At 39.5% G+C, this 46054-nt stretch carries 47 protein-coding genes, 2 tRNA genes, 1 other RNA gene and 1 pseudogene; 28 read left to right on the top strand and 23 right to left on the bottom strand.

The annotated features are described in order from the left end of the window. Nucleotides 1-126 precede the first annotated feature (126 nt). Together Q0791_RS11725 and Q0791_RS11720 are read right to left on the bottom strand one after the other, a co-directional pair. Nucleotides 127-459: a hypothetical protein gene (locus Q0791_RS11725; RefSeq protein ID WP_299006359.1), complete on the bottom strand. Its 333-nt coding sequence runs from the start codon at nt 457-459 to the stop codon at nt 127-129. A 211-nt stretch (nt 460-670) separates the two neighbouring features. Beyond that, nucleotides 671-1360, bottom strand: coding sequence for a hypothetical protein (locus Q0791_RS11720; RefSeq protein WP_299006357.1), 690 nt, complete (start codon nt 1358-1360; stop codon nt 671-673). 576 nt (nt 1361-1936) lie between these two features. Between Q0791_RS11720 and Q0791_RS11715 the strand changes: the two genes are divergently transcribed. Both Q0791_RS11715 and Q0791_RS11710 read left to right on the top strand, forming a co-directional pair. Then, nucleotides 1937-2764, top strand: a complete 828-nt coding sequence (locus Q0791_RS11715) for a phytanoyl-CoA dioxygenase family protein (protein ID WP_299006355.1) — start codon at nt 1937-1939, stop codon at nt 2762-2764. Between the two features lie 13 nt (nt 2765-2777). Continuing rightward, complete coding sequence (locus Q0791_RS11710; RefSeq protein ID WP_299006352.1) at nt 2778-3656, top strand: EamA family transporter; 879 nt, start codon at nt 2778-2780, stop codon at nt 3654-3656. 405 nt (nt 3657-4061) lie between these two features. Here Q0791_RS11710 and Q0791_RS11705 read toward each other — a convergent pair whose 3' ends face one another. Together Q0791_RS11705 and Q0791_RS11700 are read right to left on the bottom strand one after the other, a co-directional pair. Then, on the bottom strand, nt 4062-4280 hold the full coding sequence (locus Q0791_RS11705; RefSeq protein ID WP_299006350.1) for a helix-turn-helix transcriptional regulator: 219 nt from the start codon (nt 4278-4280) through the stop codon (nt 4062-4064). Nucleotides 4281-4305: 25 nt separating this feature from the next. Then, on the bottom strand, nt 4306-4869 hold the full coding sequence (locus Q0791_RS11700) for a DUF2975 domain-containing protein (protein WP_299006349.1): 564 nt from the start codon (nt 4867-4869) through the stop codon (nt 4306-4308). Nucleotides 4870-5044: 175 nt separating this feature from the next. On the opposite strand from Q0791_RS11700, the gene Q0791_RS11695 reads away from it, so the two are divergent. Beyond that, on the top strand, nt 5045-7135 hold the full coding sequence (locus Q0791_RS11695; protein WP_299006347.1) for a S9 family peptidase: 2091 nt from the start codon (nt 5045-5047) through the stop codon (nt 7133-7135). Between the two features lie 91 nt (nt 7136-7226). On the opposite strand, the gene Q0791_RS11690 is transcribed toward Q0791_RS11695, so the two are convergent. Both Q0791_RS11690 and Q0791_RS11685 read right to left on the bottom strand, forming a co-directional pair. Next, a complete protein-coding gene (locus tag Q0791_RS11690) occupies nt 7227-8486 on the bottom strand; it encodes a hypothetical protein (protein WP_299006367.1) in 1260 nt (419 codons plus the stop codon). A gap of 719 nt (nt 8487-9205) precedes the next feature. After that, nucleotides 9206-11770: a penicillin-binding protein 1A gene (locus Q0791_RS11685; RefSeq protein ID WP_299006345.1), complete on the bottom strand. Its 2565-nt coding sequence runs from the start codon at nt 11768-11770 to the stop codon at nt 9206-9208. Nucleotides 11771-12333: 563 nt separating this feature from the next. Between Q0791_RS11685 and pilM the strand changes: the two genes are divergently transcribed. The 9 genes and pseudogenes from pilM to Q0791_RS11640 form a co-directional block, all read left to right on the top strand. Then, nucleotides 12334-13377 (top strand): type IV pilus assembly protein PilM, encoded by a 1044-nt coding sequence (gene pilM / locus Q0791_RS11680; RefSeq protein WP_299006365.1) that lies wholly within the window; start codon nt 12334-12336, stop codon nt 13375-13377. 1013 nt (nt 13378-14390) lie between these two features. Beyond that, complete coding sequence (locus tag Q0791_RS11675; protein WP_299006343.1) at nt 14391-14975, top strand: PilN domain-containing protein; 585 nt, start codon at nt 14391-14393, stop codon at nt 14973-14975. After that, nucleotides 14972-15586: a type 4a pilus biogenesis protein PilO gene (locus Q0791_RS11670; protein WP_299006340.1), complete on the top strand. Its 615-nt coding sequence runs from the start codon at nt 14972-14974 to the stop codon at nt 15584-15586. Before Q0791_RS11675 ends, Q0791_RS11670 begins: the two co-directional genes overlap by 4 nt. A gap of 20 nt (nt 15587-15606) precedes the next feature. Further along, complete coding sequence (locus tag Q0791_RS11665) at nt 15607-16134, top strand: pilus assembly protein PilP (protein WP_299006363.1); 528 nt, start codon at nt 15607-15609, stop codon at nt 16132-16134. 48 nt (nt 16135-16182) lie between these two features. After that, a complete protein-coding gene (locus Q0791_RS11660; RefSeq protein WP_299006339.1) occupies nt 16183-18186 on the top strand; it encodes a type IV pilus secretin PilQ in 2004 nt (667 codons plus the stop codon). Between the two features lie 390 nt (nt 18187-18576). Further along, nucleotides 18577-19092 carry a shikimate kinase AroK gene (aroK, locus tag Q0791_RS11655; protein WP_299006335.1) on the top strand — a complete coding sequence of 172 codons (516 nt, stop codon included), beginning with the start codon at nt 18577-18579 and terminating at the stop codon, nt 19090-19092. Between the two features lie 3 nt (nt 19093-19095). Next, the gene (aroB, locus tag Q0791_RS11650; RefSeq protein ID WP_299006332.1) at nt 19096-20175 is read left to right on the top strand and encodes a 3-dehydroquinate synthase; all 1080 of its coding nucleotides are present in this window, start codon (nt 19096-19098) and stop codon (nt 20173-20175) included. A gap of 18 nt (nt 20176-20193) precedes the next feature. Next, nucleotides 20194-21603 carry an ATP-binding protein gene (locus tag Q0791_RS11645; protein ID WP_299006328.1) on the top strand — a complete coding sequence of 470 codons (1410 nt, stop codon included), beginning with the start codon at nt 20194-20196 and terminating at the stop codon, nt 21601-21603. 52 nt (nt 21604-21655) lie between these two features. Next, nucleotides 21656-22477: pseudogene (locus Q0791_RS11640) on the top strand (Dam family site-specific DNA-(adenine-N6)-methyltransferase); the annotation flags it as partial. A 155-nt stretch (nt 22478-22632) separates the two neighbouring features. Here the strand turns inward: Q0791_RS11640 and Q0791_RS11635 are convergent. After that, the gene (locus Q0791_RS11635; RefSeq protein WP_299006326.1) at nt 22633-22818 is read right to left on the bottom strand and encodes a DUF2970 domain-containing protein; all 186 of its coding nucleotides are present in this window, start codon (nt 22816-22818) and stop codon (nt 22633-22635) included. Next, a complete protein-coding gene (locus Q0791_RS11630; protein ID WP_299006323.1) occupies nt 22812-23168 on the bottom strand; it encodes a hypothetical protein in 357 nt (118 codons plus the stop codon). The genes Q0791_RS11635 and Q0791_RS11630 overlap by 7 nt, the downstream gene beginning before the upstream one ends. A gap of 160 nt (nt 23169-23328) precedes the next feature. On the opposite strand from Q0791_RS11630, the gene rpe reads away from it, so the two are divergent. The 3 genes from rpe to trpS all read left to right on the top strand — a co-directional run bounded on the left by rpe (nt 23329) and on the right by trpS (nt 25767). After that, nucleotides 23329-24003 (top strand): ribulose-phosphate 3-epimerase, encoded by a 675-nt coding sequence (gene rpe, locus Q0791_RS11625; protein WP_299006321.1) that lies wholly within the window; start codon nt 23329-23331, stop codon nt 24001-24003. Nucleotides 24004-24009: 6 nt separating this feature from the next. Continuing rightward, nucleotides 24010-24684, top strand: a complete 675-nt coding sequence (locus tag Q0791_RS11620; RefSeq protein ID WP_299006319.1) for a phosphoglycolate phosphatase — start codon at nt 24010-24012, stop codon at nt 24682-24684. A 72-nt stretch (nt 24685-24756) separates the two neighbouring features. Then, a complete protein-coding gene (gene trpS / locus Q0791_RS11615) occupies nt 24757-25767 on the top strand; it encodes a tryptophan--tRNA ligase (RefSeq protein ID WP_299006317.1) in 1011 nt (336 codons plus the stop codon). Between the two features lie 53 nt (nt 25768-25820). Here the strand turns inward: trpS and dolP are convergent, their stop codons facing one another. From dolP to Q0791_RS11595, 4 genes are all read right to left on the bottom strand, one after another. Beyond that, a complete protein-coding gene (gene dolP, locus Q0791_RS11610) occupies nt 25821-26390 on the bottom strand; it encodes a division/outer membrane stress-associated lipid-binding lipoprotein (protein WP_299006315.1) in 570 nt (189 codons plus the stop codon). Next, the gene (locus Q0791_RS11605) at nt 26387-26980 is read right to left on the bottom strand and encodes a phosphoheptose isomerase (protein ID WP_298775560.1); all 594 of its coding nucleotides are present in this window, start codon (nt 26978-26980) and stop codon (nt 26387-26389) included. The genes dolP and Q0791_RS11605 overlap by 4 nt, the downstream gene beginning before the upstream one ends. A 95-nt stretch (nt 26981-27075) precedes the next feature. Continuing rightward, nucleotides 27076-27411, bottom strand: coding sequence for a YraN family protein (locus tag Q0791_RS11600; protein ID WP_299006313.1), 336 nt, complete (start codon nt 27409-27411; stop codon nt 27076-27078). A gap of 202 nt (nt 27412-27613) precedes the next feature. After that, nucleotides 27614-29455, bottom strand: a complete 1842-nt coding sequence (locus Q0791_RS11595) for a penicillin-binding protein activator (protein WP_299006311.1) — start codon at nt 29453-29455, stop codon at nt 27614-27616. A gap of 89 nt (nt 29456-29544) precedes the next feature. Between Q0791_RS11595 and rsmI the strand changes: the two genes are divergently transcribed. From rsmI to Q0791_RS11580, 3 genes are all read left to right on the top strand, one after another. After that, nucleotides 29545-30399, top strand: a complete 855-nt coding sequence (gene rsmI, locus Q0791_RS11590) for a 16S rRNA (cytidine(1402)-2'-O)-methyltransferase (RefSeq protein ID WP_299006308.1) — start codon at nt 29545-29547, stop codon at nt 30397-30399. 430 nt (nt 30400-30829) lie between these two features. After that, nucleotides 30830-31179: RNase P RNA component class A (gene rnpB / locus Q0791_RS11585), an RNA gene on the top strand. Nucleotides 31180-31352: 173 nt separating this feature from the next. Next, nucleotides 31353-31964: a hypothetical protein gene (locus tag Q0791_RS11580; protein ID WP_299006306.1), complete on the top strand. Its 612-nt coding sequence runs from the start codon at nt 31353-31355 to the stop codon at nt 31962-31964. A gap of 382 nt (nt 31965-32346) precedes the next feature. On the opposite strand, the gene Q0791_RS11575 is transcribed toward Q0791_RS11580, so the two are convergent. Then, nucleotides 32347-32422 (bottom strand) — tRNA-Lys (locus Q0791_RS11575). 146 nt (nt 32423-32568) lie between these two features. Here Q0791_RS11575 and Q0791_RS11570 point away from each other — a divergent pair. Continuing rightward, a complete protein-coding gene (locus Q0791_RS11570; protein ID WP_299006304.1) occupies nt 32569-32724 on the top strand; it encodes a hypothetical protein in 156 nt (51 codons plus the stop codon). Nucleotides 32725-32777: 53 nt separating this feature from the next. On the opposite strand, the gene Q0791_RS11565 is transcribed toward Q0791_RS11570, so the two are convergent. Next, a complete protein-coding gene (locus Q0791_RS11565; protein WP_299006303.1) occupies nt 32778-33332 on the bottom strand; it encodes a cytochrome b in 555 nt (184 codons plus the stop codon). Nucleotides 33333-33533: 201 nt separating this feature from the next. Here Q0791_RS11565 and Q0791_RS11560 point away from each other — a divergent pair, with 201 nt between their 5' ends. From Q0791_RS11560 to Q0791_RS11550, 3 genes are read left to right on the top strand one after another with little or no spacing between them, the layout of a single operon-like run. After that, nucleotides 33534-33818 (top strand): hypothetical protein, encoded by a 285-nt coding sequence (locus tag Q0791_RS11560; protein WP_299006302.1) that lies wholly within the window; start codon nt 33534-33536, stop codon nt 33816-33818. Nucleotides 33819-33850: 32 nt separating this feature from the next. Further along, nucleotides 33851-34267, top strand: coding sequence for a hypothetical protein (locus tag Q0791_RS11555; protein ID WP_299006301.1), 417 nt, complete (start codon nt 33851-33853; stop codon nt 34265-34267). A 14-nt stretch (nt 34268-34281) separates the two neighbouring features. After that, nucleotides 34282-34422, top strand: a complete 141-nt coding sequence (locus Q0791_RS11550) for a hypothetical protein (protein ID WP_299006300.1) — start codon at nt 34282-34284, stop codon at nt 34420-34422. Between the two features lie 141 nt (nt 34423-34563). Here the strand turns inward: Q0791_RS11550 and Q0791_RS11545 are convergent, their stop codons facing one another. Further along, on the bottom strand, nt 34564-34752 hold the full coding sequence (locus Q0791_RS11545) for a hypothetical protein (protein ID WP_299006299.1): 189 nt from the start codon (nt 34750-34752) through the stop codon (nt 34564-34566). A gap of 239 nt (nt 34753-34991) precedes the next feature. Between Q0791_RS11545 and Q0791_RS11540 the strand changes: the two genes are divergently transcribed. Beyond that, nucleotides 34992-35330: a hypothetical protein gene (locus tag Q0791_RS11540; RefSeq protein WP_299006297.1), complete on the top strand. Its 339-nt coding sequence runs from the start codon at nt 34992-34994 to the stop codon at nt 35328-35330. 83 nt (nt 35331-35413) lie between these two features. Here Q0791_RS11540 and fre read toward each other — a convergent pair whose 3' ends face one another. Together fre and ubiD are read right to left on the bottom strand one after the other, a co-directional pair. After that, nucleotides 35414-36124: an NAD(P)H-flavin reductase gene (gene fre / locus Q0791_RS11535; RefSeq protein WP_299006296.1), complete on the bottom strand. Its 711-nt coding sequence runs from the start codon at nt 36122-36124 to the stop codon at nt 35414-35416. Between the two features lie 60 nt (nt 36125-36184). Further along, on the bottom strand, nt 36185-37678 hold the full coding sequence (gene ubiD, locus Q0791_RS11530; RefSeq protein WP_299006294.1) for a 4-hydroxy-3-polyprenylbenzoate decarboxylase: 1494 nt from the start codon (nt 37676-37678) through the stop codon (nt 36185-36187). Nucleotides 37679-37906: 228 nt separating this feature from the next. On the opposite strand from ubiD, the gene Q0791_RS11525 reads away from it, so the two are divergent. From Q0791_RS11525 to Q0791_RS11510, 4 genes are all read left to right on the top strand, one after another. Then, nucleotides 37907-38500, top strand: a complete 594-nt coding sequence (locus Q0791_RS11525) for a hypothetical protein (protein WP_299006292.1) — start codon at nt 37907-37909, stop codon at nt 38498-38500. 243 nt (nt 38501-38743) lie between these two features. Continuing rightward, nucleotides 38744-39124, top strand: coding sequence for a hypothetical protein (locus Q0791_RS11520; protein ID WP_299006291.1), 381 nt, complete (start codon nt 38744-38746; stop codon nt 39122-39124). A 118-nt stretch (nt 39125-39242) separates the two neighbouring features. Beyond that, entirely contained in the window at nt 39243-39989 is a 747-nt protein-coding gene (gene yjjG / locus Q0791_RS11515) for a pyrimidine 5'-nucleotidase (protein WP_299006289.1), read from the top strand. A 170-nt stretch (nt 39990-40159) separates the two neighbouring features. After that, nucleotides 40160-40250: transfer RNA gene (locus Q0791_RS11510), tRNA-Ser, on the top strand. Between the two features lie 376 nt (nt 40251-40626). Here the strand turns inward: Q0791_RS11510 and Q0791_RS11505 are convergent. The 6 genes from Q0791_RS11505 to Q0791_RS11480 all read right to left on the bottom strand — a co-directional run bounded on the left by Q0791_RS11505 (nt 40627) and on the right by Q0791_RS11480 (nt 45637). Beyond that, nucleotides 40627-41025 carry a hypothetical protein gene (locus Q0791_RS11505; protein ID WP_366942489.1) on the bottom strand — a complete coding sequence of 133 codons (399 nt, stop codon included), beginning with the start codon at nt 41023-41025 and terminating at the stop codon, nt 40627-40629. Nucleotides 41026-41083: 58 nt separating this feature from the next. Continuing rightward, nucleotides 41084-41494, bottom strand: coding sequence for a hypothetical protein (locus tag Q0791_RS11500; protein ID WP_299006287.1), 411 nt, complete (start codon nt 41492-41494; stop codon nt 41084-41086). Nucleotides 41495-41767: 273 nt separating this feature from the next. Then, the gene (locus Q0791_RS11495; protein ID WP_299006285.1) at nt 41768-42619 is read right to left on the bottom strand and encodes an alpha/beta hydrolase; all 852 of its coding nucleotides are present in this window, start codon (nt 42617-42619) and stop codon (nt 41768-41770) included. Nucleotides 42620-42822: 203 nt separating this feature from the next. Next, a complete protein-coding gene (locus tag Q0791_RS11490) occupies nt 42823-43674 on the bottom strand; it encodes an alpha/beta hydrolase (RefSeq protein WP_299006284.1) in 852 nt (283 codons plus the stop codon). A gap of 139 nt (nt 43675-43813) precedes the next feature. Further along, complete coding sequence (locus Q0791_RS11485; RefSeq protein WP_299006282.1) at nt 43814-44683, bottom strand: alpha/beta hydrolase; 870 nt, start codon at nt 44681-44683, stop codon at nt 43814-43816. Nucleotides 44684-44806: 123 nt separating this feature from the next. Next, nucleotides 44807-45637: a CPBP family intramembrane glutamic endopeptidase gene (locus tag Q0791_RS11480; RefSeq protein WP_299006279.1), complete on the bottom strand. Its 831-nt coding sequence runs from the start codon at nt 45635-45637 to the stop codon at nt 44807-44809. 159 nt (nt 45638-45796) lie between these two features. Between Q0791_RS11480 and Q0791_RS11475 the strand changes: the two genes are divergently transcribed. After that, nucleotides 45797-45988 (top strand): hypothetical protein, encoded by a 192-nt coding sequence (locus Q0791_RS11475; protein ID WP_299006277.1) that lies wholly within the window; start codon nt 45797-45799, stop codon nt 45986-45988. Nucleotides 45989-46054: the final 66 nt, after the last annotated feature.

The raw sequence follows: 46054 nt of genomic DNA, 5'->3' as shown, positions 1-46054 counted from the left end.
GTTCGACAGGCAACGAAATAAAACTCGGAAAACCTTGCTATAGCTGTATCTCAAGCAGCTATTTGATCAACAAGGCTCATGTCCACCAAAACTGCCACTGAATCCGCTTAAAGCATTCAAATTTCCTTACCATGTACCAATAGAATAATTCATACCTCCGCCATAACCAGCATAACCAGCATAACCGCCAGCTGAAAGTGTATAGAAGACTCCAATTTCAAATGATGTTGACAATGCTAATGTTACCGCTGAAGATATTCCACCTCCAAGTGCACCACCGATTAATGCGGCATCAAATTTAACATTTGAGTTATTTATTAGTGATGAGGTAATTGAATTAATTTCAGTTGCTAATTTATCCAGAGCATAATTGTACAAATCTGATGATTTATTTTGAAGAAAAGATAGTGCACTTTTGCCTGCAGTTAGGATCCTGCTTTTTAAAGTTTGGTAATGCATCTGATCATTAAAGATCCTCGCAAAGGCCGCGCTCTTTTTACTAAGCGAATTCGTCCCAGTTGGCCTTCTTTGTTTATAAAGCGTTCCGCCACTGCTCTTTGTTATATAATAGGGGAAGCCGTACCGCCGAGCACGGCTGACGCGGCCGTGCGACCAAAATCAAAGCTAACACCTTGCTCACCCATGCCATCAAGAGTCTTCAGCTCGTTTATCAATCGTTGCATACTGATATAAAGGGTGGTGCAAAAGCTTGGCTCACACCTGCAGCGAGAAAGGCGCTGCCAAAATTACCGCCTCGAGCTGCTGCCATGACACCAGCTGCAAAGCCATGAGTGATGGTTTTTGCTGCTCGAGCTCCCACCGTAAGAATAGGCTTACCGTTTTCTAATACGTATTTTCCGCCCTCTCTTACATAGCAATTAGCGCAGTTTTGAATAGAAAAAGCTTCACCTATACCATAAAATACTGCCGACATCGCTCCTGTGATAGCACCTGATGTCAAGGCTGCTCGCATACTCCCAGTGCGATAGTAGGTTAAGTTGGCTGACGCTAATGCAGTAAACCCGATACTACAAGGGCCACAAAATGCTGTGGTGACAACACCAACGGCGGCAACAGTTATCGAGGTTAGCGTTTGGCTGTTGGCGATGAGTTCATGGGATTTATGAGAAAGATACGCGCCTTCAACACCTGCGAGCCCAAAGCCTGCGATTTTGGTTAACGCCTTAAAAAAGTACCCACTGGGATCCGTATACGTCAGCGGATTATTCAATACATACGAATAGCGATTGTAATTTTGCAGGTTCTTTGGGGCTTGACTCTGGTTTAACAAGAAGGGATAGGCTTGCAGGAAACGGCCCAAAGTTAGAATAAGGCTCGGATCGTAAATACGGCCGCCCATTGATTTAACCTCATTCATCCAACAAGAAGTGTGGAAAAACTATTATTAAGCCACATTAAGGCCTCTAATCAGTCCAAGCACCAAAGTGGTGCTTTTGACCAAGTATTAGCAGAGGCATTTCGACGGCTTTTCGATGAGAAAAGGTAATTTTTTGAAGCTTAGCAGGTAAATATCAACTGAGTGCTAAAGCCGCGTTTCACACTTTCCCTATTATGTAAAATAGACGGTTTTTTTGAGGAAAATTGTTTTTTTTCAATTGAAATAAACAATTCTTCCTCTTTATTACTCAATATAAATATATTTCTATGTTAACGATTACAACAAATGATTATTAAAGTATTTTACCTATAAAAAACAATTGAGGTTAAAAATGACTTTTTACAACACAAAAAAGATTTTTAAATAGTCAAATAGAATAAATAACGACCCAATTCAGTAATTACTAATAAATAATTTACTTATAAATCATATGAATATTAATTTCAAATAAAAATTCTATTATACCTATGTATAATATTAAATAATATATAGATTATTAAAATTCACGGCCTTAAAAATGGATAAATGGATTTTTAAATGGAAAAGTTATCAATATCATCAAACCTTAAAAATAAAGATCGTATTTTAAAATCAAAATGGGAGTTAGATATAAATAGTGAAAAATCATCTTTGAAGTCAAAGTGGGAACTTAATGACTATGAAGATGTGTTTATTTCAGGATCAGAGTGGAAACATTATTTAACTGAAGGTTATGTTGTTTTAAACAAAACAGTAGATGAAAAAACCATAAACGAAATAAACAATGAGCTCTATGAGATCATGATGTATGGTAAGAACTCAGAATCATTGATTATGCAACTTGATAGTAAAACTGGTAACTATAATGGAGCTGGTAAACAATCAATAGGTTGGAAGGGGCCAACTTTAGAATATAGAAAAATAGAAAATTTAGAAAACAATAATAAGTTTAAAAACTTCTTTAAATCACGTCTTTTTAATGAAGTTAGAACTAAAGCTGGTATTACTTCCCCTTTTGAAACTATGCGTTCAATGATGATGAACAAATCACCCCATGGTGGAACAGCTCTTCCTGCCCATCAAGATCGATGGAATGAACCTAACTATAAACCTACATTAAGTATTTATATAGCAATAGATCCCGCCCCTATTGATAGCGGCTGTATGGTAATGTACCCTAAATCTCATAATAATGGATTAATTAATAAAGAATGCCATAGAGGGATACTTAATGAAAAACAATTGAAATATATTAGAAGTGAATACTCTTCTAAATCAATCCCATTAAAAAAAGGAAATATAGTAATATTTAACAGCCTATGTGTCCATGAATCAAACTTAAATAATACTTCTAATTCTAGAAAATCAATAAGCTGTTTAATGTGAAACAATAACTAAAATGACAACAATAGACTATTTTATTTTAATTGCTTTTATTTCTGCACTTGGTAATGTTGTAAACTCATTACTAGTTGCAGGGGCAACAAAAAAAAACATATATAACTCACAAACATGTGTTGTGTATAGCATATTACCAATATTTATAATTTCTATATTTATTGTTTTAATTAACAGTATAAAAATAGAGATAAATGTATTTCTTTTGCTATGCGTTAAAAATGTTATATATGGTTTAGGTTTCTACCTTAGGTTTAAGGCTGTTGAAAAACTTGGTGCATTTAATGGCGCATTAATGGCTGCTTCACAACCAGTTATGATAAGTATATTTTCGTTAGTATTCTTATCAGAGTTATTAAATACTGTTCAATGGGTTGCTATTCTATCAGTATCAATTGCAATCTTAATTCCTGTTAGAAAGAACTCATACAGCATAAAAGATATAGCTTCATATGTCGCGCTTCCGACTTTACTGTTTTCATCTACAGTAATTTTTGATAGGTATTTATTGACTACTTATTTAAGCCCTACTGACTTTTTTGTATGGGATAAAATTTCGGTTTTCCCAGCAGTTTTAGTTTCTCTATTTATTGCGGGGAAATTAAAAAACATCAGCCTTAAACCAACAGGAAAAGTTTTTACTGTTAAAGTAATTTTACTAATGACCCTTTTAGGGTTGTCATGGGGTATTGCCTCTTATACTTATGCAATAGCTCTTGCTGGAGAAAAAGCCGCTATTGTTACAATGATAAGAAACTTAGCTTTCCCATTAACAGCTTTAGCAGGTGCATACATTTTTAAGGAAAAAATAGATAGAATACAATATATAAGTTTAACAATTATAGTTGTAGCTATTGTATGTGGAACTATATTTGGATAATCAATAAGATTAAAGCCTTATATTGTGATAGCGCCTTTATAGCTCACTAATAAAATATATTAATTGGCATTTCTAATCTAATTTTTCTTATGTTTCTCTACCAGTGATAAGGCTCCTTATCACTGGTAGAATACTCATTGCTTATCTGCATTCGCTTTATACCAACGCCGAAAATAGGCATTTATTTCTGAACGATGGATTTAGGCTAACAAGGGCTAATTGAAAGCTTAATGAATAATGAATTTGTGTTTGTTTAACACTCATTTTTTGAGGTTTGCATCGATAAGTCTCGAACGTGTCAACTTAACTATACCTCTTCAGACATCACAATTGACTGTGAATACCAAAAAGGACGCTTTGATGCGTCCTTTTTTGTTTGAGTTGAATGTGTGAGTGTCGTTTGGGCTATTTTTCTATGCCATTGCCTTTAAATTCGAGAATATCGCCGGGTTGGCAGTTTAAGTATTGGCAAATATTGGCTAAGGTTTCGAATCGTACCCCTTTGACTTTGCCGCGTTTGAGTAAAGACAAGTTGGCCTCGGTGATCCCAATGGCTTTGGCCAACTCTTTAGAGCTGACTTTTCTAATTGCCATCATGACGTCTAAATTAACAATGATTTCCATGGTGCGTGATAAACCTGATTGGTCGTTAAATAAATGTCTTGTTTTCGGCTTCGATGTCTTTGGCAGCTTTTAATAAATAAGCTATCACGAGTAAAAGCAAAAGCGTGGTGATGCTATCAAAGCTAATTTCTAATTGAAGAGGAAAGTGGCCTGTTAAGTGTAATGGGGTTTGTTGCTCAAGCACAGAATAATAATGGTGGATGATTAATGGTTGAATAAATTTATAGCCGAAACTCACTATTTTTATCCAAATTAACCACAAATAACAATTCATGGTTTGATTACTGAAGAAGTGTCCTTGTTGAAAATAGCCCAGTAATCTTTGCAGCCAGAATGCGCCTAATACCAGAGCCAAAAAGAGGGGCAATTGTATGGCAAATAATAGGCCACGATTGGCATTGTCATGGAACCAGAGCGCATGAAATAGCGGGCTACCGCCGAAGCGCAATGCATCACTGTCAATATAGCGATAGCCTAAAAAAACAACTACCCCCACTGCTGCCAATATGATTAAGACTCGAAATACTCCACTGATTTTCATCAGCTTTTTCATGTTTTTATTGTGTTTATGCACAGTATTGGTTTTCATATTTCAATATGCTCTTGTGATGGTTTAGTCAATATATCATGATTTCCATTACTGTAAAAATATAATTAATTATCGTTTTACAATAATTATTTTCTGTATTAGGATTTGCTGAGTGAATCTTGTTCAATGTGGTTGAGTCAAGTATCACAGGTATACAACAATAGGAGTGAATGTAATGCTAAGAATAAAAAAAGGGTGGTTAAGCTTATGGATGGGGCTCAGTTTGCTCAGTTTATGGCTGACGGGATGTGCACAAGATTATGCAAGAAATAGTGCAATGGATAAGGTGACTGTCGATAAGACAAGTGTGCAGCCAGAAGCGGCACTTATTCCCGTAGAGCATTTTTTTAATGAGCAAGCTGTGAGTGGGCTAAAAGGTTCAAAGAATGGAAAATGGTTGGCTTTTTTTAAAGAGTATCAGGGAAGCAGAAATATTTATTTAATGGCGGCGGGTGAGGGTCAGGAAACGGCTGTTCCAGTGACTCAATCAAACGATCCCATCAAGGCATTTTATTGGTCAACACAAGAAAATACGCTGTTTTTTGTCAAAGATACTGAGGGTAATGAGAATACTCAGCTGTATCAATTAACCTTTGATGAAGACAAGTCGCAACGACAAGCAAGCTTATCCAGCATTAGCATTAAGGCATTAACGGATAATGATCAAGTATCCTACGAGTATATCGGGCAAGTGAAAGATAAACCCGATACCTTAGTGGTGATGGCCAATCAGGATAATGCTGAGCGCTCTGATCTGTATCATTTGAATGTGAATACGACGAACATCAGTCCTGTTTTCATCAATAAGCATGGATTAATTGAGGTAAAAGTGAGCAGTCAGGGGTTACCTCTTGTGGGGGTGGGCAATAATCCAAATAATACGTCAACACTGTATATTCAATCAAAAAATGCTTGGAAGGCATTATTGACCACTCAATTTGGTGAGCAGCTTGAGTTATATGGCCTGGATGAAAAGCAAAGGCTGGCGTATATCGGTGCTAACATTGATGGTCGAGATAAGATGCAGCTTATTCGTGTTGCGCTTAAAACGGGTAAGTTGACCACACTACATCAAGATCCTTTAAATGGGTCGGATGTTTATGATGTGACATTTAATGAAAATGGCGTGCCTGTGGCTGTGTCTTATTATGGAGGGCGTTTGCGCACTTACCCATTAACTGAGCAATTTGCTCATCATTGGGCAAAAATTAATGGGCATTTTAAGGAAGATGTTGAAATAAGCATTCATTCTTTGGATGACACCACCGGCCTTTGGCAATTGAATGTGGGCAGTGATGTGGATATGGGCAGTGAATACCGCTATAACGCCAACACTGAAACTGTGAGTGTGTTATTAGCCACCAAGTCTGCCATCGCCCCGGAGCTGCTTTCTCATCGACAATCTATTACTTATCAAGCTCGTGATGGCGTGACTATTCAAGCTTATTTGACCTTACCCAAAGGGAAAACGCAGAACTTACCTACCATTGTTTTACCCCATGGTGGCCCTTGGGCACGGGATTACTGGCGCTTATCGTCAGGCTATTTTCACCCGGTTGCACAGCTGCTTGCTAATCGAGGCTATGCGGTGCTGCAACCTAACTTTCGTGCGTCCACAGGTTTTGGTAAGCATTTCTTAAATCTGGGCAATAAGAGTTGGGGCACGGGTGGAATGCAAAATGATCTGACCGACGGTGTACAATTTTTAATTGATGAAGGCATAGCGGATAAGCAACGTGTGGGCATTATGGGGGCGTCATATGGTGGTTATGCGGCGTTAGCGGGGATCACTTTTACGCCTGACGTGTATCGTGCGGCGGTGTCTTATGTGGGGCCGTCTAGTTTAATTACCTTACTTGAATCCTTTCCTGAGCGTTTTCGTCCTTATCTGGCTCGTTTTTATAATGCGGTAGGGGATCCACTGATCGCAGCGGATAGAAAAGATATGTTGGCTCGCTCTCCCATTGAGTTTGTGGATAAAATTAAAACGCCCTTATTGTTAGTACAAGGAGCAAACGATCCGCGAGTGACCCAGCAAGAGTCTGACAATATTGCTAAGGTGATGTTTAAGCAGTCATTGCCGGTGGAATATATTTTAGCGAAAGATGAAGGCCATGGTTTTTTAAAGCGCCAAAATAAACTGGCTTATGTGGTGGCCATGGAGCAATTTTTTGCAAAACATTTAGGTGGGCGATCCGATAGCAATGGACCTTCGGTTATCAGTGCGCATTTAGATACTCTGAAAGTGGATGTGAGTCGTTTGTAACTTGTTCTTATCCTGTATTGGTGAGCAAAAAGGACGCTAATATGCGTCCTTTTTGCTTGAATTATTCTTGTTGCTTACTGACAAACAGCGATTACAAAAAAGCTAACAAGGGGGAAATGCATAGGAGTATACCTATCATGATAATAAACCAAGTGGCGGGCCCCTTGTATTTTGCCAGCGCTGGCATTTTATAGACTAGATAGGCTGGAATGAGACAACCGACTAAGCCGAAAATGGGACTAGAAATGGATGTGAATGATAAAATTGGCGCATTGGTGCTGATCACCGCCCAAGCAAACAGAATAATAAATACGGTAATAGCGCGGTTGACTTTTTTCGTATTGATTTGCTCAGCTTGATAATGGCGAAGCAGTAAGTTCATAGCCAGTCCTCGGCAGGCTTCTTGAAAGGCGAGAAACACACCAAAAAATGAGGTGACAACGGCAAAAAGATTGATCACCACACCGGTTATGGTGGCCCAGCTGCCAGGATAGTAGTGAGCAATAATCGCTAAGGCGGAAATATTCTGGCTTTGGGCTTCTCGTGCCTGCTCAGGACTAATGGCTAAGGTAAAAGAGACGGCAAAGAAAAAGACACACACAAAAAGTATAGTAAAGGCAACTTTCATGGCACGAAAGGCTTTAAAGCGTGCCACTTCTATGGATTTTTCATGAGCTCGATAAGAGATCACCATGGGGCTTAATGATTGAATAAATAAGATAGAGGTTAAGGTAAAAGGTAGGGTGATAATGGCTTGTTTTGCCATTTCAGACCAAGTGCCCATTGCGGGAACATTGGCGAGATCCCAGCGTGATATTAATAAGAAGCCCATCACGGCCACTAAGGCCAGTACGGTCACTGCCATAAAGCCAGACAGTTTAAATAAAAACCGCTCTCCTATGGATCCAATAAAAGCTAAAGCGCAGATTAAGGCTAAACCATAAAAAACATTTTCATTAAGGTAGCCTTGAGTCACGCCAAAAGAGTGTAAATAGGAGGCGCTGTCGTTGGTGACTGTCAGGGAATAGACTAGCATCCAAATGACCAACATGATGAAGTAGAGTACGCCTAAAGCGACTCCCCAGTTTTTACCTAAATAGCCGCTGATAACCCCAGGGTAATCGGTACATTCTTTTGATTCTGCTAAGGTGTTAATGAATAACTTTTGAAATAAGTACATGCCTGGATAGCCAATAATGGCGGAGAATAAGAAAACCCATAAGCCAATGACGCCCACTTGCACGGGTAAAAACACAATACCTGCGCCAATTGCCATGCCGATACTCATGACAATCCAGCCAATATCGACACTGTCAAAACGAGTGGCTTGTTTCCATTGGCTTATGGTCATGTTGGCCACTTCATGGGGAGCAGATGCAATAGGCTGGCTATGACCTTCTAGTGTAAGATCTGTGGTATTCATTTTGATAAAATTCCATTTTTACTGTATGTATTGCCAATTTGGCAGTTAAAGCGAATATCACGCTGCATGCATGATAAGTAACGGCTGTTCATGTTGTGCTCATCAAATAGAGAAAGTGTCTGAATCCGTTATTATCTAGATTAAGAATGCATGGCAGTAATATTATTATTTTTTAACTAATATCAAATGGTTATTTACACATATTTTGTTTTTTACTTGTTGTTTATTTGTTTTTATTGTGTGAGTTATTACTCTTTATCGATTACATTCCATAGGGTGTTCCTGTCTTAGTGCTTTAATCAACAAGGCTTGAGGGGAAAATGAATTGACTGACTGATGTTATTGGCTAATTACTCATTATTTTTTAATGAATTATTGACTTTTTAAAGATGACTTTGCCTTTGGTGTGATTCTGTTTTGCCTGAGTATTTTATTCATATTTATGTTGGTATTTTGTTTAGTTAAAAGCTAAATGTGCGTTTTTGTATGCTCTATAGAGTGAGAGTTGACATGAATAAAAAATCATTTCAGGCCTTATTTATTTAACATAGACATTCGTCTAAATGAGTCAGTTTGTTCGATGATAAAGGGGAGATAGAAAAATGCCGCCTTAGGAATAGGCGGCATTTTAAATGATATTAGATTAGTTACTGAAAGAGATCATCGGTTGAATTATCGATAAAAATGCTGCCTTCATCATTGGATTGTGTGGCATATTCCGTGGGTTCAGTGCCCGCCACAAAATATTCAAACCGACTGGTATAATCCGTTTTATGACTTAGTTTTCCTGTGGCTAAATCAATGCGCACCGAAACAATCCCTGGCGGCGGTGATGAGGGAATTTCGGGGGTGCCAGCTAGGGCATCTTTCATAAATGCATTCCATGCAGGGCCTGCGGTTTTAGCGCCTGATTCGGCTTGGAATATTTGCGTTTTAGGGCCATTATTATTCCAACTGGTGCGGCCGAGCTCTTGGCTGTGATCATCAAATCCCACCCAAACCGTTGTCGCTAAATTGGGGTTAAAGCCACTGAACCAAGTATCACGGGATTCATTGGTTGTTCCTGTTTTACCAGAAATATCATGGCGTTTTACATCACGAGAAGCGCGCCAAGCAGTACCATTCCAGCCTGTGCCTTTGCTCCAATTTCCGCCGCCCCAAATAACACTTTTAAGCGCATCTGAAATTAAAAATGCGGTTTGATGAGAAATAATCTGTGGAGCAAAACGGGCATTGTAGTTGCCACATTGATCGATTGGCCCCGCCGTCTGCTTGACCGTATTGACCGTATTGACCGTATCAATGCTTAAGTTTGAATCCACTAGATCGCCAGTATTGCTTGAAGATGGTGCGTTTTGTGCATCATCGCTACTGGGTGTACAGGCAAGGGTAGGATTAGCTTGCTCTATAATATCACCTGTTGCTGTTTCTATTCGTTCTATATAATAAGGCGTGACTAAGTAGCCACCGTTAGCAAAGGCTGAAAAGGCGGTAACCACTTGCAATGGTGTTACTGATGCAGAGCCTAAGGCTAAAGATTCATTGTGAGGTAAGTCGGCAGGATCAAAACCGAACTTTGTTAACTCTTTTATAGCGGCATTGAGTCCGGTATAACGCATGGTTCGGACTGCCATCACGTTAATGGATTGAGCAAGCCCTAAGCGTAATCGCGTTGGACCGCCATAAACATCCGGTGAGTTTTTAGGACGCCATGCAATACCTTGGCGAATATCCGGTTGATTAATCGGAGCATTATTGATTAATGTGGCTAGAGTATATCCTTTTTCTAACGCGGCAGAGTAGATGAAAGGTTTGATATTGGAACCTAACTGGCGTTTGGCTTGGGTGGCGCGATTATACTGACTCATAAAGAAGCTAAAGCCACCCACTAAGGCCTTAATGGCGCCATCATGCGGGTCAATAGAGACAATAGCACTGGAGACTAGTGGCACCTGAGAGAGTTGCCAAATTTGGCCATTGTTTCGAATCCAAACTTGCTCGCCTATGGTTAATACATCGGTAGCTGTTTTGGGAGCAGGGCCTTGTTTCTTATTAGTGATGAAGCGCCTTGCCCACTTGATCCCGTCCCAAGGCAGTGTAATGCTTTCTCCCTTTGCTGTAAGAACAGTGGCGCTTTTATCATCGACAGCCATGACAGCTGCAGGTTGCAAACCTTGAAAAGCAGTGGTTTTTTTCAATTTTGCGGTGATTTCATCGATACTCGGTGGTGTATCAGTCCATAAAACTTTAGTGCGCCCTCGATACCCATGTCTTTCATCGTAAGCGTATACATTGTTTCTTAATGCTTGTTGTGCATCACGCTGTAACTTGGAGTCGACAGTGGTATAAATATCATAACCACCGGTATAAGCTTCTTCTTCTCCTAACTTAGCGACTAAATAATCCCTCGCCATTTCTGCGACATAAGGAGCATAAAAATCAATCTCAGCACCGTGATAACTGGCCGTTAATGGTTGCTTTATCGCGTTTGTATATTCTTGATCTGTGATGTAACCGACATCATGCATACGCATGAGTACGACGTTACGGCGACTCAGAGCACGGGTGCGAGAAGTGATGGGATTCATTGTTGAAGGTGCTTTGGGCAAACCTGCTATCATTGCCATTTCAGGTAAGGTTAAGTCAGCCACATCTTTACCGTAATAAACCTGAGCTGCCGCACCGACACCGTAAGCCCTTTGGCCCAGATAAATACGATTAACGTACAAGGCTAAAATTTCATCTTTAGTGAGCAGTTGTTCGATATGAATGGAGATAAAAATTTCTTTAATTTTTCGAATGATGGTTTTATCACGGGTTAAAAAGAAATTTCGCGCCACTTGCATTGTGATAGTACTGGCACCTTGTTTCTTTTTACCTGTGGTGATCATCACCAAAGCAGCTCTGAAAAGGCCAATAGGGTCAATGCCTTGGTGTTCGTAGAAACGACTGTCTTCAGTGGCGATAAAAGCTTGTAATAATGGTTTTGGAATATCTTTTAATTCCAGAGGAATACGTCTTTTCTCACCAAACTGAGAAATGAGTTTACCATCGCTGGTGTAAATTCTAAGAGGGGTTTGAAGCTTAACGGTTTTCAGTGTGTTGACATCAGGAAGATCCGGCAGCACATAATAATAGGCTGCGGTTATCGCTAAAATGCCCAATAGAGTTAAGCTAAAAAAAGCAATTGTAAGACGTTTAAACCACTTCACCAAATAATTCCACCAAGGATAAATAGGCCCAGTAGTATATACCTAAGGTAGTTGAAGATGCCAGTTTCGCCACAGTATAGGTTAAGCTGAGGTTAATCTATTTTCTAGAATAGCATTTTAAATAAATGGAATAGCAGGTGAATGTTATTACAAATAACGGGGGAATATAGTGTTTAAAAAACAAATTATTGTGTGACTTTTTATTCTTTTTATGTTGCGTTTTGTTGGTATAAAAAGGATGTAATTTTTCCATATTAGATTTAATTTACCATGGGGGGCGATGTGATTTGAAAATAGCAATTGTAAAGAGAGGCAATTTTTTGTACAAATAGAGTCATTGAAAGGTATTTGTTTTACCGTTTTATTGTTTAAATGCTTCATCGCTTGCTCAGTTGTCTTTCGACCTGATTGCTCCGTTTATGTCGTCCTATGTTAATCAGCCCAAATACTTATTTTGAATAAGAGTGATAGAGACTATGTTATTGCAACAGTGGCTTTCACATAAATGGTTTTCAAAAGTCGTTTGGTCAAAATTTCAGTCTTGGCTTCATTCTGCCCCTTTGATGGTGGGCATTGATATTGGCTCCCATGAAGTCAAAGCCATTTTATTAAGCAAGAAAGAGCAGGACTATCATATTATTCGTCATGCTTCGATTCCTTTGAACAAAGGGGTTGTGGTTGACAGAGAAGTCAAAGATTTAAAGACGCTTGTTGAAGTGTTGAGTTTAATCAAACGAACCTTACCTAAAAGCATCAAGTTTGCGGCTGTGGCGATATCGGGATCTGCGGTGATTAATAAAGTGATTGAAATGGATGCTTCTCTTACCGAAGCTGAAATGGAAGCCCAAATTGAGCTTGAAGCAGAAAGTCTTATTCCTTACCCATTAAATGAGATCAGTATTGATTTTGAATTATTAGATAATGAAGAAATCGAAGAAGGCAATGTCGATGTGCTATTAAGTGCTTGTCGCACTGATACTATCGATAGTCGAGTGGATGCGTTAGATGATGTTAATTTAGAAGTGAAGGTTGTGGACATTGAGGGGTATGCCTTGGGGCGCACCTATGAGTTTATTAAGCACCAGTTGCCTAATGAAGAAGAGCAAAATGTCACCGCTATGATTGATGTGGGTGCCAATATGCTAACGCTTGCGATAGTAGAATCTGGAGAAACTGTTTTTGTTCGAAGCCAAGATACGGGAGGAGAAGCTTACACCCAAGCGATTGTGTCAGCATACGCATTGCCCTTTGATAAGGCCGAAAAAGCAAAAATAGTGGGAGAGCTTCCTGAATCTTATCGGGAGGAAGTGTTAGGGCCTTTTCAAATGCAATTACTGCAAAAAATCAAACATATTTTACAACTTTATTATACGGTGAGTACGAGAGAAGGTATTGACTATATTGTGCTTTGTGGTGGTGGCGCCCGTATTGAAGGTTTGGTTGACAGAATTAAAAGTGATTTGAATATTGAAACATTGATAGCGGATCCTTTTCTGGGGAACTTGGTTGCATCACCTGTGATGAAAAAGCAACTGCACTTACAGATGCCCAAGTACATGTTAGCTTTGGGTTTAGCACTAAGAAGCTATGGAAAGTGGCCGATTTAACGTCACATTTTACTTTGTAGAGATGCCAGCATGGAAGGTTTGTTTGGTTTGGCTGTGATTAAACAGCAGTTGCAATGACAGATGGTTGAATCTATGTACATGTTAGCTTTGGGTTTAGCAATAAGAAGCTATGGAAAGTGGCCGATTTAAGGTCACATTTTACTTTGTAGAGATGCCAGCATGGAAGGTTTGTTTGGTTTGGCTGTGATTAAAAAGTAACTGGAACAACAGATGGCTGAATCTATGTACATGTTAGCTTTGGGTCTAGCGCTCGAAAGTTATGGAAAGTGGCCGATTTAACGTCACATTGTACTTTGTAGAGATGCCAGCATGGAAGGTTTGTTTGGTTTGGCTGTGATTAAAAAGTAACTGGAACAACAGATGGCTGAATCTATGTACATGTTAGCTTTGGGTCTAGCGCTCGAAAGTTATGGAAAGTGGCCGATTTAACGTCACATTGTACTTTGTAGAGATGCCAGCATGGAAGGTTTGTTTGGTTTGGCTGTGATTAAAAAGTAACTGGAACAACAGATGGCTGAATCTATGTACATGTTAGCTTTGGGTTTAGCGCTAAGAAGCTATGGAAAGTGGCCGATTTAACGTCACATTTTACTTTGTAGAGATGCCAGCATGGAAGGTTTGTTTGGTTTGGCTGTGATTAAAAAGTAACTGGAACAACAGATGGTTGAATCTATGTACATGTTAGCTTTGGGTTTAGCGCTAAGAAGCTATGGAAAGTGGCCGATTTAACGTCACATTGTACTTTGTAGAGATGCCAGCATGGAAGGTTTGTTTGGTTTGGCTGTGATTAAACAGCAGTTGCAATGACAGATGGTTGAATCTATGTACATGTTAGCTTTGGGTTTAGCACTAAGAAGCTATGGAAAGTGGCCGATTTGATTTAATGCCCTCATTGTATGGGATGCAGTGTGTTGATTGAGGTTATTGAGTGGATCTTTTTTAAATAACGGAATTGAGTTTAGCTTTGGAGTATAAGCTGATATAGGAAACCTATGGCAAATATTAATTTATTACCTTGGCGTGAAGAAGCGAGGGAGCAGCGAAAAAAAGACTATGTTCGAGTGCTTATATTGGTTTTTTTAGTTTCAGTTCTCATGAGTTACCTGTCTTTATTGGTTGTTAATGGTCTTATTTCTGAGCAAAAAGGACGTAATGATTATTTGTTATTTGAAATACAATTTCTCGATGAACAAATTGGAGAAATTCAATCCATTCGTGAACGAAAGAAAGACATTGAACGACGTACCGATATTATTTTAAATCTGCAGCAAGCAAGGAATTTACCCACACGAGTGTTGGATGAGCTTGTAAAAGTGGTGCCTGCTGGAGTGTATTTGTCCAGTGTTAAAAAAACAGGATCGGCACTATTAATTGAAGGGAGCAGTGAGTCTAATAATCATGTGGCGAATATGATGCGAAAAGTAAAAGCATCTCAATGGCTTCATGATCCTAATATGCAGTTGATCACCGTTCATGATGAAGCATCTAGGCAGCTACAGCGTTTTATTTTACAAGTGTCGGTTGTGAATGCCACCAAACATGTTCAAAAGATGAGTGTCCCTAAGGAGCGTCAATGAGAATTGATTTTGATCAGTTCAAAGATGTCGATTTTGAAAATATGGGAAGTTGGCCTAAGGCCGTGAAAGTTTTTTTTGCGTTACTCTTGGCTTTGGGGGTGTTTATTGGCAGTTATTTTTTGGTGATTTCAAATGCCATTCAACAACTCGATGCCATGCAAAAAAAAGAAGATAAGTTGAAGTTGTCATTTAAAAATAAATATCAATTGGCTGCTAATCTTGAGCATTACCGTGAACAACTGGCATTGATGGAAGTACAATTTGCTGAATTATTGAAGATGCTCCCCTCAGAAAATGAGATGCCTGGCTTGATTGATGATGTCACTTTTGTGGCGACAAATGCTGGGCTTACCATTAAGAGCTTAGAATGGAGGGGCGAATTACAGCAGGACTTTTATATTGAATTTCCCATTAAAATCTCAGTGAGTGGGGATTACCACGAATTGGGGGATTTCGTTAGTGGAGTGGCGAAATTACCACGTATTGTCAGTTTGCATGATTTTACATTGAAAAAAGGAGGCTTCGAAGCCCTTGAAATGGAGGTATTAGCAAAAACTTATCGTTTTAAAGAGGGAGCGAATGTAAAAGATAAGAAGAAGGCCAAAAAATGATGAAAGTAAAATCACTGACGATGTGCGGTGTATGGACCTTGTTTTTTAATAGTGCTTGCAGCGATAAGACAGATCTAGAGCAATTTGTACAGCAGACTAAACAGCAACATACTGCACTCATTGCGCCTTTAAAGGCAACCCCAAAGTTTGAACACTTTGATTACGCTGGCAAAGGAAAGCGAAGCCCTTATGTGCTTCCTGTTCGTAAGCAAACAGAAGAAGCGATAGACATCACAAAAGATTGTTTACAGCCTGAATTGAACAGACAAAAATCGCATCTCGAAACTTATGCCTTAGATAATTTAAAAATGAGAGGCACACTCACGGATCCTCATATTGCCAAACAACCGACTATTTGGGCTTTGATAGAAAGTTATGATGGAAAAGTGCATAGGTTATCCATTGGAGATTACTTAGGGTTATATCATGGACAAATTAAGGTTATTACAAAGAAAAGTATTGAGATTGTAGAACTTATTCCTGATGGTAGTGGCTGTTGGACTCATAGAAGCAGTCATTTGACATTAGTGGATGAAGATAGCCGTTAGTTTGGTGAAAAATAAGATTAAAGAAAAACCACTTTCAGGGAAAGAATCATGATGAAAAATAAAGGTTTCTTTTATGGCTTTATTTTGTTTTTATTTAGCCTTAGTACGTTTGCTGCTGATGTGAATCGTTTGATGGAGGTGAAATATCATAATCAGTTAGTGCACCAATTTGTATTAGAATTGATTTTTAAATCTCCTTTAGTGAATGAGCCTGAAACACGATTACAGGCCGATCCTGCGCGAATTATTTTGCGATTTAACGAGAGTGTTTCCTTATTGGAAAAAAATCAATGGATGATTAATCAAATGGGGGTCAATGCCGTCAGGACTGCTAATAATGGCGAGAGTTTGGATGTCATTATTGATTTGAATAAGCTACAAGCCTTTGAGCCCATGATTGAAGGTAATCGTTTTCGATTGGTTATTAGTGATAATAAAATGGCCATGGCAAGTCAATCTTATTTTATTAATAAAGTAGAGAAAATTGATTTTAAAAGAACCGATACGGGTGGCGGGGAGATTGATGTTTATTTTAGTAATAGCAATATTGCTTTTAACCTTAGTCAGTTAGGTTCGGAACTTGAGTTGCAATTATATAATACTAATATTGACACAGATCTAGTCTATACCTTAGACGTAAAAGATTTTGCGACGCCAGTGAATAATGTTGAGACATTTAAAGAGTCGAAGATGACGCGCTTTAACATTAATGTGGCAGGCAATTACCGCTATCGATCCCAACAAGAAGGTCGACTATTAAAAATTATTGTTGATGAAGCGGTGAATTTAGGGGGGGGGAGTCAGGTAAAAAAATACACTGGGCGAACTTTGTCGTTAAATTTTCAGAATATTGCGGTCAATAAAGTGCTACAAATTATCGCGGACTACAACCAATTTAATTTAGTGACGACCGATACCGTTAAGGGTGATATCACGCTGCATCTAGAGGATGTGCCTTGGGATCAAGCATTAGATTTAATTTTACAGACCAAAGGGTTAGACAAGCGCATCGAAGGCAATATTTTATTAGTGGCCCCCAGTGAAGAAATGGCTTTACGCGAGAGTCAAATGCTTAAAAATAAACAAGATATTATTCAATTATCCACGCTTTATTCTGAATATATTCAAATTAACTATGCTAAAGCCACTGATATTGCCAGTTTATTGAAAGGGGATACGTCCAGTTTATTGTCACCTAGAGGCAGTGTGGCGGTCGATGAAAGAACCAATACGCTATTGCTTAAAGATACTGAGGAAAGCTTAAAAAACATTCATCGTTTAGTTGAAGTGTTAGATATTCCCATTAAGCAAGTATTGATTGAGTCGAGGGTCGTGACAGTCAGAGATAATGTGAGTGAAGATTTGGGGATCCGTTGGGGGATCACTGATGAACAAGACGATGCAGGTACCTCTGGAACGATTGCGGGGGCAGAGCAAATTACCAATGGCGAGGTGCCGCCCATTGCTGAGCGGTTAAATGTGAATTTACCGGCTAACCCTATTGGAGTAAACCCAACCAGTATTGCTTTTCATGTGGCTAAGCTAACGGATGGGACGATTTTAGATCTAGAGCTAACTGCCTTAGAACAAGAAGATAAAGCTGAAATTATTTCCAGTCCTAGGCTTACCACATCTAATCAAAAAGCGGCTTATATAGAGCAAGGTGTTGAAATCCCATACGAAGAAGCCACATCCAGTGGTGCAACGTCAGTGACTTATAAAAAAGCCGTATTATCCTTAAGTGTGACACCACAAATAACCCCAGATAATAAGGTGATTCTAGATTTAGCGATAACCAATGATACGCCAAGTTTTGATACTGAAGGAGGGCTCACAATAGACACTCAACGTATTGGTACTCAGGTGTTGGTGGATCATGGTGAGACAATTGTATTGGGGGGCATTTATCAAAAAAGCATGATTAATAGTTCCAGTCGAGTGCCGATCTTAGGGGATATCCCTTATTTAGGGTTTCTTTTTAGAAATAGTTCAAAAAGCAATGAAAGACGGGAATTACTGATTTTTGTGACACCCAAAATTATTTCACAGTAATTGTGTAGTGACAGCTTTTATTCTATTGAAAGACTTTTGTGGTTGGCTATAATTTGACCTGTTGACTTTTATCGCTTTGGAGGGGAGATCTTAGTGTTTATTGCACTTAAGGCTGATATTTTTCTTAAAGTGCCATTCTTTACAATTTATGCTGGTTTGAGAGACACTCTTGTTGCATAAATTTACTCTATATAACATATTGATTTTAATGTGATAGGTGATAAATAGGTGAACATTTTCAAGAGAATTTAATTTCACTACTTGCCATTCAGGCTATTTAACTGAGATAATCAGTGGTCAAGTCTCAAGCGAGCAAGGTAACATTTAAGGTCGATTTTATTTTTCAAATCGATGTAGGCAAACTTCATATAAGATTCAGACGTATAAGAAATGGCCGAAAAACGTAATATTTTTCTAGTAGGACCTATGGGCGCAGGTAAAAGCACCATTGGTCGACATCTAGCGCAGATGCTGCACTTAGAGTTCCACGATTCAGATCAAGAGATTGAAAACCGCACAGGTGCGGATATAGCGTGGGTTTTTGATGTCGAAGGCGAAGAAGGTTTTCGTGTTCGTGAAACACAAGTCGTCGCTGACTTAACTGAAAAGCAAGGAATTGTATTAGCGACCGGAGGCGGCTCAATCCAAAGCAAGGAGATCAGAAACAATCTGTCTGCTCGCGGGATAGTCGTATACTTGGAAACGACAATTGATAAGCAAGTTGCGCGTACTCAGCGTGATAAGCGTCGTCCCTTGTTACAAGTAGAAGATCCAAGAGAAGTTTTAGAAAATTTAGCTGCGATCCGTAATCCACTTTACGAAGAAATTGCTGATGTTATCGTGAAAACCGATGAACAGAGTGCAAAGGTTGTCGCAAATCAAATTATTGATCAGCTAGGTTTTTAAATCATGACAAAACAAATTCAGGTTGAGCTAGGTAAGCGTAGTTATTCGATAGTGATTGACCGGAATTTGATGAGTAATGGTGAGTGTATTGCTCACCACCTCGAAAACAAAAAAGTCTTGATTGTGACTAATTCGACAATCGCGCCATTGTACCTTGAGAAAGTGCAAGCTTTGTTAGCCCATTCTTCGCTTGTTGAACCGGTTATTTTGCCGGATGGTGAGCAATATAAGACATTGGCTCAAATGGACGCGATTTTTACTTCCCTTTTACAACAAAATTTAGGCCGAGATACGGTTTTGATTGCGTTAGGCGGGGGAGTGATTGGTGACATGACAGGATTTGCTGCGGCTTGTTATCAGCGTGGTGTCGATTTTATCCAAATTCCAACAAGCTTGTTAGCACAAGTTGATTCTTCCGTTGGTGGTAAAACGGCTGTTAATCATGTTTTAGGTAAGAACATGATTGGTGCTTTTTATCAACCTAAACTCGTGCTCATTGATACTGATTGTCTTACAACATTACCCGCTAAAGAATTTGCAGCAGGAATGGCAGAAGTGATTAAGTACGGGATTATTTGGGATCACGATTTTTTTGTGTGGCTTGAGCATCATGTAAAAGAGTTAAAAGCTCTTGATAATGAGGCGCTAAAATATGCCATCGGTCGTTGTTGTGAAATTAAGGCTGAGGTGGTTGCACTGGATGAAACTGAGCAAGCTGTGCGGGCTCTGTTAAATTTAGGGCATACATTTGGTCATGCGATTGAAGCTGAGATGGGGTATGGCGTTTGGCTACACGGTGAAGCTGTTGCCGCTGGCACCCTATTAGCGGCAAAAACGGCAATGAAAATGGGGTTCATTCAGGAAAATGATCTTGAAAGAATACGTGCCTTATTTATTGCTTTTGATTTACCCGTTGAAGCACCTCATTCGATGACGTTTTCACATTTTATTAAGCATATGCAGCGTGATAAAAAAGTGAAACAAGGTAGAATTAGGTTAGTATTACCTACTGCTATTGGCCAAGCCGGTATTTATAGTGACGTCAGTGAAGCCATATTAAGAGAGGTCATTGGCGGCGCATAACTTGAAAATGGATGACAAGTGACACCATCAGAGTCGATATTATTACCTAGCCAAGAAGCCTTGTTATTGCGGCTGCAGCATATTAGTTTATATGGTGATCAGTTAATCCTGTTAATGGGTGAGCAAGGCTCAGGCAAAACGACCATGATCACGGCCTTGCTTGATACATTAGAAGATCACAGTCTGGCTTTGATCACTTGCCCTCAGTATTGCGATAGCCATGAAATTCGTCGAAAGATCCTCATTCAATTACTTAACGATCCCATCTTTGATGATGAGTTAGCCTTGCCTGATAGCTTGCTACAAGCTGCCCAGTCATTGCCTAAAGCACTTTGTATTGTCATTGATGATGCTGATTATTTACCTCATGAGATATGGAATGAGTGTTTAGCTTTAATACAATTGTCATTACCTAACACTGACATACGTGTGGTTTGTACTGCTAATAATGCATTGCTCTCTTCTTTAAGTACCCAAGTTTCAGCCATACAAACTCAATCCCTATTGCCGATGAGTATTTCTCCTTTACCTTTAGTTGAAAGACAGTCTTTATATAACACTTTATTGTCATTGAATGGACAAGGAGCCTGTATTGATATTGATAGCATTTTTGAAAAGTTATCAGCACAATCTGGTACGCCCGCGGAAGTGTTGGCATTATTTGAGTTGTCGAAACAGAATGAAGAAGAGCTTGTTTCCAGTGATCCAAAGGCGAGTGCCAAAGTCATGCCTAAATGGATGAGTCTGACTTTAGTGACAGCCGTTGTTTTTGTGGTGTCTGTCACAGCAATGGGATTATGGATGCTAAAATTGCCTATTGATGGTCAAGATAATAGCGCTCTTTTAACTCCAAAACCGCTAGATCCAGTGCCGAATTTGCAATCTATCACCACAGTTAACTCTCAAAAAGAGTGGGATTTCAAAGCGGATAAAGCATGGAGCGTGGATCATGATGAGGGAATGGCTTCTGTGCCTTTGAAAGTAGAAAAGAGACCTGTTGAAAGAGCGATGAAGAGTGATGAGCCCATTCAAGCTGAAATATTGACCAATAGCGGCAATGAGCAGGAGTTAAAGGAGGGGAAAAAAGCAGCAGTTGAAAGCGGTGCTGAACAACCGCTGATTGTTTGGCCAACTTTATTGAGTATTCGACCCACACAAGGTTATACATTGCAGCTGGCGAATGTAACTAAGATAGAAACACTTTATCGTTTATTAACAAGGGTTAAGGATGTAAAAGATCTGAGTATTGCCAGATATAATAAGGGGTGGCTTGTTTTGGCGGGTCAGTTTGACGAAAAAGAATTTGCAAATAAGAGTTCATTATATCTAATTGAAAAATATAACATTAATAAACCTTGGGTGCGTCGTTGGGCTGATTTAAGAGCATATGAATTACAAGTCAGTGTTCCAAGCCGTGAAATTCAGTAATAAACAGAGTACAATCATGTGCTTCTTTTTTTATGGTATTCAGTCAATTTAAATGAGCAAAAAACAAAGAGCCTTTCTAAAGTGGGCTGGTGGAAAATTTAAACTGATTGAAGCCTTATCGCAATATCTTCCAAAAGGTAATAGATTGGTTGAGCCTTTTGTTGGGGCGGGATCAGTGTTTCTTAATACTGATTTTGATAGCTATTTATTATGCGATATTAATCAAGATTTGATAAATCTGTATAAAATCGTACAGCATGATCCTGAATCCTACATCAATGCAGCAAAAGCCTTGTTTGTGGATGAGATGAATAATGAGACGGCCTATTATCAAATTCGTGAACGATTTAATCAAAGCCGTGATCCCTTTGAGCGTTCAGTCTATTTTTTATATATGAATCGTTTTGGCTTTAATGGATTATGTCGATACAACCGAAAGGGTGGGTTTAATGTGCCTTTTGGCTCTTATAAGAAGCCTTACTTCCCTGAGCAAGAGATCCGTGCATTTTCAGTTAAATCACAAAAAGCAGAATTTAGATGCGTGGGTTACGAGGAAGCCATGAATATGACCCGCAAGGGGGATGTGGTGTATTGCGATCCGCCTTATGCTCCTTTGTCTACAACAGCCAGTTTTACGACCTATGTTGGCGCAGGGTTTAGTCTAGATGATCAAGCCATCTTGGCAAAAATTTCTCGGCATACGGCTATTGATCGTGGCATTTCAGTGCTCATCAGTAATCATGATATTCCATTGACCCGTGAGCTATATCATGGTGCGCTGTTAGCTAAAGTGCAAGTGCAACGCAATATTAGCCAAAAAGGGAGCGCTCGTAAAAAAGTGGATGAATTATTTGCTTTATACGATGATGCTTACCATGCAGAATCTGCTAAGTTGACCACCATTGCATTGAAGAAAGGTGGAGCGGTATCGACAATAAAGAGAAAGAAATCTGTGGGGTGATAATTGCTATCATGCTAAGAAAAAACCTTGCATAAGCAAGGTTTTTTGCCTTAAAATTCAGTGGAAATTTAACCTAATACTTGGGTAACAATAAAGAGCAAGCTACCCACAAAGATGATCGCAATGAAAACCCCCATAATGATAAAAGGAACGATGGATTTAGTTTGAAAATCACGGACGCGATTTTGCTCGGATTGCACACCGAAAAAAGCGGCAAGTGTGCTGATCAGTAGTTGCCAGATATTTTTTAGCATAATTTAAGGCTCTGATGGCTATTGATTAAAGTCACTTGGCTCAAAGGAATACGGTTATTACCGTGCAGCAATTCCAAAAAGTCGATAAAATGTAGCTGGTTTGTCAGACTATTACCGATCAGCCAGTTCATCCAAGTGATTGTTTGAGCTTGGGTCTCACAATGTTGACTCGGTCGATGGCTCGGTAAATATTGCTTGTCTATGTTTGTTTGGGGTGCACAATAACGACTGGGTGACTGAACGGTTATGGTACTGCTTGAGTGCAGTAAACATAGCGTTAAACCTAAAGCGCAACTCACGAAAAAAATCATCATTTTCATGTGTAAAAACCCTATAAGCTTCCTTAACATGGTATTTCCTTGATTGCCTTCCTTTGCGAGTTTGTGATTATAACAAAACGAAAACCAATTAAAACATAATTGTAACAAAAAAAGTGTTTTAAAAAGTAGTGTCTTTATGGGGTTAAGGGGTAAAATAGCCTACTTATTACACATGAACATGAGTTTGACTATGCGCCCATTTTTAATTGCTCCTTCTATTCTTTCTGCCGATTTTGCTCGTTTAGGCAGTGATGTTGATGCTGTTTTAACGGCGGGAGCCGACGTGGTTCATTTTGATGTGATGGATAATCATTATGTGCCAAATTTAACCGTGGGCCCTATGATTTGCCAAGCGTTAAGGGATTATGGGATCACGGCTGATATTGATGTCCATTTGATGGTAAAACCCGTTGATCGCATTATTCCTGATTTTGCTAAAGCCGGCGCGTCTATCATTACCTTTCATCCTGAAGCGTCTGAGCATATTGATCGTAGCTTACAATTAATTAAAGAGTCTGGCTGTAAAGCGGGATTGGTTTTTAATCCTGCAACGCCTTTGCATTATTTAGATCATGTGATGGATAAAGTCGATGTGATTTTATTAATGTCGGTTAATCCTGGTTTTGGCGGACAATCTTTCATTCCTTCGACTTTGGATAAATTACGTCAAGTGAGACAGCGCATTGATGCCAGCGGTTATGACATTCGTCTTGAGGTTGATGGTGGAGTCAAAGTGGATAATATCGCTGAAATTGCACGTGCTGGAGCCGATATGTTTGTTGCGGGCTCAGCCATTTTTAATCAACCCGATTATAAAGCTGTGATTGATGCTATGCGTCATGAGTTAGCGGCGCTCGAGGGTTGATCGATAATGTTAAAGGATGGCAGTGTTAAAGCTGTGGCATTTGACTTAGATGGTACTTTGGTAGACAGTGCACTGGATTTGACGGTTGCTGTACAAGACAGCTTAGTTGAATTAGGCTTACCGCTTTGTTCTGAGGCGCAGGTACGCTCATGGATAGGTAACGGCGCTGAAGTGTTAATGCAAAGGGCTTTAATCTTTGCAGCAGATGAGGCCTATAGTCAGAAGCAATTGAATGCTGTTATGCCCAGATTTAAGTGGCACTATCAGCAAAACTTGCAGAAACATAGCCGACTCTATGATGGGGTAGAAAGTGTTTTAGGGCAGTTGCATGAGGCGAATATTCCTTTAGCCATAGTGACCAATAAACCTTATGGCTTTACTGTGCCTTTATTGAATGGCTTTGGTTTAAGCGATTATTTTTCTGTGGTGTTAGGTGGCGATTCGCTTTCTGCGATGAAACCCGATCCGCTTCCTTTACAGCATTTACTGCAATTATGGGATTTGGAAGGTGATGAACTCATGATGGTCGGTGATTCTAGAAATGATATTTTATCGGCAAAAGCGGCTGGAGTGAGATCAATCGGCTTGACCTATGGATACAATTACGGTGAAGATATTGGTTTGAGCAAACCTGATGCGGTTTGCCATCAAATTCGTGATATTATACCGCTAATACTGTAATTATATAATTTTAAATTTACGCATTGGGTATTTAAATTATTGACTTGATGCACTTATGGAGTAATGAAAATAATGACCACGTCACAGCCTAAACCTATCGTTCTGAGTGGAGCACAACCCTCAGGGGAGTTAACCTTAGGTAACTATATGGGCGCATTACGTCAGTGGGTGGCGATGCAGGATAGCCATGATTGTTTGTATTGTGTGGTTGATTTACATGCTATTACAGTGCGTCAAGATCCTAAATTGTTGCGTGAAGCTTGCCTTGATACCTTAGCCTTATATTTAGCTTGTGGTGTCGATCCTAAAAAGAGCACTGTCTTTATTCAGTCTCAAGTGCCGCAACATACTCAGCTGGGTTGGGCACTCAATTGTTATGCTCAGATGGGTGAGCTCAATAGGATGACGCAGTTTAAAGATAAATCACAAAAGCATGCTAGTAATATTAACGTGGGGTTATTTGGTTACCCTGTGTTGATGGCTGCGGATATTTTACTGTACCAAGCGAACCAAGTACCTGTTGGACAAGATCAAAAACAGCATCTTGAATTAACCCGTGATATTGCGACACGCTTTAACAATGCCTACGGGGATACTTTTACTGTCCCTGAGCCTTTTATTCCTGAATTAGGCGCAAAAGTCATGTCATTGCAAGAGCCATTAAAGAAGATGTCTAAATCTGATGATAATCGTAATAATGTGATTGGCTTGCTTGAAGATCCTAAGAAGATCATGAAAAAAATCAAAAAAGCCATGACGGACAGTGAAGAGCCGCCAGTGGTACGTTTTGATGTTGAAAACAAACCTGGTGTGTCTAATTTATTGAGCTTAATGTCGGGTGTGACAGGTCAAAGTATTGCCTCTTTGGAAAACGAATTTGAAGGTAAGATGTATGGCCATTTAAAAGTTGCAGCAGGTGAAGCGGTCGTCAGCATGATTGAGCCATTGCAGGCCCGCTATAATGAGTTTAGAGCGGATCAAACCTTGTTGAATCAAATTATGCATGAAGGTGCTGAAAAGGCGCAGGCGCGTGCAGAAGTGACCCTTAAAAAGGTTTATGAAAAAATTGGTTTGTTAGTGTAAGCTCTTCAAATTGTATTGAAATAAAAAAACCTGCATATGCAGGTTTTTTTATTTTACGAATCAACATAATCAAAGACTTTTATGACCTTACGTACGCCTGACGTATTGCGGGCAACTTCAACGGCAAGGTCGGCTTGTTCTTTTGCAACATAGCCAACTAAAAAGACTTCTCCGTTTTCCGTAATGACTTTGATATTGGTCATATCTAAGTTTTGTTCGCTCAGCATACGACCTTTTACTTTAGTGGTGATCCAAGTGTCATTGCTGCGTGTCGTAAAAGACGTAGGATTACCGATACGAATTTGGTTGTGAATTTTCCCCCCTAAGCCTAAGTCTTTAACAATATTAATGGCTTTATTCCTGAGCATTGAATTGGGAGCTTGACCAATTAACAGTACGTTGTTATTCATAACAACGGCTGAAATATTGGTCTGATTTTTTAAGTCTGGCTGGGAAGACAGTGCACTGGCAATGTTAAAGCTGGCATTGGTATCATCTAGCTGTGTACTGACTGGGCGCTCGTCATTGGCCACCATGGCGCCGCTAACGGCGCCCACAACCAGTGCGCCAGCGCAGCCTTGTAGCAATAAAAGAGGAAAAATGAATGTGAGCAAGGTTCTCACTGTTGTTCATCCTGTGGAAAAAGGGTTCTGTCGATATTGTCACACAGACAATGAATAGCCAAAAGGTGGACTTCTTGTATGCGCGCAGTGACATTAGAAGGCACACGAATTTCCACATCATTGACACTGAGTAATCCAGCCATTGGGCCACCGTCTTTCCCTGTGAGTGCCACAATGGTCATATCGCGGCTTAATGCGGCCTCGATGGCCTTAATCACGTTTCCTGAATGTCCACTGGTTGAGATGGCTAATAGAATGTCTCCAGGCTGACCTAAGGCTAAAATTTGCTTTGAAAAAACTTCATCATAGCTGTAATCATTAGCGATGGCGGTTAATGTTGAGCTATCGGTTGTTAGGGCAATGGCAGGAAGTGGAGGACGTTCAACTTCATATCGATTCAATAACTCAGCTGAAAAATGTTGTGCATCACCGGCACTGCCACCATTACCACAAGCTAAAATCTTATTACCACCGAGTAAACAATTGACCATCATTTCTGCGGCTTTAGCGATGGATTCAGGTAAGGCTTCTGACGCATCAATTTTGGTTTGAATGGATTCGGTAAAACTATGTTTAATACGGTCTAACATTGATAAATCCTTAACGATTGTTTGCTCTATTGCTTAGTCACTTGACTGGAATGCTTGATTGCATAAACCATGGTTGGCCATAGGCGGCGATAAAATTAAAATGCATCGCGGATCCATTCAATATTATTTGGATCAATAGCGATAAAATCAAATCGACAAACTGCATCTATTTGTTTTAATTGTAAGTAATGGCTCGCAGCACGTTTTATGCGATTTTGTTGCCTTAGACTTAAGGCATTAATTGCACCACCAAATTGTACATTTGAGCGGTATTTTACTTCAACAAATACCCAAACAGTACCTTCTTTCATGATTATGTCTATTTCACCAAAGACGAAACGGACATTTTTGGCGATGAAACGTAAACCTTTTTGTTTCAAATAGCTAATGGCCGCTTGTTCACTTTCTTGTCCTTGGTGACCTTTGAGCACGCTAACGTCCTGAAGTGACTTCCAATGAGCTTGAGTATATACCCAAAATACGCCATTGTGCGAGTTGTAGCATGCTTAAGGCAGTGGATCCTTATTCTCGTCTCATTCGGTTAGTGAAACATTTTCATATCACTTAACTTAAAGCAACAAAACAGTGTTATTGCCAACGAGGCACTTTGTCAGCAATAACACTGGCTGGGGACTATTTTGCTAGGGGCTTTAAATTGCCTCTTTGATAGCGTCCCCAACTTAATTGTCTGTTGACGACCCCTTGCTGATTGACCGATAAAGTGCCACTGAGTCCGTCCAGTTGGTAGCCAGGCAAGGCACGCATTTGTGCTAATTTATCCACAAGATCGACGGCATCATAGCCCATACTATAGAGTCTTTTTTTACTGTTACTCCAAGTGGGCCATAATTGACTGACGGTGCGAGTATCTGAATCTTGACGAATAAGCCAGGGAATATCACTGATAGTCAGGTTATTGAGTTCTTCATCGGCTTCTCGGCCTCCATCTTTCAAATGACTGCGGCTGCTGGCATAAAGAGGCACTGGCTGGGCAAAGACACTGAAATTAACATCAATGAAGGGTTTAAGTAAGGCTAAATCATGGCTGGCTGATAACATGTAAATGGCATCTATGTCTCGGCGTGAGCGAAAGTCTGCTTTGATCGGTAAATTAAGAAGACCTTTTAACGCGGCAATACGCTCTTTGCTGTCAATCACGCCTAATGCTTTTTGGACTGTGACTTTCATTTTGTCGCCAGCATCATAATAGTGAATTTCAGCGGGAGTTTGAGTCAGGGCTTGCCATGTTTTGTTAAAACTGTCTGCCATATTATGACCAAGCTTGTCATTACTGGCTAAGATCAGCGGCACTTTAATGCCATCTTTAAATAATCGGTTCGCCGCGTCATTAGCCTCATCGCTGGGTGATAAAGCAAAATAATATTGATCTTTATTGGGGGTGTCACTTTTAACGGTATTGAGAAAGAGCTGTGGTATGACTTTACCTTGCTCCCCTTTATTTTTTATTGTCGCTTGCAAGGCAGCAACAGAACTGGGTAATAAAGGGCCGATAATAAATTCAGCGCCTTGATTTACCGCAGCCTGATAAGCCGCGTTAGGATCTTGTGCGGTATCATAAAAATTGACTGTTACATTCTTGTCGTTTTGAGCTAAATAACTGGCCATAATGCCTTGTTTAACTGGATTGGCGATATCGGCTCTGGATCCTGTTAAGGGTAAAAGCACCGCAATCTTATTTGGGCTGTAAGGCTTAGTGTTGAGCGCCTTTTCGAGATCCGTTGGCAGCTTTCTTGTGGCAGGATGAGTTGGGTTTTGCTGCTGCCAACGACTTAGCTGGCTGACAAGCTGATTGGGATCGACGGCATAACGCTTAGTTAAGTAGGCGAGTTGTAACCAACCGGCAAATGTAGAGTCATCACTATCTGTTGAAAAACGCTTCAAGGTTTCTTCTGACAGAGGCTGCAGTGTGCGCCAAATAGTGTCATTGACTTCATTCGCTTGTGCTATAGGCAAATATTGCTCGAGAAGACTTAATTGACGCACTTCTTCTATGGGTTGATTACGCTCTTGATAAAGCTGCGCTTTTAATTGGTAGTAACTGACCCACTGCCATTTGGCTAACTGCCAATGAGTCGAATAGTCTAATACTTTAATGGCGTCAGCATATCGAGATTGCATTTTAAAGACGCGAGCCTTGAGGTATTTATATTCAGCTTGTAATTCGCTGTCGGGTAATAAGGTGGACTGTAGTGAGTTCAGCAACTGCTCGGCAGTATTGTCATCACCCGCATTTATCATGGCATGAGCTGCCAATAAGAAGTAGCGTTGACGTATTGACTGATTTTTTTCAGCTTTTGCTTTGGCTAAGTATTGCGCCGATGTTAAAGGGGCGCTGATTAAAGAAATGCTAGTCGATTCAGTCTTTACCGGGCCGGTTGGCGTTGCACAACCGAACAAAACTGCCGATAACACAGCGATAGAAATTAATTTAGTTGTCTTCAGGCTTTTTAACACAGGTCTTTACTCTGGTAAGATGCTGCCAGTAGTTTAACCTTCTCTTACGTTTGACGAAAGTCTTGTTGATAATCTATACAGAGGTAAATATGACCCTACCGGTCGCACTTTACATAGTTCCAACGCCCATTGGTAATCTAGAGGATATAAGTTCTCGTGCAATAACAGTACTTAAGCAGGTATCATTGATTGCCTGTGAGGACACCAGACACAGTGGTAAATTATTAAACCATTTTAGTATTGAGACCAAAAAAATCGCCTTACATGATCACAATGAGCGTGATCGGGCTCAAGGGATCATTCAAAAATTAGCCAACGGTGAGTCAGTGGCACTGATTTCTGATGCGGGAACACCGTTAATTTCTGATCCTGGATATCATTTGGTTTTCCAAGTACGGGAAGCAGGATTTAATGTCAGCCCCTTACCTGGCCCTTGCGCAGCGATTACGGCCTTAAGTGCATCGGGATTGCCATCGGATAGGTTTTCATTTGAAGGTTTTTTGCCGTCAAAAGAAAAAGGCCGCATCGATAAGTTGACCGCGTTGAAAGAGGATCCGCGCACGTTAATTTTTTATGAATCACCTCATAGAATTGTCCATAGTTTAACCTCGATAGCTTCTGTACTTGGAGATGATCGGCAGGTGGTCATGGCAAGGGAGGTGACGAAAGTCTTTGAAACCTTTTTATCGGGCACTGCAGCAGAGGTATTAGCACAGGTCACGAGTGATGCTAATCAGCAAAAGGGGGAGATAGTGCTCATGTGTCATGGCTTTCGCAGTGAGACAATAGCAGGTGATGAGTCTGCTTTATCTGTTAAGGTTTTGGAAACATTGACATTATTGAGTAAAGAATTGCCCTTAAAAAAAGCGGCGGCAATAACAGCCGAAATTTATGGTTTAAAGAAAAATGCACTTTATAAACAAGGACTCGCTTTAGGTTTATAACGGCTGATATCGATAAGTCAGGTCTTGCAGCTTAAAGAAAAATGCACTGTTATCACAAGCAATAAACAAGGGCTTGCTTTAGGTTTATAACGGCTGATATCGACAAAACAGGTATTGTGGCTTAAAGAAAAATGCACTGTTATCACAAGCAATAAACAAGGACTCACTTTAGGCTTGTAATGGCCGATATTCCTAAGGTTTATTAAGGTTTATATTGATAAGGGCTGATTTTGGTAAGTCTGATATTCCTAAGGCTTATAGGGATAAGTCAGGTATTGCGACTTAAAGAAAAACGCAATGTTATCACAATGATGTAAGTAGGGGGTTACCTTAGGTTTAAAAGCCAGTTGAAAGGGTAGGTTTGTTTATAAAAGCATCGGTTGGACTGAGTAAGTTGCATTGATACAAGGCTTGGAGGTATACTCCGCGCCGAGTTGGCCAGACAGTTGCCGCGCCTTTGGGCGGGGAGGAAAGTCCGGGCTTCATAGAGCAGGGTGCCAGATAACGTCTGGGCGGTGTGAACCGACGACAAGTGCAGCAGAGAGGAGACCGCCTATTCAATTTATTGAGTAGGTAAGGGTGAAAGGGTGCGGTAAGAGCGCACCGCATGGCTAGTAATAGTCCATGGCAAGGTAAACTCCACCCGAAGCAAGATCAAATAGGGTTCCGTATGGCGTGGCTCGCGTTGGAACCGGGTAGATCGCTTGAGCCTGTGAGCGATTGCAGGCCTAGATGAATAACTGTCCACGACAGGACCCGGCTTATCGGCCAACTCAACCTAATTTCTCTTAGTTAAGAGCAAAAAGCCGTTACCTTACAAGGTAACGGCTTTTTTGTGCTCTATTTTTAATGATTATGAATGTATTTTAATATTTTTTTTCATGTAATATCTTGATCTTAGGAGCCGTAATTTTCTGTAATAGATGGATTAAAATAAGATTAAATATATATTTATGGTAGTAATTGCTTTTGCTGTTTTAGGTTGTGAACCTAATGACTCAGATTATAATAATAAGGTAGCGGAATTCATAGCTACTGACATTGGCACAGATATTAAGTCGGGTAAATTTGTTCCGCCTTATGAAAGTTATGAACCATTAAAAGAGTACACAAATTGGTGTAATTCGGTTTTGTGGCCTCAATTAAGCGAGTATCAAATAAGTATAGATAAAACTTTTACTCGTGAAGAAATATTATATAGCGCTAGTTCAGAGGTTATAGGCAGAATAGGGATTTTTAATGCTTTTATTGATAAATCTGGTGGTGCGGAAGCCTTATACCCATATGTAGATGGGAATGCTGCATATATGATGAAACCTAGTAAATTGGCTATTCCTGTCATTAAGGAATTAGGGAGAAACCTATCACGCAGCCCTAGTTTTAAGAAATCAATTGAGCTGGCAAAAGAAGAGCCTAAACAATCAGATTCATTTTATTTGGCACATAATTTATGCCTTACTGCTGATTTAGTGACGGGAATGTTAGGTGGTGAAAGTCGTTCAAAATTAATTTTTGAAGAAGTTGCAACTTTGGTTCAAAAGAATACTTTGCATTCTATTAGATAAGCTAGGCTTATCTTAGCGAATATATCAACCTCATTTCTCCTCGTTAAGAGCAAAAAGCCGTTACCTTATGAAGGTAACGGCTTTTTTGTATTCAATTTTCTCTTGTTAATAAATCCGATTTGAGGGAGTGCTGAACCTTGATCTCTGCTAAAGGTTGAGGTACGCCAAAGGCTTTAGCGTCTTTGGAATTGTCGGCCACAATAGTGAAAAAGAATATTTTTATGGCGTTAAGTCGTTGGGCGGTACTTGTCGTGAGGAGGCGCGATACCAAAGAAGCATATACGAAGATGTTCAATGTTCAATTCTTAGAAAATGAGAACTGGATTTTGGGGTAAATAACAAGGGAGAGTTAAATGAATAATAATGATATAACTAGAAAGAATGGTGGGTCGTGAAGGATTCGAACCTTCGACCAATTGGTTAAAAGCCAACTGCTCTACCGACTGAGCTAACGACCCATCTTTGAAAGCGAGCGCATGGTACCCCGCTTGTTTTCTTTTGGCAAGTAAAAAATGAAAAACTTTAGTCTTTATGAGTGAATTTGCTGCCAAGTGATTTCTTTTTGTTCGTTTAGCTGCTGTTTAATGTTTTTTGGGCATTCAGAGTGTTCCATTTGGATAAAAGTGTCACACCGAGTAGGTCAATGGAGCCGACTTTTACTGAATATACAAAGTATGTCGAATTAGCTGGAGCATTGCTTGAGGATATTGGTTGGTTACGACTAAGACCTGTGACGAATACCGTGAAGCATATATTGTAAACAGCATTCAGCTTAATTGTTGAATGCTGTTTATGGTTGAATTTTAGAATAAGCTATTGAATTTTTTTACCTAACATTCGTCTTAGTGTGCCGTCTTTATCTATGATGTGATGTTTCAGAGCGCCAAGAATATGTAAACTAATGGCTGCCACCATGATGTTGGCGACTGCACCATGTATATTTTCACCGAGTTCACCTAAGCTTGCCGAAATAGGGATGACTTTACCTGTTGCGTCTAAATTTGCCGGAAACAGTTCGAGACCAAAGAGATTTAAGCCATGTCCACTTCCAGCTGACATTAACATACCTGATATAGGCATGACTATTATGCCTATGATGAGTAGCCAGTGCACAAGTTTAGCGAAGAAACGCTCTAGCGGACTGTATTGATTGACAGGAATTGGCCAGCCATTCACATAGCGCCAAATGACACGCCAAATGATCAGAATAAACAATGACATTCCTATGGATTTATGTATGGGATATAGTGCAAAAGCATTGTAGTTCGTCATGTAAAAACCAACGCTAAGCAAACAAATAAAAAAGACAGCAATAATCCAATGTAAGCTGACTGTTAAAGAAGAAAGTGTTTCTCTGGTGTCTTTCATGCGTGTCTCTGATGATGTTCAATGGGATTATGGCGAGAGCGAGTTATTTAAGTATAATTTAAATATGGGTATTTGATTTGCCTCATATTCAAACTTGAGCCTAGTGTTTACCTAGATCTCAGTCATAAGTGAAACTCGCATCTTCATTTTACTTGAGTATAGGCTTTTTTTTGACTCTACACTGTTTAATAAGGATTATTTATGACGGTTAAGCGAGATGGACAACATACATTACGATTGTGGATGATTATGTTAGTTGGCTTGAGTCTTCAAGCTTGTATGCTTTTTCCTCGGCCTGGAGGCGGTGGTCCAGGCCCAGGTCCTGCTCCTCGGCTAGCTTCTGGGCCAGCTTCTGGGCCAGAAACGAGTGCTAGACTCATGCCTAAACAATCAAAACTGGCTGACATACGGTATTTACCGTATCAAGCAGAATATTTCTATATACATTCTGATAATAGGGTTCCGTTAGTCCTTGCTGTAAAGTGAGGCCTGTTTATTATCAATTTTTGAGAGAGAAAATGACATTAACAGGTCATTGGCTGTACCGTGTCGTATTAAACGGGTGTCTCATGGGGGTGATGGGGCTATTATTGCAGGGCTGTATGATCCTTTCCCGTCCTATTCAGGCTGCCGCTCCAAGCGCTGATCCTCCGCCTCGATATGCTGTTTGCGACACATGGACTCAGCAGTGGGAGCTTCACACTCAAGAGCTGGGTAGCCTAAAGGCTTGCCAATATTCCAACCAGTTAAGTGGCATTTGTATGGCAACCTTTGGCCTGATCGTACCATTAGGCTCGCTTATCGTATCGAGCAGTGTTTATCTTGTTGGCAATACGCTGCATTGGTTTGAATACCAAGGCCGATGTGGTGATGGCTTAGTGCAAAAAAGCTTGGCATTTTTTAACACTGATACTGATGACAATGTAAAAATGTAGAAGTCGCGCCTTCGTTGAAAACCGATACAGGCATGATTGTGGCAGATGACGACATTATCGAACGGCATATGTGGCATTTTTTTAGGATCGGTGGCAATCATATTGCTTTGCAGCACAGTATCATTTTAGTCATTAAAAAAATAAGCGATATGTGATGAAAATGATGTATATACTGATAATGGTGGAAATGATTTTAAAGGTGATAACATGTGTTCAAAAAGTCGTCTAAGGCAAGGGTGTCAGCTTTTTGTTTATTTGCTTTGCACTTTTTTTATACAGGCTTGTGTCGTCGTGCCTCATCCCGTTCCGCGTCCTGCGCCGATCCCTGTACCAATAATGGTTCCAAGAGTCGTGCCTCTTCCCGTTCCGCGTCCGGCGCGGATCCCCGCACCAATACCTGCTCCCAGAATGAGGCCTGTGCCTCCTCCCTTTGCATGCTGTTTGTGAGCTGAAGCCACAACAATGGAAGCTTTAAACACAAGCATTGGGTAGCTTAAAGGCTTGTCAATATTCCAACCAGTTAAGTGGCATTTTTTAACACTGATACTGATGACAATGTAAAATGTAGAAGTTTTGCCTTTATTGAAACCTGATACGCGCATGATAGCGGCGAATGAAGCAATTATTGAATGGCATATCTAGATATTTTTTTAAAAAAAAACAGCATTTTACTTGTTTGATGGTAAACTAATTATTGAATGTTTTTATATGTGTTGAGAAAAGAATGCAATTATTGAAAGGAATGTTATTTGGCATCGGAGTGTTATTGTCTGGTCAGTTATTAGCATCGGATGCAATAAATGAAGGCTCTATTAGTGATGTTTCGTATCGAGATGGTTTTGTCACTTTAAGAGTCATAGGTGGTGATGGTGAAACCAATCATTGTGATAAATGTCCAAGTGATCCTGGTGGGTTTGGATTTAATAAATGTTGGATAGAGGAATCTAAAACAGCGCAAATTAGTCTGTTACTGTCTGCTCAGGCTAGAGGAAAAAAAATAGCGGGCCGTGTTTATGATATTACAAAAGACTGTACTTTATATCAAATGTCTGTTCAGAATTAGCTGAAAGGTTTTTATTGTTATAGTGATTTAGCGATAAAAAGCCGCCTTTTGATAGGCGGCTTTATGCTGTTATTTAAACTGTTTTATTTAATAAAGGCAAAGGCATCGCCGTAGAGGTGAGCTTCATCGACTCCCATGCTGCGAAATACTTCTCGTGCGGCACCAACCATATCAAAGCGGCCTGCAATATAAATGTCAAAACCTAAGAGGCTAGTGAAATCCGTTTTAATTTGTTCTAACAGGTTGGCTTCTTTACCTTGCCAATTCTGATTGGCCTCTTCAACGACAGGAATAAAATGCAGCCAAGGATGAGCGTCATGCCATTGTCGAGCAATCTTCTCATAGTACATGGCTTCTTGTGTACGACAGCCCCAGTAAAGTTGAGTTTCTATGGCTTGCCCTAAGGCTATTTGCTGTTCAACGATACTCTTAATGTAAGAGAAGCCTGTTCCGCCTGCAATGAGTAAGCGGGGGCGTTGGCTGTCACTTCTAAAGTGCGCGTCACCGCCCGGCACTTCAATTTCTATTTCTGTATTATCTTTTAAGCACCGCTTTAGTTTTTCGACCACTTGCATGGGATAACTTTCACTGATGGCGGCACCTATATGTAATTCAATATGTTTTGCATTAGGGGCACTGGCGATTGAGAAAGGACGTTTGTCTTTCTCACCCATGACGATACATAAGTATTGTCCAGCCTTAAAATCAAAAGCCGTTTCTGGTTTGAGTGTGACTTGAAAAACGGCATCGTTAAAAGGTGAAATGTGCTCAATTTTACAGCGAATGTTCTTCATTTAACTTCCTTGAGTACGCCATTTATCTCAACAGCTAATACTACTAATACTAGGTGGTTACTATTTGATTTTTGGTGAATGAATTGACTCATCGAGACCTAATTCTTGCCAAATATCATCAACTTTTTGTTTAACGTTTTCATCCATAACAATTGGGGTTCCCCACTCTCGAGTGGTTTCTCCTTGCCATTTATTGGTGGCATCTAATCCCATTTTAGACCCTAGCCCCGAGACAGGTGAAGCAAAATCTAAGTAGTCAATAGGCGTATTGTCTACCATTACTGTATCACGATTGGGATCCATTCGAGTAGTGATAGCCCAAATCACATCTTGCCAATCACGGCAGTTCACATCTTCATCGACAACGATAATAAATTTGGTATACATAAATTGCCGTAAGAAAGACCAAGCGCCCATCATGACGCGTTTAGCATGGCCTGGGTATTGCTTTTTAATGGAGATAACCGCCATTCGGTATGAGCAACCTTCTGGAGGCAAATAAAAATCTACAATTTCTGGGTACTGCTTTTGTAAAATAGGCACAAAAACTTCATTGAGTGCCACGCCTAACATTGCAGGCTCATCGGGTGGCCTACCAGTATAAGTGCTATGGTAAATAGGGTCTTTTCTATGGGTAATGTGTGTCACTGTAAAAACAGGGAATTCATCGGTTTCATTGTAATAACCTGTATGATCTCCATAAGGGCCTTCTTCAGCCATTTCGGTTGGATCTATATACCCTTCTAAAATGATTTCACTGCTGGCGGGAACCTCTAGATCACAGCTGATCGCTTTACACACTTGGGTGCGTTCGCCTCGTAATAACCCTGCAAAAGCGTATTCACTCATGGAATCGGGAACTGGTGTGACAGCGCCTAAAATGGTGACGGGATCGCTGCCTAGCGCGACGACGACTGGGTAATGTTCACCAGGATGTTGTTCTTTGAAATCTTTAAAATCTAATGCGCCGCCACGATGATCGAGCCAGCGCATAATCAGTTTATTTTTGCCTAATAATTGTTGACGATAAATGCCTAGATTTTGTCTTTCTTTATTTGGGCCTTTGGTGATCGTTAAGCCCCAACTGACTAAGGGAGCCGCATCACCTGGCCAACAATGTTGAATCGGCAGTTGCCTTAAATCAACATCATCACCTTTTAATATGACTTGTTGGCACTCTGGGTTGCGCACAGTCTTTGGTGGCATATTTAAGGCTTGCTTAAATTTAGGTAATTTGGCTATAGCATCTTTAAAGCCTCTTGGTGGCTCAGGCTCTTTTAAGAAGGCTAACAGTTCACCCACATCTCTTAGTGCAAGAGGATCTTCTTTTCCAAGTGCCATGGCGACACGCTTAGCGCTGCCAAATAAGTTTGCTAAAACAGGCATAGAATGATTTTTGGGATTTTCAAACAATAAAGCGGGTCCTCCAGCTCTGAGGACTCTATCAGCAATCTCCGTCATTTCTAAATGAGGATCAACGGGATAGCTAATACGTTTTAATTCACCACTTTGTTCAAGATGGTCAATGAAACTCCGCAAATCCTTAAAACTCATATGGAAATATTCTCTAATGTTAGGCTTATATGCGCGGCACTATAGCATCTTACCTAAGGCTAAGTCATCTTTGCATGTGGAGTGTTTTATTCTCGCTGAATGAATATTTTTTACTTAGATTGGTATAAAACCATTTTTCTGTAAACTATACTCATAGCTACTCCATTTATAGGTACTTCATTTATAGCGTTTAGCTTGGTTTTTGAAGTGAGTTGTCGGAGATTTTATATGCGTATTTTCCCTCGTGCTGTCATTGCTCTTATGTTACTTTTTCCCTCTATGAGTGGTTTTGCAAAATCTGACACTCAAGCGCAGCAAAAGAGTCGTTCTCAAAAGCCTAATCATTTAGACTTTCATGCTCATAAAGCTAATCGAATACACTCCAGTCCAGTGTATAAGAATAATCAATATGTTTATAATCGGGCCTATTTTTATCATCGAAATCATCACCGCTATTATCATCCACCCTATAGGGGGGACGTTGATTGGAGCATAGGTTCAGGCTGGAACTATGACTGGAACTATGGAAGGTATGCTTCATCTTGGGGAGCTTGGTGGGGAGACTCTTGGAACAGGGCGGCATATTATAGTTTTTCTGTTTTTTACCCATTTGGTTGGAGCAGACCGCTTGCTAGAACGAGTCAACCTAAAGTGACTGCACCGCCACAGCAAATAACCACCAGTGTGCAATACAGCCAAGGACTTACACGTTTACCTGATAATGCCAAAGTGATACAAACCAATAAAGGCACACAATATGAGTGGCAAGGGGTTTATTATCAATATGACTGGCGTACTCAAACTTACCGACAGGTCAAATAACTATCTTTGTTTTTTATTTTGTGCTTTTTAAAGTGCAGTAAATGCTAGGCATCTTGTTATCTTGATTGAGTTATATAAGAAAAAAGTTAGTCTTTAGCACTATTTTATAACGAGACGGTTTAAAAAAAATGTAGCCTGATGTGGTATATTGTGTAGAAGTTGTAAAGTCATACCTGTGAGTGAACTGCTTAAATAGGACATTAACTGTTACCTACTAATGACGCCCATGTAATAAGAGGTAGAATGGTGACTAAATTTCAATTTGATGAACATGCGAAAACAATAGCGGTAAAATCGGTGTTACATTTTGATGATAAGGGGCATTACTGTGCTATTAATTATGCCGATGTTTATGATTCGATTTTATCTTCAGGCCACATAGAATACCGAGGTAAAGCTTTTTTGCCTTCTCCACATTTAGTTCATTTGCCCGAAAAGGCGCTTATTGGACAAATGCAACTAATCATGGAGCAAATTCAAGCAACCTTGGAAGGAAAGAAGGGGATTTGCCTTCGAGGTTCTCAAGTTTTACCTTTCAAAAAGTCTTTTTTTGATTGGACAGTGGATCTTTCTGCTTTAGGTTTGCTTGGGGTGATTGCCTCTTTATTTCTCATCTTCGATTGATATTCTTTCCTTATTTTTAGTTAAAAGTACCATATATTCTATTGAAGAATGGTGCTTTTTTCTTTGTGATTTAACGTTTTTTTATTTATTCTTTTGTTTCATTTATTGAGGGATATATATGAAATATCAATGGGTTTTATTTGATGCTGATGAAACCTTGTTTCATTTTGATGCGTTCAAAGGGTTACAAACATTATTTTCAAAATATGATGTCATTTTTACTGAGCAAGACTTCAAAGAGTATCAGAGTGTTAATTTGCCTTTGTGGAGGGATTATCAAGACGGCAAAATTACTGCTCAAGCGTTACAAGAAAGGCGTTTTACGGCTTGGGCTGAGAAACTCAATGTTTCACCTCAACAATTAAATACTGACTTTTTACATGCTATGGCGAATATCTGCCACTTATTGCCAGGTGCTCAAGCATTGGTTGAGGCTTTGAAAGGGAAAGTTGGGTTAGGGATTATCACCAATGGTTTTACTCAACTGCAAACCATACGTCTACAAAAAACAGGTTTACTTGATATTTTTCCGTTAGTGGTGATTTCAGAAGAGGTAGGATTGGCCAAACCTCATGTGGGTATTTTTGAGTATGCATTTGAGCGCATGCGTTTAGATGAGTCAAAAAAGCAAGGCGCGCTTGATTTAAATCGTGTTCTTATGGTGGGGGATAATCAGCATTCTGACATTAAAGGTGGCATGAATGCGGGGATTGATACTTGCTGGTTGAATCGCTTTGATGAGCCTTTAGCTGAGGGGATTCAACCGACTTATCAAGTGAGCTCATTATCGGCATTACAATCTTTGCTTGTACCCAATGATAAGAGAATTGAAGATCTTGATAGTGTTCAAAGCATGGTGGGTTAACTCTTTGTCTTTAATACTTGCCTTTGATAAATTGCTCTTAAAAATAGTGATGTAAAACATAGCAATATGTTGCTTTATTATTCATAAAGAATAGGTTGGTTGTTTTTTTGTTCGTTTGAGCCAATAAGGGGTTTACAACGTCATGATAACCCCCTATTATCAGCGCCACTGGAGAGATGGCAGAGTGGTCGAATGCACCGGTCTTGAAAACCGGCATGGGTTTGTAGCCCATCTAGGGTTCAAATCCCTATCTCTCCGCCATATTAAAAATAAAAAAACCTATCTTTAAAGATAGGTTTTTTTATGTCTGCAATTTAATAGTGAGTTTATAGCACACTTATGTAGGGTTCAAACGCCTATCTCTCCGCCATATTAAATAAGAAGCCGATAATTATCTTAGCGGCTTTTTTGTGTCTACTTACCAATAAAATAGCACGGGTTTGTAGCATGCTCATTTAGGGTTCAAGCACCTATCTTTGTACCACTGTTCCGTCCTGAGATAAGTTGACACTTTGGAGACTTATCGATCCCTTATTTTAACCCCTGACTATGATATCAGGAGTTAACATGATTAAACTTTCTCATGACGATTAGGGCTTTTTTGATAAAAAAGCAGCTCGCTTAAGAATTCAATGGCTTAATTTTGTGTGTAAACCGATAATATTGGGAATTTATTTTGACCAAAGGCGATGGTGATGGATAAGGTCTCATGTGCTTTAAAAGAATGAGAAAAATCATGTGGAAAAATGCGTTCGCCATCGGCGACTAAAGCTAAAATATGCTTCTCTGATAAAGTTCGTCTTCCAGCACTGTTATTTTTTATGGTAATAAGGGCCCAACGTTCTCCAAGATCATTACTCATTAGGACATAATTTTTAATGAAAAAATCACTGCGGGAGGGTTGAATGTTTCTGTCGTTTGGAAAGGATAAATCTGAAGCGGATACAGATACTTGATCGACATTGAGTGCTTCGTTTTCTGTTGAGCTTGCTGAAAATGAGATTAATGATAATAAGACAAAAAAATACTTAATCAAGGGGTACTCCAAATGTAATTCTAGGTTTCATGTTTCATGTTTCATCAGTTGTATTTTATTATTGACTACTTTCTCCTAGGTTGTTGTGTTTGTTGTGTTTGTTGTGTTTGTTGTGTTTCATATGAAGCCAAATGTTGATGAGTAATACAGCGGTATTGATACCAATCATTACCCAAGCTCTTACGGCTAATGGAAAAAGGCTTGAAAGAAACGGAATAATGGGTATGGATAAGGCAATAGTGCTATAAAGCAGTGAGCAATAAAGCAGCCAGAATCCCCAAATGCGTTTATGCCATAAACCCCAAGCAGTACAAACAGAGAGGCTAAACCAAGGGATAGCAATAAGATTATAGGTTGCATTTAAGGATGTTATTTTTATGCCAGAAAGTATTTTCCAATGCAGTATGAGCGAAATGATAATGAGGATAGCTATCACTTGTTGCCCATATTGATAGCATTTTTTCTGCATGTATCCCCTTATTTGTTAGCTTTAAATTCAGTTGTGATATTTGCTTATTATTAGAAATGTAAAATATATGGGGTGACATCAACCTTATTAAGCTAAAAGGTATCATTTCTAATTATATGATGCAAATCAATTATTTTTGTTTTTCTATAGATTTTAAGAGATATTTAAGTCAAGCTGTCCATGCTAACTTTGTGGGTGAGAGTTAGCTATATTGTGAATATTTATTCGATTGTTGATGGGGGCTGAGGGAACAAAACCCCCTTTTTAAGGGGTTTATGACTGTATAAATTTATCGACAACCCGATTAAATTTTTTGGGGTTTTCGACAAAAGGAAAATGTTTACCGCCTTCATCTTCTTCAAAGATGATGAGTTTGGCATTGGGGATCTGTTTGCTAACCCAGACTTGAGATGTGGGTGAGATCAAGCTAGCCTGACCACCTATGATCAGAGAAGGTATGGGGATTCTGGGGAATAAGGTGCGCCAGTCTTGATAATAGGCGTCAAAGAGTAAACGCGCAGCGGCTCTTTTCGGTAAGGTATCACTGCAATTGAGGATAAACTGCTTTAGTTTATCGGCGGCATCACGGCTGACCATAGTGTCGAAAAGGACCTGCATAAAATAATTGTTTGGATTGCTACAAATCTGATTGCATAGCTGCTCAAGCGCTGTAGCATCCGTGCTTGCGCCAAATTGTTGAATATCGACTGCTTTCCAATAAGGGTTGGCCATAGGCATGGCGCTTCTGTCGATCAAAATCAGTTTATCTATGTGGGAGAAGCCAAAAAGTTCTAAATAAGCGCAGGCAACGCTACCACCAAAGTTATGCCCGAGTAGGTAGAGTTTATTGAGATGTAAAAGGTTGAGTAGTTCATGTAGATCTTTGGCAAATCGATAGACTGTGTAGCCATAATTAATTTTTGTTGATAATCCATGGCCCCGCATATCCAGAGCGATAATACGGTATTTTTGGCTCAGTTCATCAAGTTGAGATTTAAAGATTTGACAGCTAATGTTATATGTGGGCAGCAGAACGAGAGGGTGCCCCTCTCCTCTGTCGAGGTAGTGTAATATCGCGCCATCATGAGTGATAAAGTAATGGCTGTAAGGTGAGTTCATAGCCATGATATATCTCATCATTTATGTTAATTTTAGTCATAACATATCTCATCATTTATCTTAATCTCAGGCATTATTATAACAATAAAAGTGATGTTTTAGAATGAGATAAAATTAAAGTAGATTAAATGAAATGTAATAAAGTATGAATTATTACAGCTATGACTATAAATTTATCGTGTTTGATTTATGATACTTAAATTGACCTGTTATTGGATAAACTTATCGATAACTCGATTAAATTTTTTGGCGTTTTCAACAAAAGGAAAATGTTTACCGCCTTCATCTTCTTCAAAAATGATGAGTTTGGCATTAGGGATTTGTTGGCTTGTCCAAATTTGGGAAGAGGCCGAGATCAGGCTCGCGCGCCCGCCTATAACCAGAGTGGGTTTAGTTATTCTAGGGAATAAGGTGCGCCAGTCTTGATAGTATAAATTGTTAAATAGTAAGGCTGCGGCTTTTTTCGGAAGTGTGCCACTGTTTTTAAGGATTAATTCTTTATGTTCATCTTTGGCTAGGCGATTGACCATAGTATTAAAGAAAAGCTTCATAAACTGATCATTTTGATTTATTGCAATTTGATGGCAGAGGTTTTCAAGAGATTTGGGATCAGAAGTCGGCCCATACCGTTGAATTTCTGTTCGAGTCCAGATTGGATTCATCATGGGAACGGCAGCCCTATCGATAAAAATGAGCTTACTGATGGAGGAGAAGCCAAAAAGTTCTAAATAGCAGCAAATAACCGTTGCACCAAAGGTATGGCCGAGAAGATTAAGTTCGCTGAGTTGTAAATGTTTAATCAGTTCATGTAGATCTTTGGCAAATCGATGGACTTTGTAGCCATAATTGACTTTTTCTGATAATCCATGCCCCCGCATATCCAGCGCTATGATACGGTATTTTTGGCTCAGTTCCTCAAGTTGATATTTAAAGATTCGACAGCTGATATTCCATGAGGGTAACAGGAGTAAAGATGGGCCTTTTCCTTTGTCCAAGTAGTGTAATTTGGCACCATCATTAGTAGAAAAATAATGGCTGTAAGGTGAGTTTATGGCCATCATATACTCAATTATTTAGATTAACAGTAGGCATAATTATAACCATAAAAGTGATTTTCTAGAGTGTAATTAAATGAGATTCAATTAAATGTAATGAAATATGAAGCATTACAGCTATGACTATAAATTTATCATGTTTGATTTATGATATTAAATTGACCTGTTGTTGGATAAACTTATCGATAACTCGATTAAATTTTTTGGAGTTTTCAACAAAGGGAAAATGTTTACCGCCTTCATCTTCTTCAAAGATGATGAGTTTGGCATTAGGAATTTGTTGGCTTGTCCAAATTTGGGAAGAGGCTGAGATCAGGCTAGCGCGCCCGCCTATGATCAAAGTGGGTTTGGTTATTCTAGGGAATAAGGTGCGCCAGTCTTGATAAAAAGCATCAAAGAGTAATGATGCAGCTCCTTTTTTAGGAATTGTGTCACTGTTTTTAAGGATTAATTCTTTATGTTTATCTTTGGCTAGGTGGGTGACCATAGTATTAAAGAAAATTTTCATAAAATGATCTTCTTGAGTGGTTGTAATTTCATAGCAGAGGTTTTCAAGAGATTTGGGATCAGAAGTCGGCCCATACCGTTGAATTTCTGTTTGAGTCCAGATTGGATTCATCATGGGAACGGCAGCCCTATCGATAAAAATGAGTTTACTGATGGAGGAGAAGCCAAAAAGTTCTAAATAGCTGCAAATAACCGTTGCGCCAAAGTTGTGGCCGAGAAGATTAAGTTCGCTGAGTTGTAAGTGTTTGATAAAATCCTGAAGATCTTTGGCAAATCGATGGACTTTATAGCCATAATTGACTTTTTCTGATAATCCATGCCCCCGCATATCCAGAGCTAAAATACGATACTGATCGCTCAATGCTTCAAGTTGATATTTAAAGATTCGACAGCTGATATTCCATGTGGGTAACAGGAGTAAAGGTGGGCCTTTTCCTTTATCCAAGTAGTGTAATTTGACGCCATCATTAGTGGAAAAATAATGGCTGTAAGGCGAGTTTAGGCCCATAAGATAGTTAATTATTTATATTAACAGTAGGCATAATTATAACAATAAAAGTGATTTTCTATTGTGAAATTAAATTAAATTAAATTAAATGTAATGGAATATGAACCATTACATTTATTCAATTTACTTTGCCAACATAGGGTAAGTAAAAAAAGCTAAGTGCGCAAAGTTAAAAGCAAAGTGACAGAGTATTGCGGCCCATAATCGACCAGTAAAGTGAAAAATAAGACCATATCCAATACCTGCCAGTGTGGCAAATATCATTAATAATGTTCCACCTGCAAAATGAGCGAGCCCAAAGAGAATGCTGGCTAACATTAGGCCGACGACCCAACCGCACTTTTCACTGATCAATTGCTGAAAAAAACCGCGAAATAACGCTTCTTCGGCAACACAAACTAAGATGAGATTATTAAATGCAAATAGCCACCACCAACTCGGAAGAGATAATTCGAGTTTGAGAGCACCTAGAAAGCTTGCGATAGGTAATAAGGCAAATAAAGGGAGTAAAGTGAAGATGATAGGTTTAACTTTTACTGTCTTAATTTTGCCAAGTAGTGGAGGATAAGCCAGTATTAAAGTAAAAATTATCATGGGCTTATCAATATTGAGATACATGGAAAAAGGGAGGCTGTCGTTGCTAGCAGTCACTTTATTTAATACTTGCAAGTTGTTAAACCCTGGCACTAAGTGGAAAAATAATGCAAATACCCAAAGAGTGATGATGGTGTAACTCACATAGCGCCAAAAGGGTCTGAATGAATTGGCTTTGTAAGCTAAAGAGAACCCGATGAGAATACTCACCAGTCCTAATATTTTGAGTTTCTGTTCAAATAAGGCGCCAATAAAGAAAAGGGCTAATAATGCGAAAGCGGCTTTGGATTCTTGTAACAATATCGCAATAATGGCGAGTGTCAGTGGAAAGAAAATCCACATTGAAAAATCGAGAGTCATTTATTTTTCCTTTGATCTTGGTTCTATGAGTATAACTATAGGTGATTATATCTATTACGCTTTTTTTATGATTTATGGCTAAAGTCTAAGGGTCAATTATTGTTATTGTTGATATTTTAAGATATTGATTTTTTTTGTTTTCATATATAAGGAAGTTTAATGAAGAAGTTGATATTATTATTTGCCCTGTCTGTTATTGCTCCAATGACTCTGGCTTATGAGGGGGCACCTGCTAAACAAGTGAGTCAATTTTTTACTGAAGTGGCAGAAGGTAAGATTTCTCAGGCAATCGATCATTTATATGCAAGTAATCCTCTTGTGATGCAAAGAGCGCAAGAGCTATACCCGTGACTGAGGGATCCCCACTTTTCTGGCTCATAAACAATGAATACTGATTGTGAAGTGAGCCAAGTTATA

This window comes from uncultured Shewanella sp. (assembly GCF_947495455.1).
In the GTDB taxonomy this organism is placed as follows: Bacteria; Pseudomonadota; Gammaproteobacteria; order Enterobacterales; family Shewanellaceae; genus Shewanella.
Note: the sequence above shows the minus strand (reverse complement) of the source record. Positions and strands in the feature narration are given on the sequence as shown.

Excerpts from the sequence above, each read along its gene's own strand:
- Q0791_RS11725 (WP_299006359.1), bottom strand. The coding sequence starts at position 459 with ATGCATTACCAAACTTTAAAAAGCAGGATCCTAACTGCAGGCAAAAGT.
- Q0791_RS11720 (WP_299006357.1), bottom strand. The coding sequence starts at position 1,360 with ATGGGCGGCCGTATTTACGATCCGAGCCTTATTCTAACTTTGGGCCGT.
- Q0791_RS11715 (WP_299006355.1), top strand. The coding sequence starts at position 1,937 with ATGGAAAAGTTATCAATATCATCAAACCTTAAAAATAAAGATCGTATT.
- Q0791_RS11710 (WP_299006352.1), top strand. The coding sequence starts at position 2,778 with ATGACAACAATAGACTATTTTATTTTAATTGCTTTTATTTCTGCACTT.
- Q0791_RS11705 (WP_299006350.1), bottom strand. The coding sequence starts at position 4,280 with ATGGAAATCATTGTTAATTTAGACGTCATGATGGCAATTAGAAAAGTC.
- Q0791_RS11700 (WP_299006349.1), bottom strand. The coding sequence starts at position 4,869 with ATGAAAACCAATACTGTGCATAAACACAATAAAAACATGAAAAAGCTG.
- Q0791_RS11695 (WP_299006347.1), top strand. The coding sequence starts at position 5,045 with ATGCTAAGAATAAAAAAAGGGTGGTTAAGCTTATGGATGGGGCTCAGT.
- Q0791_RS11690 (WP_299006367.1), bottom strand. The coding sequence starts at position 8,486 with ATGACCATAAGCCAATGGAAACAAGCCACTCGTTTTGACAGTGTCGAT.
- pilM (WP_299006365.1), top strand. The coding sequence starts at position 12,334 with ATGGTGGGCATTGATATTGGCTCCCATGAAGTCAAAGCCATTTTATTA.
- Q0791_RS11675 (WP_299006343.1), top strand. The coding sequence starts at position 14,391 with ATGGCAAATATTAATTTATTACCTTGGCGTGAAGAAGCGAGGGAGCAG.
- Q0791_RS11670 (WP_299006340.1), top strand. The coding sequence starts at position 14,972 with ATGAGAATTGATTTTGATCAGTTCAAAGATGTCGATTTTGAAAATATG.
- Q0791_RS11665 (WP_299006363.1), top strand. The coding sequence starts at position 15,607 with ATGTGCGGTGTATGGACCTTGTTTTTTAATAGTGCTTGCAGCGATAAG.
- Q0791_RS11660 (WP_299006339.1), top strand. The coding sequence starts at position 16,183 with ATGATGAAAAATAAAGGTTTCTTTTATGGCTTTATTTTGTTTTTATTT.
- aroK (WP_299006335.1), top strand. The coding sequence starts at position 18,577 with ATGGCCGAAAAACGTAATATTTTTCTAGTAGGACCTATGGGCGCAGGT.
- aroB (WP_299006332.1), top strand. The coding sequence starts at position 19,096 with ATGACAAAACAAATTCAGGTTGAGCTAGGTAAGCGTAGTTATTCGATA.
- Q0791_RS11635 (WP_299006326.1), bottom strand. The coding sequence starts at position 22,818 with ATGCTAAAAAATATCTGGCAACTACTGATCAGCACACTTGCCGCTTTT.
- Q0791_RS11630 (WP_299006323.1), bottom strand. The coding sequence starts at position 23,168 with ATGTTAAGGAAGCTTATAGGGTTTTTACACATGAAAATGATGATTTTT.
- rpe (WP_299006321.1), top strand. The coding sequence starts at position 23,329 with ATGCGCCCATTTTTAATTGCTCCTTCTATTCTTTCTGCCGATTTTGCT.
- Q0791_RS11620 (WP_299006319.1), top strand. The coding sequence starts at position 24,010 with ATGTTAAAGGATGGCAGTGTTAAAGCTGTGGCATTTGACTTAGATGGT.
- trpS (WP_299006317.1), top strand. The coding sequence starts at position 24,757 with ATGACCACGTCACAGCCTAAACCTATCGTTCTGAGTGGAGCACAACCC.
- Q0791_RS11605 (WP_298775560.1), bottom strand. The coding sequence starts at position 26,980 with ATGTTAGACCGTATTAAACATAGTTTTACCGAATCCATTCAAACCAAA.
- rsmI (WP_299006308.1), top strand. The coding sequence starts at position 29,545 with ATGACCCTACCGGTCGCACTTTACATAGTTCCAACGCCCATTGGTAAT.
- Q0791_RS11580 (WP_299006306.1), top strand. The coding sequence starts at position 31,353 with ATGGTAGTAATTGCTTTTGCTGTTTTAGGTTGTGAACCTAATGACTCA.
- Q0791_RS11565 (WP_299006303.1), bottom strand. The coding sequence starts at position 33,332 with ATGAAAGACACCAGAGAAACACTTTCTTCTTTAACAGTCAGCTTACAT.
- Q0791_RS11560 (WP_299006302.1), top strand. The coding sequence starts at position 33,534 with ATGACGGTTAAGCGAGATGGACAACATACATTACGATTGTGGATGATT.
- Q0791_RS11555 (WP_299006301.1), top strand. The coding sequence starts at position 33,851 with ATGACATTAACAGGTCATTGGCTGTACCGTGTCGTATTAAACGGGTGT.
- Q0791_RS11545 (WP_299006299.1), bottom strand. The coding sequence starts at position 34,752 with ATGCTTGTGTTTAAAGCTTCCATTGTTGTGGCTTCAGCTCACAAACAG.
- Q0791_RS11540 (WP_299006297.1), top strand. The coding sequence starts at position 34,992 with ATGCAATTATTGAAAGGAATGTTATTTGGCATCGGAGTGTTATTGTCT.
- fre (WP_299006296.1), bottom strand. The coding sequence starts at position 36,124 with ATGAAGAACATTCGCTGTAAAATTGAGCACATTTCACCTTTTAACGAT.
- ubiD (WP_299006294.1), bottom strand. The coding sequence starts at position 37,678 with ATGAGTTTTAAGGATTTGCGGAGTTTCATTGACCATCTTGAACAAAGT.
- Q0791_RS11525 (WP_299006292.1), top strand. The coding sequence starts at position 37,907 with ATGCGTATTTTCCCTCGTGCTGTCATTGCTCTTATGTTACTTTTTCCC.
- Q0791_RS11520 (WP_299006291.1), top strand. The coding sequence starts at position 38,744 with ATGGTGACTAAATTTCAATTTGATGAACATGCGAAAACAATAGCGGTA.
- yjjG (WP_299006289.1), top strand. The coding sequence starts at position 39,243 with ATGAAATATCAATGGGTTTTATTTGATGCTGATGAAACCTTGTTTCAT.
- Q0791_RS11500 (WP_299006287.1), bottom strand. The coding sequence starts at position 41,494 with ATGCAGAAAAAATGCTATCAATATGGGCAACAAGTGATAGCTATCCTC.
- Q0791_RS11495 (WP_299006285.1), bottom strand. The coding sequence starts at position 42,619 with ATGGCTATGAACTCACCTTACAGCCATTACTTTATCACTCATGATGGC.
- Q0791_RS11490 (WP_299006284.1), bottom strand. The coding sequence starts at position 43,674 with ATGATGGCCATAAACTCACCTTACAGCCATTATTTTTCTACTAATGAT.
- Q0791_RS11485 (WP_299006282.1), bottom strand. The coding sequence starts at position 44,683 with ATGGGCCTAAACTCGCCTTACAGCCATTATTTTTCCACTAATGATGGC.
- Q0791_RS11480 (WP_299006279.1), bottom strand. The coding sequence starts at position 45,637 with ATGACTCTCGATTTTTCAATGTGGATTTTCTTTCCACTGACACTCGCC.
- Q0791_RS11475 (WP_299006277.1), top strand. The coding sequence starts at position 45,797 with ATGAAGAAGTTGATATTATTATTTGCCCTGTCTGTTATTGCTCCAATG.